Here is a 57671-nt window from a genome sequence, read left to right on the forward strand (position 1 = left end):
ATGATGGAGCACGTCGACGATATCGCGGCGAAAATCGTGTTAGCCACGAGCGACGGTGACTCCATCCGCCAAATCGCTCACAAGGTCGACGGGACCTACTCGTGGGTGTACACCTGGATCGAACGCTTAGAGGATATCGATGTCGTCGAGCGAAACGACGGCGTTCACGTGACCGCACCCACTGTCCGTGAAGGGTACGCTCATGCCATGGAAGCAATCAGTCGGCAGTCTCCGCCAACCACCGCAGAGGCGTACGTGTTGCCACACTTTTCACAGATGGCGTTCACATATACCAAAATCGACGCTGTCTATGTGTGGACACATGGTGGGTACCAGATTGCACGCGGTTCCGACGCCTATCCTGTATTTATGCGCGTTCATGATACGGACGTTGAACAATGGATATCGTTCTTCGAGCGATATGGGATTCCGAGCACCGTTGGCGAGCGCGATGACAGTGTTATCGACGACGCCCCAGGAGAGATCTACTACAGCTTGTACCCAACGACCGAACAGTTCGATCAAGAGTGGGTAGATGGTAACCCAGTGATTCCATTAGCCGAGGCAGTCGAGTACATGCAGGAGTATCGCTGGAATTTCGAGCCAGCATTACAGATGATCGCCGACGAATATGAGGTCGACATCGACGTTGATCGGTCCAGCTACATTCCATCGCAATGAGTCTCCCCGAACGTGAGAACGAGCTCTTATCGACGCTTCAAGCAATTATCAATGCCGGTCACCCATACGTTCTCGTCGGTGGATGGGCTGTCACTGCATTCAATCAACGGTTCTCAACCGATGTGGATCTCGTCATCCCTGAGACGGCATTAAAAGAATACGAATCCTTCCTTGCTGAACACGGGTACGAGCGGACTAACGAGTACGATACAAGTGCACTCTACGAAGGGCGCTTCATTCAGTTTTCGAAAGATGTTGGTAACCCAGTGAGCATTGAGTTGTTGGTGAACGCACTTCGGTGCCGACAGACAGACGCAGAGTGGTCGTATCGATACCTCACACAACATTCACAGCCAGCGACTGTCGGGCGGACGCTTACAGTTGATGCTCAGATCCCAGAACAAGAGTTGTTGCTGGCAATCAAGCTCCATAGCGGTCGATTAACGGATATTCGTGACGTAATCGCGGCTGCGACGGATGCAGACTTTGACCGCGTCGAAACTCATCTCCATCGGGGGGACCCAAGAGCGCTCTCCACCCAGCTTGAAGACATTCTCGAGCAATTGGCTGATGAATCGTTCATCGATGCCTTCAAAGGCGAATTCCAACAGAAAACTATCCCAGAGGACGACATCAAACGGGTCCGCAGGTTTCTTCGTGATCAGCAAGACCGACTCAAATAATCGGAACCACCTGTCTCTTCGGTATGCAGAAAGTGTTGGTTTAATATCCGTTCAGTATAGATCTGTCTGCTATATGACTGAGCCAACGGAGACAATTGAGATCGAGAACGTGGTTGCGTCGAGGGGGATCGACTAGGAACTCAATTTCGAACAGTTAGGAGAGGATCTAGATAGCGTGGAATATGATCCCGAGCAATTCCCTACTCGTGTATCGGACTCAAGATCCGAACGCCGCTGCCCTCATTTTCTGGCCGGGAATATTGTCTCTACCGGGGCCAATAGTGAAGAAGCTGTTCAAGAGTCGCTGACCATCGGTTTTGCTGCACTACGAGAGCTCGGAATCACAGTCATGGAATCACCTACGATTGAGATTCAAAACATCGTCAGCAGTGTTGACTTCAGACATCAGCTTAACCTCAACGCAATTGCGATCGGGCTTGGACTGGAAGTGGTGTAGTACGAACTCGAACAGTTCCCGAGACTGGTGTACCGGACAGATGAGCTGGATGTGGTGATTCTGCTCTTCGGTAGCGGGAAACTGGTGATCATCGGCGGATCACAGCTGAACGATACCGAGCACGCGATCGAAACTATTGCAGTTACCTTCAGCGACTTAAATCTCTTGTAGGTGGAACGCGTTTCTCTGATAGACTGGTTGATGGGGTGCCGGACACTCTTATACGAGCAGATAGATACTATCAGTAATGAGGGACGAGAAGCCACTGATGTCCTACCAGTTGACCACCCGTTGATCTCTGTGCCGCCCTTGATCTGATCAAGTGTGACCATCTCATCGTCGATATGAGTCGGATACTCGTGATCTTCCGGAACACGGTTTTCAACGTCGAGGTCCGTCACGGGATCTTGGAGTCTGCTGGTCAGGTTTCTATCGAAGTGCTCGATGCACCATTACAGGCAGCAGCTACTGGAAACATGCTGATAGAACAGTTTTTGAAGCAACTGGAAACCACGACAGAGACGGACTGGCGTGACACGCCCGCAGACAATTGACCGAATTTGACCAGCTTCGACACGATATCGGAATGCACCGACTACTGGGAGGGCCATTGATGCCATTGAAATTAAGTTCTCCACCGTATTCACGCTCTAGGCCGTCGAACTAAGCTAGACGTGAAATCAACACCGTTAACTGCTGTTTCTTGCTTTTCCCTCCCATGGGAATACCTCTGGTGGTGATGCTCAGTGGCGACGGATAAGGATGATCCGACGGCATCCCCTGACACTATTTCGTCCCTCTCACTCGATACGGTACTGGAGGTCCTGTCCAATCAGCGTCGCCGGTTTGCTCTCTATACCCTCATCGATACCTCAACCGATGTCGTTGACCTTCAGACGCTCATCGAGGACGTGGCAACGTTGGAAGCAGCACGTGCGGACGAAGCACTCACCCGTGACCGGTACCTGGCGGTCGGGAGTGACCTGTATCACTGGCACCTCCCGGTACTGACGGATGTCGGAATTGTTGAAACCGACACACGAAGTGGAAGCATTCGGTACTCGCGAACCGATCTGCTGGAAACATGGGCTGGCCGTGTGAGACAGGATGAACTGCCTAGGTGAGGACTGTCGCTGCTTCTTTTCAGCAGACCAGCGGGGTCTTGGAGTGAACGACCGCTCGAGACGAATGGCTACCGTTCAGTGAGGATACTATTTTGTAGCTGTGGCATTGATTCTCTAGCGCCATGGCTAATGTCTGCTCGACGTGTGGATTGCCTGCAGAACTGTGCATCTGTGACGACGTCGCAAAAGAGTCGCAGCAGATCACAATCCGCATAGACGAGCGCAGTTACGACAAGGAAGTCACAGTATTCGCTGGATTCTCCGTCGGTGATGTCAATCTTCAGGCACTGGCATCGGACCTAAAGTCACAGTTTGCGTGCGGGGGGACCGTTACCGACGAGACGATCGAACTTCAGGGGAATCACACTGGACGCATCAAAGAATACCTCCGGGAGCATGGGATCACTGTCGCATGATTTATCTACTGATCGGTACCCAATGTCTGCCATACAAGATACGAGATCAGGGTGTGAAATGAACGGTATAGGACTTGCTCCCGGGCAATATGTGATCGACCGAGATGACGATGATCCTGATCTTGCAGCCGTTGTCCAGTATCCCGGTACGACTATCGCAGAGACACGCGTTACCTATCCCAACGGGAAGGAACGAACCGTCGCAGAGGATAATCCCGCGTACGAAGCGGACGAGCCGGCCGTAACGGTCGCCTTTGTGGAGTCAGGACTCGACCAGAGCTGGCCGGAGTGGCGTGACAGTAGCGCCGAAGACCTCTCTGACGGCATCCAAGACCACGGCGTGAAGTGTTATACCTTTCCAGAAGCACGGCTCACGCCGGTACAAACCGAAGCCGATTCAGCGGTATCCCCGCAGAGAACTGTTGAGATAGATGCGTTGCAGACACGGCTCGAGGATGCGGAATGGTCGGTCACTCTGGCCGATGACGGGGCGTTAATCGCCGAGAAAATGGGAGACCGGTATCGGACACACCGACAGGGCAGGTTGACGGCGAGGGCCAGCTCCGCGGCCCTCTGGAGAATCTCGTGGCGCACTATAGGAAGTGACTCCCTGTACTGACCGCACGAGTATCGCCCGGAGCAAGGTTTAGCCCGGTCACCGCACAACGTGTTCGTATACCGTTCAGTGTTAGCTGGCAGACACTCCTCAACAAACTCGCCGACCTTCTGGAGGACGAAACGCTCATTACTCCGCTATCGCACAAACGGTTTTTGATCACCGATGTCCAGAAGCACCGTGTCATCGTTCGATTTGTGGGGCCGGGTGAGAATGCCTTGTTTAGACGCGGTATAGGTCGTTCTAGACTGTTTGTGTACACGCTACGAGATTGGTATCGAGAGACGCTTCTAATCTAGTTGACCGGAAGTAGCCACACTGTCTGAACTCAGGAGCGTCTAAACACGGCCGAGTCAGACTATTCTTCGATAGTCTCACTCGAGTCGATGACGCGGACACTGAGAACGAGGAGTGAGACGATTTTCGCTTCGATCCATGATTCGACGGAGCAATACGTCGGATTTAGATTCGCTGCATCCGTATCGAGAGCTGCGTTCGGGAAATCGCCGTGCATATCACAGACCCAGTGGGCTTCACCGTACCGCAAAACCGGGTCCATTGCTGTCCCACAGACGGGGCAGGTGGCTCGTCCGGGAGCGCTCATCGCTGCTCCGCGAGAGCAACGACGGGGTCTTCGTCTGTACGCTCCATGTGTTCGACAAAGTCTTCGTAACGGGCGCGAATCGTGGACTCACCGACTCCCGTGACGGTCGCCAATTCCGTCGTGCTTGTGGCTATCTCCGCGGCATTCGCAACGTACAACCACGCTCCAGCAAGGATTCCTAAACACCGTTTGTTCCGTGCCCAATCGGTCGTCCGTGCCTCGGCGAGGAGTTCGTCGACAAACGACACCGCCTCGGGAGACGCATTGGGAAACTGGATCTCGAACAGTTTGCTTCCCGTCGCCTCGAGGAGGTTGTCTCGCCGCTTGCGAAGGGTCGCAGTCGAAATATCGAAGTGGGAGGCAAGATCGGCCTGTGAGAGTTCGACGTCGGTCGGTGAACAGACGACGTAGAGAACTGCGGCGGCATACGTATAGGGAGAAACACCGCTCGTCGCGCCGGCGGCGTCCCTGGTTCGGGCGAGACACATAGCTCGCTTTCGAACGACGTCTGGCAACGCAAGTTCCTCACAACACGTCTCAATAAGCGTCTCCGGATCGGCGAGCGGAACCTCGATCTCGAGCCTCTGCGAGAGGCGCTGCATTTCACCGATGATCTGCTCCTTTGAGAAGGGCGGCCGATCGGCTATGACAGTGACTCGCACCGGCTGCTCGCGAAGCCGACACGCGATGAGCAGACACGCGGCGGCAGTACGTTGGGGCGATATGACCCGGATATTGTTTCGTTGTAACTCTTCGGCGAGTATCGTCGCGTACCGTCCGATCGAATCGTCGACATCAAGTTCCGTTACTATTGCCGTGATCGCCGCTGAAACTGGTTTGTCTGTCATCTCGTCTTGATCTCCGATGGCGGGTGATTCCGCATAGTATCCGGTAACTACATCACCTGATTCGATCGCGGTTCGTACAGAGTTCAACGTCATCGATCCGTATGAACGTTTTCTTAATTCGTGTTCCATCCAGTACGAACGTACGACGACGTCGGGCGCGATATGACCTGATCAGACACGCCGCACAATATGATTCCTATTTAGACTTGAGAGCGATGATACTCTCGCTGTGCGTGCAGGAATCACGTCGGATATCAGATGGAATACGATGCGCGTACTACTGCCGAGCATCGATTTCCGAGTCGGTTACTGCAGGCTCGGACTCATAGTGATTAAGGAGGTTATTTACCGATAAACGTAGTAGAGTTGGCAATGGGTCGGCTCGACGATATCACGCTTGAGGAACTCTATGACCTCAAGGAGCAGATAGACGAAGGGAAGCCGCGAGATCGTGTTCTCGCGGCGATCGGGCGCAAGCAAGGCGATCAACTGGATACGTTGGCTGACCGTCATGGAGTCGTCGAGAAAACGATCCGCAACTGGCTCGATCAGTTCGAGGAAGAACCGATCGAGAAAGCCCCCTACGACGCTCCTCGACCAGGAGGCTCAGCAAAGATCGAGGGACAAGACCGTGAGCATCTCTTCGAACAGTTGCAACAGCCACCAACCGAACTCGGCTATGATCAGCAAGCGTGGTCAGCGAAGCTTCTGCTTCACCACGTCAACGAGGAGTACAGCGTCGAATACCACGAGGACTACGCATACGAGTTGTTGAGAGAGGCCGTGCTGTCCTTGTGGACAGCACGGCCTCAACACTATGAAGCTGATCCCGAATAGAAGGCCGAGTTTCAGCAGACAGTCGAAAAAAAGATCCGAACTGAGCGAGAAAACCGTCGTTGTCGTCGATCAGTTCACCAAGCACGTTGGTACCGTCCAGCGACGTGGCTGGTACCCGATCGGCTCGAATACGACTATAGAGACGACGAGTTCCTGGGAGTCGGTGACAGTGCTTGGCGCTGTCACCGACGACGGTGACAGCTTCTACTGCTGGACAGAGGAGAACTTGACCAGGTTTCACAGAATTCGGCTGTTGGAGGCGTTGACCGACAAGTTTGGTGAGGAATTAGTGGTATTTCTTGACCGAGCCGGCTACTTCTATGCGAGGGATCTTTGGGAGCACGTGAGCGGAGAGCGCGAGACCGAAACTGTCGGAGACAGTTCGGTCTTGTACGTGCGCGGTGACGATCTCGAAGTGTGGTACTTCCCATCGAAGCTCCCCGAACTGAAGGCCGTTGAAGGGTACTGTGACCAGCTGCAAGAGTGGTTCAAGTACCGCCTTATTCCAGACCTCTCGACGCTGGAAGACTACATTCCACGAGGACTGAGCGTAATCAACGAACCAAACATTTGGCCGTACCTTACTGGTAAAGATTCGTCTTAATCACTATCAGAGGTCAGTTAGTTCACCAGAGCGACTCGTTTGATCGATTTCCTCATACTGGATGAGAGTTTCAAGCCAAGAGTAGTCCCCAAGACCAGTAGGAAGCGGAATTTCTGAACTCATTCTCCTTGCTGAGAAATGGTTCTGTTTTCTTATAAAGAATCGGTATCTTGACTGTAGCGATATTATCCAGCAAGAAAATATTTGTTTTTGTTGTTGACTATGGTGCAGAGTTCTGTTGGTAAAGTCTTGGACACTGTATAGATCACTTGTTAGCGGATATTTTCTCACTTCATTCGAATGACTACCTCAGCGAAGAGTCTTGGAAGGACGGATAGAGGGTGTCATAGAACTCTTTCCAAGAGGTTCATTTCAACAGTTATGTGGTCGAACCAGCCGTTAGGTAGGTCTACGAACTGATCAACAAGATACCATCTCGCTTTCCCTATGAGCAATAGTTAACTCATATCATCACACAAGGTTAGATATGACGGGCGAAGGTGAGAGACAGCGGGCAGCAGCAGTCTGTGAAAACTGTGGGACTGCCCATGCAGTACATCTTGGGCCTGACGGCGAAATACGGCCCATTGGGAGCGGACGAGATGACTCTTGTCCATGTGGCGATGGTGATCTTCGTATTCTCAGCAACGATGGGTCCGTTCTCAAAGATGTAGATATGTAAAGGGGTAGCTGAGTGTGCTGGCAACTATATCCTCTGTACTGAACGGCGCACCTTTCGTCACGGTTCTCAAAAGACAAACGCAGTGGGGGTGACGGCTGCATTTGCTCACGGTATGAATCGCAGATAGCCGAGGGTTTAGTGCAAGGTTCTCGGGGATTGGTTGGCGCACGATTCACTGCGTAACCTGCCTGGGTGTGCCAGTAACGCGTTGAGGGCAGATCAACAGAATGTTAGAAAGTAACATGGATAGCCATTTGGCCGTCCATTGCAGGCTTATAGTGATTATCTGGGTGACAGTCTGCGGAGAAACCAGCAGTGCGTGGTTCTCCCCTGTACTGAACGCGAATTTTCTAACCAACTCTGAATAAAGAATTCGGATTGCCAACTACTGTTAACGATTGAACGTCCCATCCGGAGCAGGGGTGATCACAGTTCGGATCTCGAGATCAACACGTCTAAGATGCTTGCAACCACCAGTGGGCTGGCGTTGTTCATAATCTGGGCAGGTACACGTCTTCACCTCGACATCGACGATGTAGGTGTTCCCGCTCTCGCTAACAATTTCGTAGATAGGGTCTACCCTGACAAACCAGACATCCCTCTCTTCGCTCAATGCACGCCGGGTTCGTGGATTCTCGATCGAGTAGCCACCGGCCTCGAGCGGGGTCGGTGGAGCTGGTGTCTCACAGTGGGCGATGAACTGGCTACGACAATTTCGTTCTTGACCGCAGTTCCGGCAGCGCCAGTAGCGCGTTCGGTACTCAAAACCATCAGTGAGGTTGATCTCGTACGGTGTTGGCTCCGCGCCTGGCAGCCACTCGTCGATGGCGACGAGTTCGTGCCCGTTCAGTTGAGCAATGTCGCCGGAATAGCGTCGCTCTCGGTCACTTGTGTCGTTGCAGTCATGGTGGTGGTCCTGGTGTTGTTCGCGAGGGATCGGTCGATCTGTACTCATGGGTACTCTCGAGGCAAACATCGTCGCGCCTCGCCCATCAGGCGCGAAAAAACGGCTTCGAGAGCGGGTTGTCGGTGGAGGAGAGTAGTTTCTGACTGGAACGAGCGATCTCCGTTCCTTCAGATTCTTTCCTCGAGTGAGATCAGGTCCAGACGGCAAGTCCTTCGTCGAGGACTCGAGTGGGGGACACACAGACGATGACGATCGACGCGCCGAAAGCGGCGGGTTTCGAATCGGTGACACATTTCATCTAGAATTGGCGGCTATCGTTCGCCGCCTACCAGGACGATCGCTGGCGTATCGAACTCGAGAAGAGTAGCTACCTGATCTCGGCGGGATTTGGATGGGTCAGTAGGACGGTTCCGACACACTTGGAATCGGAGCAGGGTTGATATAGGACAGGACGAACATATTCACTGTCGCGTTCCCACCGCGCGACACGATCCAATCAGCACCCAACCCTACTGATCTAGTTTCCATGCCGCCAGGCGGCCATCCCCCTGTGCCTATCCGGGCGGCATTTTGAGGTCTTTTCGAGGCGATCAAACGCCGAGCGATAGCTATCCCATCTCGAGTGCGTCGACGGCCTCGGCGGGCTCGATGTCGTGATCGACGAGGCGGCTCGCTACGAGCTGCCATGCGTGTTTCGCGAGTTCGGGATCAGCTTGCTTGTAGTAGACGCTAAACTCGGTCAGTGCGACGGCGATCAGGAGGTCCTTCTGTTGATCAGTGAGAGGCATCGCCAGCGTTAGCCGCGGCTTTGTACAAAAGCTCACGTATCACAGAAACGCCAACAGAGGATGGCAGCGTTAGAGCCCCCATCCCCTTTGTGATGTGCCTCTGAGGGTGGGTCCGAGATCGGTGTGCTTGACAAGTTGGCTATTGACTTGACGTCGGAACACGATCCGATCACGGAAGGCGAGGATCTGAATGTCTCGGAATGGACTGGTTGTGGGTAAACGACCTGGTCCTCTCCCCTCGCCATCATCATTTCGGGTCCGTTCTTGGATAACTCTACCGTCTATATAGGTTGGTGACAATGATGCTACCGGTAGGTGAGTGGAGGAGAAGTCCCGTCATTCGCCAGCTGATCCGTCGCTGTCGTCCTCGCCCAAGTGCCGTTTTCCTAGGCGATGTCGGTAGTCGGCCAGCCTTCCCGTTGATACTTTCCGGAGTGTTCAGTGTTGGCGTGCTCAAGGAGCGTGGCTACGCCACCGGCCGTAAAGTCACAGTCGTCAGGCGATGGATACTCGTGGATCTGAATGATAAATGGGTGTCTGAGTCAGTCATCCTCCACAGTTCGTCGCGGGCCTGCTTGAGATCTTGGAGCCATCTAAACGCCCCACCGGTAGCGGGGTGGCCCTTGAGGTCTCATAGAATCAGGCGTGAAACTGATACGTCCGATTCGGCAACTACAGATGCGAACTGACCATCAGCGCTGTAACGTTGGATGATTTAACTGAGCTTGATATCCATGCATTAGATGGGTATCTGATTATCCGCATAGAGTTCCAAACTAGCCCGATGACTCAAGAGAAGGAGACATCTCGACGGCGAATGCTCAAGTTGACAGGTGTTGCAGGTTCGACAGCGTTCGTTGCCGGTTGCGGTGGCGGCGGTAACGGCAACGGCGGTAACGGCAACGGTGCTAACGGCGATGGTGAGACCGAGGGGTACGAAATTGAGCCCGGCAACGATATCCGGTTTAGTGGTCAGACGAGTCACTGGGAAGGGCTCCAGCCGTCCAAGATCGAGGGTGTACAGAACCCGGTACTCATCCTCCGAGACACATACGATTACACAATCGGCTGGACGGAAGGCGATGGTGCCGCACACAACTTGGAACTACGAAATGAAAACGGCGAGGTCGTCGACGACTTCACGACCGGCGAACCTGTCACGGACCCGGGGAGCGATGAAATCTTCGAGTTCACGGCGACCGACAAGATCGCCCGTTACCGCTGTCAGCCCCATCCACAGATGGAAGCCCCAATCCAGATTGAGGGCGGTGCCGACGGTGACGGCGGAAATCAGACTGGTAACCAAACCGGAAATCAGACTGATGGTAATATGACTGGCAACCAGACCGGCGGGAACGAAACCGGCAATCAGTCCGGCTAACAGCGACACTTCCGGCGGCTCTCGGTAGGTGCCGTGGTGAAGGTGCGGACTACGCATCCCGTGCGGCAATCATTTACTGTCAGGATCAAATTCCTAATATCGGGGCAGGGCCTCGGCTACGAAGTCGCTGTTGAAGACTGGTACTGGACTACCTTTCATATGAGCAGGGCCGGGGCAAGTTGTGATGACACAAGACGATGGTGGTAATCCTGCCCCGGAAGAGAACTGCCATTTTCGCCGCTAATAGCTTTGACACCTGCAAAAGCATGGTCTCTTTCCACAGTAGAGCCTGAAATAGAGTGAATTGTTCGGTTTCCAACTCACACATAGGGTATTTTATGTGGTGTGATGTTCTTTGCCTGTACTAAGCGATTGATGGTGCAGAAACTATCAAAGGTTAAGGATTCCAACAGATCCAATCTACGGATTCGTGAGGATCCGTACATCGGACTGCGTGACGAGGACACGAAATCCTCTGACCGAGAATCTAACCTCGAGGTCATCGTTCGCCGAGTCCACGAGTTGCTCGAGTGCTTCGACGTCGATCACCCGTTTCAGTTGATACTTGTCACGACCGAGTCCCTCCGTTTCGAGCGCGTCGACGATTTCGAAGAGGAGGTGCCGATCACTCATCTGTAATCACCTCGTCGACGACATCGATAATCTCCGCAGCGGTCGAACTGATCCGCTCGAGTCGATCGAGGATAGCCTCTGACTCTTCGCCCTCCCATGCAGCGAGGTAGAACGCCGACCCACTCGTGTCCAGCCCGAAATACCGACCGACGATGTAGCCGACGGCTTCCGCCTCGAGTTCGCGTTTCGAGTGTTCGATCCCGTCGTCGAGGTCACCGTGCAAGAGTGCGTGGGCGTACTCGTGGACGGTCGTTACGGCAAGGTCGGCACTGTTCTCTCGATCTCGAATCTCGATTAGTGGTCGCTCCGCAGGAGAGCGGTACTGACACACGCCTCTGGCATCTCCATGAGTCCATTCCGCTGGTGAAACGACCTCGACTTCCGCTTCAAGCATCGAAGCTCCCTCGAGGAGCGCTGGCACCAGTTCGTCGGCCTCCCCGGTCGCTTCGGTCTCGAGTTCGGGAAGTGGCTCCCCTTTGGTTTGTGAAATATCGAAGACTGGCGCTGGCCGAAAGCCGACAAGCCCTTTCGACCACTCCTCGGGTGACATCTCGTCGTATTCGCAGTCGTTTCGATCGTGATATGACGGCGAGTTCTCACACTCGGGGCACTGCTTCGCGATGATCGGTGCCCAGATCCAGATTGCACTCTCGCCTTCTTTCACATGACGGTTGAACTCGTTTTGCCACGTCCGATAGCCGGCAACACGAGTTGCGTTTGGACATTGGCGAGTGATTAGCAGCGTATTTCGGTAAGAGTAGTCATGGAAGTGACTCTGCACGTCGAGCCACTCCTGGAACTGCTCACTCGAGACTGCGTCATCAACCTCGTCGACGAGGTCGTCGACCCAGGCTTCCATTGTACTATGCATCTCGTCACGTCTGGTGTCCGAATCATCGAAGGACACCCGCGAACAGTCGCTCGTAGTCATCGTTCTTGACGACGGACGCTCCTTTCTGGAACGCCCCTCACCCCTTTTGGGGAAGAAAAAACACTCGAGGGAGCGCTCGATCGATTCCGTTACAAGCGTCTCATCTGGGTTGCGACGATCAGGCTTCAATCTCGAGTAACTCGTCTCGCCGACTGCGGAGCGTGTTCGGTGATGTTCCTGCGATATCGGCGATCCGCTGTTGCGAGAGACAGAAGCCGACTCGCTGGGCAGCGAGATAGAGACAACCTGCTGCGACGCCACTCGGCCGGCGGCCGATCGTCATTCCGCGTTCGCGTGCCGTCTGTGCGAGTTCGAATGCTCGTCGACGAACCAGATCTGGCACCTCGAGTTCTGTCGCAAGCCGTGGAATCCGATCTGTTGCTGCAATCGGCTGTGTCGGTAACTCGAGTTCGACGTTCATCACGGTGTAGGCGTTGGTGAGTCTCTGCTGGTCACAGCGCGCACAGGCTGCGACTTCTGCCCGTGATCGTCCGAGCCCGTTACAGCGAGTTGTTGCGTAGACACTGGCTGCAGCTACCGCCTCGAGCGATCGTCCGCGACAGAGCTGTTCGGACTGTGCAGTTCGGAACAGCGAACACGCCTGATCCCGGATACTCTGTGCAAGGCCGAGGCTTGCGACGATTCGCCGGATTTCACCGAGTCCATAGGCGAGGTTCCGTTCAGCTTTCGACTGCCACTGGGCACGGGACTGTTCGCGACGCAGCCGGTTCAATTGTCGACGCTTCGTACTCGAGAGGGTGTTTCCATGCCCGTCTTGCTTGTACCCGATCTCGGTGGAGAGGCCTCGATCGTGGCGTGTCGGTGTCAACGGGGCACCGGTCCGTCTCTTGGATCCCTGCTCGTCATGTCGACCCCAGTCTGGTCGTCGGTCTAGTTGGGTGTCCTCGAGGATACGTCCACAGTCCTCACAGATCGTCTCGCGGTCAGTTGCTCGAACGCTGCCGTCACAGTCTGGACAGGTAGCTGGAGTCGTCTGAACGCCGTCGCCAAACGTCGTCGTGTAGATGTCTCTCGTTGCCATCGATAACTCCGAAGAGGACAACTGATCAGCCCCTTCACCGCTACTGGGGCGATAAACACCACTAGTTGATCGTTGAGTGGGTATACTGAGGAAATCGCTGACTGGTTAGATGTGGGTCACGCGGAGTGCAATCGTATCGAGAACCATTTAAACGACGTTGAGAACGCGATAGAGATCAAGGGAGAGAATGGTGACGATAGTTGAGGACATCTTTGTGGAGGCACTGTCTAGTTTAGCACCTCGACTGGTGTCTGTCCGTTAAGTGATTGGTGCGGTCGTTGTGTGTTATAGTAGTGTACGAACTGTTCAAGCCATTCTCTGACGCTCGCCCGACTGCCCACCCATGAATTATGGAAGCGGTCAACTCGCATCTTGAAAGTCTGAAACCACTTTTCAATCAGATTTCGCTCGACGTAGTCGAGCTGACCGCTTAACCCCAATCGAGAGAAGGAAGTCAGATAGCCGTAGCCATCGACGAGAAACTCAGCGTCGGAGAGATCGTGTTTCTCGGTGAGTCCATGCAGAAACGCAGCAGCTGGATCAGTGCCTCGCCGTCCAAAGAGTGCGACGTCGAGAATAAGTTTCGTGTCGAGGTCTATTGCAGTGTACATCCAAGATCGGTCGCCGTTAATCCTGACAACGGTTTCATCTACCGCGACCCGCGACGGCTTCGCCGTCGGCGGGTCTGGGACACTGTCAGCCAGCCGATGTACCCAGTGCCAGATTGCTTGATGAGAGCGTTCAACGCCGAGTGAGCGAAGGATCGTTTGTGTCTCTTGAAGCGAACAACCAGTCGCGTGGAGCTGGACGGCGAACGCCCTGACGGGCGTTGCCGTCCGCTCACGCTCCCAACATTCATCAAATTCCGCCGCGTAGCTCTCGCTGAACAGGTCTGCGAGCATTGATCCAAACTAACTCTATGACCTGCTCGTTCCTCAAACTGCGCTAACTAGACGGTGCCGTTATTAGCTAATACCCACTGAAGACGTAACCAGGATCCACAGTTGTCATGTTTCCGGTACCGAGATCTCCTCTAGCGTTAAATGTTCCACTGACCTTACAGAGGACAATATTCGATTCGTTCTCATCCCAGTCACCGTGGAAAACACCACTGTTCCCTGCTCGAACTACACTATCCCCGCCTGCATTGCCTACATCCATTATACCACCGTACTCATATCTGGTATTAACTGAGTTGTCTGGATCAGTTTCGTTAGTTAGCTTATCAATATTATCGTCACTTGGTGATAAGGTAATACTGCCATATGGACCTGAAGCATCAGCACCAAATGATACAGATTCTAGGTCGAGTGCATCGTTATATCCACCGTCTTTATCCTTGGTTGGTGCAAAATCAACAATGGATTTATTATGTGTACCATCATATGACCAATCTTGCTCAACAAAAGTCTCGATGTTGAACCCTTGCCCATTTGACACTGAACTATCATAACTATCAAGATATTCTCCAGGCCATTGGAGGAAAGAGACTACACATCCAAGTTGGCGATCACCAGAAACATCATGGGTTTCATAAAGCCTGCCTGTTAAATCAACCCTTCCGAGGATGTATTCTGTACCATCAACAGTTATTCTTGCATATTCATCAGCTGTTACGGTCCCAAGAGCATCCCAATCAGGACTTGCACTAATTCCGTCACCGCTGGTGCTCGTAGTGGTGATTGAGTTACTAGAAGCACTAGCAGTGGTAGTTGAATTTGATCGTTTTTCTATATCTCCTAAAACAGTCTTTTGAGCATCATTTATTTTATGCTCTTTTTCTTTTGCAGAAGCTGTTGGTGGTGCAGACCAGAATCGTTCGTATGGCGCGTTGTCAACCCATCCAAGATAGTATCCTATCTTCTTGTCTGATGGATCTTCATTAATAACTGAGTCCAGTTCTGAAACAGCGGCATTACTATTTTCTGGAATCACTTCTTCCCTAACATCGTTTATATCGGGGCGGACAAGCCCAGATGAATGAGTTGTCGAAATAAGGACCCCATTCTCTGTTTCTTTCCATTTTATGTTATTATTCTTCTTAGCAGATGCCGCATTTGACAATAAGGCAATTGAACCAACACCGGTGGCAACCTTTCCTAGATAGCTTCTTCTTCCGAACACTCTATTTTTATCTCCCATATCCAGATCAATATATAGTGCCATGTGTATTAATAATCACTGTTGCGGAGATTATGTCCCATATATTTAATACCTCCTAGATATAACTCCTTCCTCAATCATGATATAATAAAAACTTCTTATATACTAGTGGTTGGTTAGTTTCTAAACACTAATATCAAAAATATCGTCTGTTGTTTTGCAATATCATTCCATAGTCGAGTGATTGTAAACAGATTGCATGACTTTACAGAAATCCAAGATTGGACAACCTAAGACTTAGAACTATACTACAATCGACTCTTGACGACCTTCTTCATAGCTTTCAAAGTCAATTGTTTCCCAGTACGGTATTCCCGAACCGTCTCCCCCGATCCAATAGGCGATTTGGAGGGCATATTCGTCAGACGCCTCTTTAGAGTCGACCGTTATCCACTCTGAATTTCTGTCCATACGCATGTGAACGCGGAAATGTCCCGGTTCATCTGGCCAATCTTGATTGATCCATTGGTGCTGAAGTGGTCCTGATTCATTGCGGCCCTTGATGACGTATGAATCAGAAAAGATTTCTTCATTTTCGTAATCAACACGCACATGAATAGTATGAGGCTGGTTATCTGCATTAGCTATCTCAATATAACTGAGAACTGACTGATTGCTAGAATAATTTGAGGAGATACATCCAGAAAGACCGGCACAGAATGTTGATACCACAGTTGATAGGATAATACGTCGGGAGACCATACAATTCACATTAGGCTTGATCAATATTATATTTATGGTATGAGGGCACTGTCTAGTTTAGCACCTCGACTGGTGTCTGTCCGTTAAGTGATTGGTGCGGTCGTTGTGTGTTATAGTAGTATACGAACTGTTCAAGCCATTCTCTGACGCTCGCCCGACTGCCCACCCATGAATTATGGAAGCGGTCAACTCGCATCTTGAAAGTCTGAAACCACTTTTCAATCAGATTTCGCTCGACGTAGTCGAGCTGACCGCTTAACCCCAATCGAGAGAGGGAAGTCAGATAGCCGTAGCCATCGACGAGAAACACCGTCTCGGAGAGATCGTGTTTCTCGGTCAATCGATGCAGGAACGCAGCGGCTGAATCAGTGCCTCGTCGTCCAAACACTGCGACATCAAGGATTAATCGTGAGTCTAGGTCTATTGCAGCGTATACCCAAGACCAGTTGTCGTTGATCTTGACAGCGGTTTCATCAATGGCGACCCGCGACGGCTGCGCCGTCGGCGGGTCTGGTACGCTGTCAGCCAGCCGATGTACTCAGTGCCAGATTGCTTGATGAGAACGTTCTACGCCGATCAAGCGAAGAATTACTTGTGTCTCACGGAGAGAACAACCGGTCGCGTGGAGACGGACGGCGAACACCCTGACAGGTGTCGCCGTCCGCTCACGCTCCCAAGATTCATCAAATTCCGCCGCGTAGCACTTGCTGAGCAGGTCTGCGAGCATCATTCCAAACCAACTCTACGACCTGCTCACTTCTCAAACCGCGCTAACTAGACGGTGCCTGTGTATATTATACATTATTTGAGATTATTATAGTTATCTGGTCGTATCCTGGCAGTGACTGGCTAGCAAGTAGTATTGAACTGGATATGAGTATAGGGGGGGATTCCCACTGCTTAGGAATAATCCAATTTACCAAGGATTAGCGGTTCCAAATAGCCAATTTGAGAAAATCAATTGACGCGTAATTTGAGCCCCATATCAGAACATGTTTATTTGTCTGTTCTTGGATTCTTCTGTGTAGAAATCTCAGACAGGATAGGTTGTATATTTTATAAAGTGACTCGCATAACGGCTTTCGACCATTCCAAAGAAACAGGAAGGCTAGATAAAGAGAGTACTTCCATATTCACTGTCTACATCTGAATAGTCCCCTAGTGTTATATAATGAACATCTTCTGAAGGCTTTGCACCGAAGTACATAGATAGCCTTCTAACCAAATACGGATCACATCCGTATGCTCGCTTTAAGTTCACTCAGTAGTGGATGGCTAGATCCACAGCTAGCGCCAGTTCTCATCGCGATAATCATCCTCGCTGTTATCGGGACAATCCTTCTATTCGGTGTAGGCCTTATATCATATCTGAGGCGACGAACGGCCCGCTATCTCTTGATTACAGTTGCGCTTGGAATGCTCGTTGCCCGCTCTATAGTTGGGCTCGGTACTGTTTTTGGAGTGGTACCGATGACCGTCCACCATCTTGTTGGACACAGCTTCGACTTTCTGATCGCTATTATTGTACTCTACGCCGTATACCGAAGCGGGCCAACAACTAACCTTCACCCTTTCAAAATTAACAGGGACTAAGTATTTTTAACTCGACATCTCTTGGGAAAAATTTTCACTTTTGGATATTTCTGTGACTGTTGAGCCCAAATTGATAATATGGCAGTTGAAGATCACGCTACTCGCGAGACTACGTGAATGCGATCTTTGATCTCCATCTCAACACGTCACGAAAAACGATACGCAGATTGCGCCGCCACTTATTAAACGAAATTTTAGAACGGGGGCAATGAGACCAGGTCGAAGACGACAATGGCGAGATATAGCTGGCCAAGGCCAGCGATAATCATCACTGCACCCGCAATCCGCTTGAGCAGCCCAGAGTAGGCAGCGAATCGACCGGCGCTGGCGACGAGGCCCATCCCTGTCACGACGGTCAACGAGACCATCAGGACGACGACACTGCTAACGTAGATCCCGAGGAGGATCACCGCATCAGTCGTTGACAGCGAGAGCGCGCGGGTGACGATGCTGATGAACAGCGGCGCGACACAGCCGGCCGAGGCAAGCGCGTAGCCGCCGCCAAAGATGGCAAAACCGAGTACACTTGAACGCCGCTTCGGGAGTGGGACCGAAAGCGATGGGGCACGATCGATGAGGATCAATACGCCGAACCCAATTAGGAGGAGCCCGGCTATGCCTTCGAACCACTTGACTGACGACAGCGTTGACTGACCCACCCAGAAGGTCGCTCCAAGCAGGGCCGTAAAGGTAACGAGGACGCCAAGCCCAGCGAGCAAGCCACGGCTTAGTGCACCACTGAGAGATGCCCGCTCGCCGTCGGTCTGGCTCACGTAATAGCCGACGTAACCTGGCAGTAGCGGGTACGCACACGGGGAGAAAAACGTCGCGATACCAGTCGACAGCGCGAACACGACTGAGGTAGTAAGCGTCGCGTCGACCATCGTTATTCTCCCTCGGCACCGTCGCTCTCGAGTGCTCGTTCAATGCCGTCGACGATCTCGTCCGTGGACTTTCTCCCACCTGCCGACCACTGTACGCGCCCGGAGGCGTCAATTGCAACGGCATAAGGAATGCCAGTGATGGCGTACTGGGCGCTCAGTTCCGCGGTCGGATCGATCCCGAGCGTCCAGTTTCCGTTGTGGTCTTTCCACCAGTCGACGACCTTTGCTTCCGTCACCGAGCGCCCGACCGCTTCGTTCGTGACCGATATGAACAGCACGTCGTCACCGAGCCGATCGTGGGCCTCGATGAGCGCGGGCATCTGCTCCGAACAGGCGTCACACCACGTTGCGAAGAAGTCGACGAACGTCGGTTGGTTAGTCGCCGGCACACGAACCTCGCCGGCCTCGCTACCAGGTGCCTCTATCGTCTCGACTGTGAAGGGGTCGACCGGCTCGCTTTCATCGTCGGATTCGTCGTTGACTGATGGCACGCCGTAGATTGCCACCGCTCCCGCACCGCCGATGACGCCCAGACTGCCGATCCCAGCGAGGACGTCACGCCGGCGCATCTACTCTGTCACCACTGTTTCGACATCACCAACGACCGTCGACGGGGCGATGGAGCTGCCCTTCGGATACGCTCGTTCGACGATCCCACGCTCATTGGCTAGCAAGATCAGGGCGAAGTGGGGAAATATGTACTTGAGGTCCTCGTACTCTTCGGCATCAGTCTTCTTGAAGGGAAGCCCAATATCCTCAGTCATAATCTCCTTTGCACTGTCGTAGGTCTCCGGTCTGAGGAAATGCCAGTTTTGGGCCTCGGCGTCGACACCCTGCTCATTGGCAAACGTCCGCAGTTTTGATTCGGTGTCGCGCTCAGGGTCGAATGTCATCTCGAGGAGTGCGATATCGTCGCTGAAGCCCTCTTCGGCAGCAACTTCCTGAGTACGGCGCAATCGTAGTGTCAGCGCCGGACACACTCCGTCAGGGCAGTTTGTATAGACGAACGTCATCAACACGGCCCGTTCGCCCTCGAACTGCTCGGTTGAGATTGTTTCGCCAGCCAAGGGATCAGGAAGACTGAGCGCGGGCAATTCGTCGCCGTAACTCGGGTGTGATGCCTCGCTCAGGTCCCTCTCTGGCGGTTTAAGGATGGTATCGGAGTTGCCTCTGCCTCCGCCTCCGTTTCCGTTTCCGTTATCGCTGCCAAACGTACCTCCAAGACAACCAGCAATACTAGTGAGTCCCGTGATTCCGGCTGTGCCGAGATATGTCCGTCGATCCATATCTCACCTGTAGAACCAACGGATCAAATGGTCGTTGGTTCACTTCACGAAAGCGCGGTGTCACAGAACATTTATTTACAGTATTTTAGGGCAAAACCATCCAATCAGTAGACGCAATAGTATAATATAGATTTAATAAAATGTATGCCATTTTGTGGCTCTTGCGAGGCAGTGGCGACGGACTCCCTATCCAACTATTCTTGGTCGTTATTTCTTCGGCGTTGGTAGTGTCGTCTCGTTCTATCGGTCGAAGTCGTTTCGCCAGTGTTGAGCTGGCAACCTTTGTTGCCTTTGGACACTGGTGTTTGAGGGGGAGTACATTTCGATGCGAGGTAGTTATGAAAGTGACTTTGGCCCTCGAGCCACTCTTTGAATTGGTTACTCGAGACCGATTTATGGACTTCGTCAACAAGGTCGTCAATCCATGTTTCGATCTTGTTGTGCCGGGTCTCTGAATCGTCGAGAACTCCGGGGTAGCGCTGCTCGTAGTCGTTTTCGAGTACTGCTTCCCGAGTCGAGCCTGAGAAGGTCTCCATCCCTCAGAGGGTCTCAAAAAATACGGCAATAATCAAGACTTGAAGAATTACTAGTTAGTGAAATTCAAGTATCTATGTTCTAGTTATCATATTGGTTGATTCTCTATTTCACTAGAAGATGTTGAGAGTCTCTCAGAAACAAGTCCTAAGATGCTCAATCTGAGAACGCTTATAGAGATGGTAATATCCGGATTTACAGCGGTATTTGCCATATATGGGCCCTTGAGATTATATAGCGACTTCTATTTAACACACGCATATTCAAAATCCTTAGTCTGTAAAATGTGTATTACCGATGACGAACCAACAGAATACTCGTCGCCAGTTTCTTGCAGCATCTAGCGCAACTGCATTTGCCGCGATGGCTGGCTGCATGGACCGGGTTAACTCTGCAATTCCGAATGTCAACGACGGCAACGGTGGCGACAGTTCGCCGAACGGAAATGAATCTAATTCCGGTAACGACATAGACGAGATCGAATCGCCAGAACTCACGGTCGAGACGGAGTACAACAGCCGCGAAAAGTTCAAACAACCCGGCAAGCAACTCGATGACTTCGAGAACCTCGAGCCATGGGAGGTCATTCGGGGATCCGGTGAAGCCGATCAGAACATTACCTTTGACGGCTCCCAAAGCATCCGACTCTCCGCCAAGAATAGCCAGAATATCACCCTCTCACGCCAGATTGAGAAGACTGATATGAGCGACCTCGATGTCTCGATGGCCGTTCGTACCTCAACGCCGTCGAATATCGCCATCGATATCCGACTCGTTGATATCTACGGCGGCTACGCTCACCATCAACTTCGATCTGTTACTTACGGGGAATCTGATGTCGACTGGTTCCGGACCTGTCCTGGTGTCTTCGAGCAAAGTTCGATGCCTCTTGAACGGGAAGTTGTCGAGGAGATCCAGATTATCATTTACAATACTGGTGATGCAGAGGTATGGGTTGACGATCTACGCACTCACAAGAAACCCGACAAGGGATACGTCATTCTCAGTTGGGACGACGGCACTCCTGACTTCTACGAGCGAGCAAGTCCGCTGCACGATGAGTACGATGTAAATGCCGTTCAAGCGGCCGTCCGACAATGGACGCGTAATCAGCGTGAGGGAGTCATGACAGTCGCACAACTCAAGGAGCGCCAAGAGGCCGGCGATCAGATCGTCGCTCACGGGACTCATACGCGGCTCGCGGAGATGGAGGAGAACGATCTTGAGAACGCGCTACGGCGAGATAAGAACTGGGCTGTTCAAAATGAACTTGAGGGCGGTCATTTCCTTGTCTATCCCCACAACAGCTTCGACAAGACTGTCCACGATATCGCGTCTAACTACTATTATGCGGGCGGGTTCAACCAGTCTGGTAACGTCAACCTCACTGGTGTCCACGGATTTGATCCGCTAGCGTTGCCGCGAACAATCGGCAGTAATCTCGATATCGCAACCCGATGTATCGACCTTGCTGCCGAACACCGCCAGTGTACAATCTTGAACTTTCACGAATTCGGGATAAATAATACAATTGATGAAAACGAGTATGAGAAACTACTTCAGCATATTAATGATACCGACAATGTTGAAGTCATCAATTATGACGACCTCTGGAAAATGCGCCGTGCAGGCCACTGACCAATACTCAACACTTCACAAAACCGGTTAATTGAGATCTCGGTTTATTATGAAGGTGCTATCAAATAGCAGCAAGTAGGCATGTTAAAACTTTAGTCCGCATAGTTTCACCGCGCGGTAACACTCTTTTCGAGGGCCAACCTGGTAAGAAGTCATTCTGTCTTTGCTGCGTCAATCATTTCCTGTGGATACCATCTCTTTCTACGCTACTAACCCAAATCAACACGGAACGTCAAGGAATTAGTAATTACTAGGATCAGTGTCTTTTATTACCATCCCAATGAGAGTGATCGTGAAGAGTAGGGAGACCCCTGCAGTCCCCTTAACGATCAAATTGAACATTGGAGATCCGGCAGGATCTGAAAGTGTAATATACATTGTCACCATCAGAAAGCCAAGGAGCAACATTACTACAACCATGGCATCACCAAGTGTCTTATTCATATATTAAGGATCTTTGTCGAACAGTATAAGTCAACCGAATCTTGAGAGATGGTACAATCACTATTGAGTTCGCCACACATGTAATAATTGAAATAACTACGGGTGAATATGAACTTATAAACTGTAAGCATCCATCTTGTGGATTAAATATCTCAAGTTACAGCTAAATATGCAAGGGCGAACTGAATGGCGTTGTACACACCGTGAATAAGTGATGGTACGATAATATAACCATCTTATTCCGCCGAATAGCACTCGCTGAGCGGATCTACGGGCCACATGGCCAAACGCGCACTACGACCTTCTCGCTTCTCAAACTGGCCTAACTAGACACTGCCCTGAAGACCATTACACCAGGATACACGAGATAACTGCCGTCTAACGGGAGTACTTGCCAGCGCTTGAAGCCATGTTCACGTGATCTCCCGTAAATGAGGGCAGCATACAGTGCTGCATCAGCGCGACAAACGCCAGGTTCACCCAGAAGAGGTGAAAATTACGTGCGACACTGACTCCGGAATGTAATCACCAGTGGCATAACGGTTTTCCAGCCACCCGCCGAATATCGAGGAGATTGCTACCGTGGCCACAACCTATCTGACGGCACTGCTCTTGAGTTCGCTGCCCGCCCTCGGGAATACCTTCGGCGGCCTCGTCGCCGAGCGGTTTGAAATTTCAGAAAAGGCCCTCAGCCTCGCACTACACCTCGCAGCCGGAATCGTTCTCGCAGTCGTCGGCATTGAACTCATTCCGACGGCCATCGAAGCAGACCCGCCATGGCTCGTCCTAATTGTGTTCCTAGCTGGGGGCGTCTTCTCAATCGGTCTCGACCGAGTCACAGATCTGATAGCCAGCCGGACAGGTGGAGAAGCCAATGCCGGTGCGTGGGGAATCTACGCTGGCGTCGCCGTTGACCTCTTCAGTGATGGTGTGATGATCGGTGCCGGCTCGACGATCAGTCTCAGCCTCGGACTCCTGCTCGCACTCGGGCAGGTTCCCGCCGACGTCCCGGAGGGGTTCGCGACGATTGCCACCTTCAAAGCGAAAGGAATCCCGCGTCGAACCCGAGTATTGTTGTCCCTGTCGTTTGCACTCCCGATCTTCCTCGGCGTCACGGTCGGCTACTGGCTCGTCCGTGGACGACCGGCGATCGTCAAACTCGGCCTCCTCGCGTTTACGGCTGGAATCCTGCTGTCGGTGGCCGTTGAGGAAATTATTCCGGAGTCCCACAAGGGAGATGAAGCACGTCTGGCTGCCGTCGCCCTCGTTGGTGGCTTCGCCCTCTTCACACTTATTTCGGTCTATCTGGGATAGCGTTATTCCTCTTTAGATACCGTCCTTCCGAGGGCGGAAGAACCAGTGGAAGATTCAGCGGATGATGGTCACACCTTGCCATGAATTGCTGGCCTCTCGGACATCCACCAATCTGATGCGATCTATAGGTCGCTTTAGACGGATGTCCCAAGTAAGAGAGAATGAGACGTCACGAACTTTGTTTGCCAGCCACTACCCAGTGTCAGGATATGCTCTGGGCAAAGAGAACTTCCCCCACGCGGCCGTACCTCCACGCATGACAACGACTGAGGAACTGGCCAAGTTCGTTCAGGACGTGACTATCGACGGGTTCTCGGCGGACACGCGAGAGGAACTAAAAATGCGGGTGCTCGATTCAGCCGGCACCGGGATCGACGCGCTCGGCCACGAACCGGTGGACATCGTCCACCGGACGGTCCAGCGTGCAAACCCAGGTACAGACTGTACGCTGTGGGGGCACGGCTAGACCGCGTCACCGGTCGGCGCCGCAATGTACAACACGGCGGGCACCAGATTCGACGAGGACCGCTGTGACGATGTCGTCGCAACGATCAGGGATTTTGAGTCGCATACCGTCGACTACCTTGTCAACCTGCTTGCGTAGGGCGTTGCACGGCTCGTTGAACAGGACTTGTCAGACTGTTCGCGTCGCTAGGTCTTTGGGAGGTGACGGCCCTCAAGATCCGATTGAGCTGGCCGTTGCCCCACTCACTAAGGACACGGAGACCAAATCTACTACCGCATTATGGTCGATCGCACCTTCGAGTTCTTGCACCACAACGAACGCGAGGAGAAGCCATGAGAGAAAGGAATCTCGGAGATCCGGGGTCCGTACTACGACCTGATGGGGCCATGCGAGCTACAGGACATCCTGGAGACGATGGGGCAGTACGTGGACATCTACAAGTTCAGTGGCGGGTCGTTTGCGCTGATGCTAGAGGAGGCCGAACGGCTCGGGTTCGACATCGTCGAGCTATCGAGTGGATTCCTCGTTATCGGAACCGACGACATGGTGCGGATGACGGAGATTGTCGCCGAAGACTGCGAATCGACCCGAAGCCGGAGATCAACGTTCAGTTCGGAGCTGGCGGCGCTACCGATCTGATCCTCGAGGAGCAGGGCCAGCAGGATTCTAAGCAGGCCATCGAGGAGGGCCGTCGCCACCTAGAGGCGGGCGCGACCTCCTGATGGTCGAAGCCGAAGGTATTACCGAGGAGGTCACCGGATGGCGAACCGACGTCGCCTACCAGATCGCAAATGAACTTGGGATCGAGAACCTCGTGTTTGAGGCGCCGGGACCAAAGATGTTCGAGTAGTACATCAAGAACTTCGGGCCCGAGATTAACCTGTTCGTAGATAATTCCCAGATTTTCGAACTGGAGTGCATGTGGTCCGGCCTCTGGGGGAAGGCGACTACCTGGGGTCGCACCGTCACCTAGAAGGGCGACCGCGAGTAGCTGAGCTACAGGTTAAGAGTCATTGAGTTGCTGGATATGTTCCGTGTCTCGGAGCTTTCTTCTTTCGAAGATTAAGCCGAGCAGCGGCGAACACTACTGGGTCTCGTATAACTCGTTCCGTAGCCCTCTCTAATGAAGCAAATCTCCATTGTTCAGTGGGGGATAGTTTTCAAATAGGCCTCCTGAGTAGTTCTTCAAGCGAAATTGATTAGGATGGAAAGTAATTAGTCACGCTCAAACGAACTGCCACGTTCGAGAGCCAGTTCGAATTAATGGCGCCGCTCGAGGTCGAGATTTCCACATGAACGAGGGTAATCTTCCGGTTGCGATCGATGAGACAAGCGACCAACTAGGGTGGAAGGCCATGACGCCCACGGCCACAAGTTTATTCTCTGCTCTGCCACGGTCGAATGGGTTGTGGACCACTCATCGATCGATGCCGTTGACGTCACATTCGCGGCGGCACCCTCCAACGCCGACTGGACCGATGAGCATCTCCCCGCCCTCGAGCCGGTCAGTGAACGCCTCATCCTCTCAACGGTGACATGATGGAGGAGTACTGAAAGTCATCACGGTTGATCCGTTCTGGCTCATAGTAGACGTTTCCCATCTCCGGGTCAAGGAGCCTATATCAATGATCTCGACGTGGCATCTATCGAGATCCTCTTGCTCAGCCAGTTCGATGACACCTTCAACGGAAGACTGGGCGTACGTCTCCGCAACGTACGCTTGGTCATGACATCGTCGACTCTTGTGCAACCGGGGCTAGGGTCGACCTTGAACTTGCCACTGATCACCTGTTTCTAGCCCTTCCGTCCTTCAAAGGGGTTCAGGGCCCTCCACCCCGTATTGGCCATTTAGTATCTTCGCGACACCGCATCTGTACTTTCATCTGGACTTGACTGCTCTGCAAGAGACGGGTGTTCTCTTATCCTTCTTGACTACAAAGTAGAATTGATGACACAAGATCAGAAGATTTCCAGACGGCGGCTGTTCAAATTAGCAGGTGTCGCGACATCGACGGCGCTCGTCGCCGGTTGTGGTGGCGGTGGTAATGGCGGTGGTAATGGTGGCGGTGGTAATGGTGGCGGTGGAAGCGACGGTTACGAAATTGAACCCGGAACGCAACTTGATTTCAGCGGTCAAACGAGTTACTGGGAAGGTCTTGCCCCATCCTCAATCGAGGGCGAGCAGAATCCGACGCTTATCCTTCAGGAGGGTGAGGATTATACGATCGGCTGGTCGGAAGGCGATGGTGCCGCCCACAATATGCAGATTCGGAACAGCAACGACGAAGTCATCGATGACCTCACGACGGGTGAACCGGTCTCAGACCCCGGTGACGGTCTATTCTTCGATTTCACGGCTAGCAGTGAGATGGTCAGATACCGCTGTGAACCACACCCCCAAATGGAAGGGGACCTCCAGATCCAAGGTGGTGGCAGCGGTGGCAACGAAACTGGCGGTAACCAGAGTAACGAAACCAGCGAGTGAAGTCCTTTGATGGTCGAGCATCTCCCGATATTAAAACTGGGAACTGTCAGTGGACGAGTTCGTCGTATTGCTCAACTTGCCCAAGTATATCTGAATAGTAGTTGCAGATCAGGGCCAGTCCAGGAAGATCAGTCTTTTCGTGATGGAGCACCCATGCGACCATTCCATTCCACAATTTTAATCTAACATAACTCAGTAATCAATCAGCATTAACTCTCCTCTGAGAATGGTGTTCGTCACCGTCCGGGCCGTGTACCAGGTTTCCGGAACGCTGAGCTCCAGTCGTGGCCCATCAGACACAACGGACAGGGAGATCTCCCGCAGATGGATCTCCACCGCAAGGACCGCTCATAGCCTAGAAGCAGGCTGTATACCCAAATATTACCTCTGATAGTGGTCACCGTGATTGAAAGGAAGATCGTTCTCACGCTGAAAGCGGTGATGTGCGGCAATTGTCTTATATCAGAATCAGTCTTCTAGCTATTGCCACAAGTTTCTTAACATCTGATCTAACAGTTTAATTCAGACCTGCTAGCTAACTTTCGACAGCGGCGGGACCGGGGTAGATTATGATGGCAGAGACGGTGGTGGCGATGATCCCCGTCAAACCCCGGCAGAGATACGGACATCTTTAACTGCAATATTTATAGTGCCTACAACAGCATGGCCTATTTCCGTAGTCCCAACCAAGATGTTCCTGGCACGAACGAGACGGATCCTTCCTACGAAGGATCATGAGTGACCCACTTGTGGATAAGTTCTACTGCTATATTGACGCTTCTGGTGACCGCACTCACCAGCCTCTTCATGGCATGGATTATCGGTGCTGGTACAAGTAGATTGATACCCTTTGCTCCGGCACTGGTGACGGCGTCACCGCTTGCAAGATGGGGGTACGTTCTTGTGTGGATCTCTCACTCGTCGGTTCTATGGCGTCACATAGGGTTTACCGTGATTGACGCCATGCTGCTCTGAGTAGTGCCAAACATTAGATGGTATTCATATGGTTGGTAGTGAGTTTCTATCTAGACGAGGACTATGACGTGATAAGGTACGGGTCTCTGCATTATCGGACTTTCGAAAACTGCACCAAAAGCACTATCCTGCGGAGACTCCAACGGCCGCCCATGACTGGCAAGAGGGGCATTCCCCGTAGGGACTTCTTAAAATCAGCCGTCGCTATCGGTGGAATGGCGGCCTTTAGTGCCTGTCTTGAACGCGAAGACATAAATGTCCCGACCGGCCCAGCTGACCTATCGTCGTTCCCTCAGCGACAGCATGCTTGGAACAATGAACTTGAGACGGACGATGCAGGGAATCCGCTTGCACCTCGGCACCGCGTTTTACTCTTCCTTGACTACACGAAGGAGGGAGCCCCGACGGAATCGGACCGTAGTGCCATGGAAGAAGCATTACAGGGTCTCGAACATGCCTACCAGCGGAGCAACAACGGCCTGCTGGTCACGGTCAGTTACTCTCCTACCTACTTCGACCGGTTCGACCAGGAACTTCCCGAGACCGTCGACCTGCCGGACCCCGAAGCACTCGCCCCGTTTGAGGACCCCAAATTTGACACGCCGGACGCGGTCGCCCATTTGGCCAGCGACTACGCACAGGTCGTGCTCGGTGCCGAAGAAGCACTCGGTGGAAACAAAAAAACCCTGAACGACGTCGACCAGCCCTCGACGCCGCTGACTGACATCTTCGAGGTTGCCGACCGCCGGACCGGGTTCGTCGGGGCGGGACTTCCCACAAAGAATCAAGATGTAAACGGCATCCCCGATTCCAAGCCCGTCTCCGGTGACGCGCCGCTATATATGGGCTTCAAGTCTGGCTTCAAGGGGAACCAAGCGAGCGAGGACCAGGTGACGATTCAGGAAGGTCCATTTGCTGACGGGACGACGCAGCACCTTTCGAATCTCTCGCTAAACCTGAACCAGTGGTACGAGCAAGATAGTCGAGACCAGCGTGTCTCCAAGATGTTCTGTCCATTCCACGCCAAGAACGACGCCGTTGACGGCACGGGCGCGAATCTTGGGACCGATTCGGGGATGGACGAGTGCCCAGACGCCCGAGAAGCTGCTCGGACCAAAGGCGTCGTCGGACACTCCCAGAAGATAGTGAGCGTCCGTGAGGATGACAGCCCGCTCATCATCCGCCGCGACTTCAACTCAACTGACGGCGGGGAGGCAGGCCTGCATTTCATTGCACTCCAGCAGACTATCAGTGACTTCGTCGACACGCGAGAGGCAATGAACGGAACTGATCTTGCTAAACAGTCGGCGGTTGGCCAACACAACAACAATGGAATTCTCCAGTACATCGAGGTAAACCGCCGAGGAAACTACCTGGTCCCGCCACGCCGACACCGTGCACTTCCTATCGCCCGTCCAGCGGACAGGGGGAGCTGATGCGTCGTCGAAGGTTCCTCGCAACGGCTGGCGTCCTCGGTGCTGGCTCGTTCGCCGGCTGTACCGGACTATTTGAGATGGGATCGACTCCGGCCAATGAGCCACCACTTCCGGAGAATCGTCCGAACGCTGTCTATTATCCTACACATATCGAGGGGATAGGTGTCTGGGATGGCCAAACAGGGAGACCTCACATGCGCCCTCACGTACTCCTTCCCCCACCGCTTCTGGCTTGTCACCGGGCAAGAGAAGAAGAAGGTCGAAATACAATCTGATGACTCGGTGTACATGATGCCGGTCGTTTGGAATCGGAACACGACGATCGTGCCATCCGATATGAACCCTCAAATAACAATCACACAAAATGGCGAGCAGGTTACCCAGCTCTTGCCATGGCCAATGCTCTCGCAACCGATGAGCCTCCATTTTGGCGACAATGTACAACTTCCGGGCGATGGTACATATCAGGCAAAAGTTCGCGTGGGGAGTCCCTCAACGAACCGGACGGGTGCCCTCGCAGAGGTCGATAACAAGCCAACAACGTTCTCGTTCGAATTCGAGTTCAGCCAGGAGAAGCTCAACGAGGTTATATATGAGGATATTCCCTCGGAAAAAGAGGGCACGAAAGGGGCAATTTCGCCGATGGATGTGGAGATGGGTCCCACAAAACAGGTTCCGAAGAAGGAATCACTTCCAGGTATCATCCGCGGGGCACCGACGAGCGGTGATGCTACGTTCATCGTGACGACTCTTGATGATGCATCCCGGTTTGGTGGCACGGATAGCGAGACATACTTGGTAGTATCGCCACGGACTCCCTACAATCGGTATATGCTTCCACTCATGTCTCTCTCGGGGAGGTTAGAAAGGGACGGCACATCCATCTTTGATGGCATCCTTCAGGCAGCGATTGATTCTGAATTAGACTACCATTATGGCGCAATCGTGTCGGACGTGCAGTCGAGTGACGAACTGACAATTACGGTTGATGCTCCGCCACAGATTGCTCGGCACGAGGGCTACGAGATGGCATTCATAGAGATGCCGGAGATGACTCTCACGGTCTAATTGCTTTTGAGATGTGAACAACCCCACCCTACCACTCGCCTGACGGCTCGCGCTTGAGGGTGGGGCTTCCTGCTTCCAAGACGCGCTTTGCAGGAACCGAATGGGTCCCCGTAGGGAGCGCAGTCTCCACAGGCGTTGATTCGGAGCGTCCCGCTCCTACCTGCTTGATACCGCGAGAAAGAATGTTCCAGTCCGCGTTTCAATCCCTGTCCGCAGTGAGGCCACAGGAGGGACAGGAGTGTTCACGGACCCACAGTGGTTTGTCGGTCGAAACGCCACAGGCCGCACACTCTTTGGTCGTTCCAGCCGGGTCAACAGCGACAAAGTGCGTCCCTTCGCGTTTACACTTGTACTCGAGCATCCGAAGGAGCGTTCCCCACGCCGCTCCGGCACGGTTCCGTGAGTTTCCGTCAAGTTCGACCAGCCCTTTCGCGTCGAGATCTTCGACTGCGACAAGGTCGTCCTCTCGAGTGTAGTAGTTCGAGAGTTTGTGGAAGAAGTCTCGCCGCTTTCGCTTCAGGTCGGCGTGATACTCGGCCACGCGACGGCGCTGTTTCTCGTAGTTGTTCGAGCCGTGCTCTTTGCGCGAGAGTTTTCGTTGCTCACGCTCGAGGCGATCGCGTTCGTCCGAGAGGTCGACCGACCCGATTGCGTGGCCGTCGATATCGTGTGACTACTTTAGGATACCCACGTCGATGCCGACGACGTCCTTCGGGTTCTCGGGTTTCTCTGGCGGGTCGTCGGGCGTTTCGACACCGAGAACAGCGACCCACTCGACCGTTGGTTCCTTTTTCACCGTTACCTGTTTGATCGTGGCGTCGTCGGGTAGCTCTCGGTGGAAGTGAACGGGTATTTCTCCGATCTTTGAAAGCCGTAGGACGGTCTGACCACTCGTGTTCTTGAGCTCGAAGCCAGACTGTCGGTACGTGAACGATCGGTACTCGTCTGGCGCTTTCCACTTGAGCAGGCCAACCGCACGACCATTATCCTTTGCGTCTTTGAGTCATGAGAGGTTGTTGTACAACCGTTCGACGACGTTCTGTAGCGTTCGGGAATACAGGTCGGTGAGCTCGCTCCATATTCCCTCCCTGCTCGCGTCTTCGGCGCTCGCTGAGGAAGGGGTCTTAGCGCCTCAATTCAGGAAAATAAATTACCGTGGCTGAGTTGTATTGGGCCTCGGAGCCAACGTTCACGGGAACACTGCGTATTCGGATGTGAGTGATTCTATACGAGAACCAGAAGGGGTATTCATGCCGCAACGATAGTAGTAAACATGGAGCGACGGGATATGATTCGGTCGGGGATCGGTTTAGTCGGTGGTACTTTGCTTAGTGGCTGTTTACGATCACTCGGTTTCGAGAAGGAGTCCGCGTGGCGGGACCCACCGCTCGTATCAGACCGCCCGAATGCAGTCTATTATCCGGCGGTCATCGAAGAGATGGATATGTACGGAAAATCTACGGCCGACGGTCTTACAGTTGCTTTGATGTACTCTTTCCCACATCGATTCTGGACGGTAACTGGACAGGACAAGAACAAGGTCGTCGTGGGTGAGGATGATTCCCTTCATCTGATGGTCTCTGTCTGGGATACAGAGACCAAAACGGTTCTACCGATGAATATCGCACTCGAGATTAGTAACGATGACGGGATGGTGACGCAGCTTTCGCCTTGGCCGATGCACTCACCGTCGATGGGATTCCACTACGGGGATAACGTTAGTCTCCCCGGTGAAGATACGTATACTGCCACCCTTCGTGTTGGCCCTCTGCAGACTCGTCGAACGGGTGCATTTGAGGGACAATTCAGTGATGTTACGACGGCTACGATTGATTTCCAATTCGATACTAGCAATACTTATGATAATATAGAGATACGAGAAGTAGATGGGAAGGCTGGCGAACGGGGGAGTGTCGAACTAGCAATGGAAAATATGCCGGCTGGAAGAGCGCCACCAAAGTTGGAATTACCAGGAAAAATGGTTGGTGAAACAATGTCCGGTGATGCGGCGTTCAGCACGACTCGTCTCGATGACGCATCCCGATTTGGAGAGGGTACCTACCTCGCTATCTCACCACGGACACCGTATAACCGCATCATTTTGCCGTTGATGTCGCTGTCAGCTACGGTGACACGAGATGGAACAACCGTGTTCGACGACATCCTTCAGGAAACCCTCGACCCGGAACTTGGGCATCACTATGGTGCGAACATAGAAAATCTGAAGCCAGGAGACACGATGAAAATCATGGTCGATGCGCCGCCACAGACCGCGCGTCACGATGGCTATGAAACAGCGTTTTTCGAGATGCCATCGATGGAGGCCACTATATAATCAGTTGTCCGTCAGCCATCGGTTCCGCTCTCAAGACAGAATAGTTGACGCCCTGTACATTGGAGATACAGCTTTACGGAATTGTATATGATAATTTGTATAACGGAGAGGACAATCACGTCACAACTGTCAGTCACCCTCCTAGAACTATGACCAAGCCCACCGATTCGTCTCATAGATGCAGAACTGGGGAATCTGAGGGATAAACCCACTATTATCATCTTACAGGTCAGACACCTATGGTAGAATATTTATGATGCTTTTCGGGCATAAACGAACACGGTTGACATCAAACTATCCCATTCGGGTTGGCCAACCTGCTATGAATGCCGCTTTCCAGCCTGAAATCATCGTAAAACCTTCGTACTCGATGGGACGGATCTTCGTCAGGTGGATGAACCACAGCCTCACGATGATAGTGGGCATCCTAACCTTTACCACTCAGGTATCAGCGCCTGTAAAAATAGACTATACCGTATCGGCCGGTCTTCTCATTGGCTAGTTCTATTAGTATATCCGCATCGACTGCACCGCCGACGCCGTGATCCTCCTCTGAGTCGGGCAACATCGAACGGTCTTTACATGGCGAATCACGAGTTCGACTATGGACGAGGATGCCGTCAACGTCACTGGGGACGGAATTGCGAACAACGAGGAGACGCTCCAGTGGCGACGGGACGCCAGCACCTCATGGACCGTTCGACTCCTGTGGATATTCGGCGTCGGTACCTTCTTCGCCGCGATTAGCACCGTCGTTTGTTGGCGACTGTATAGGATGGCCGGCGAAGCTGCTGGCGGAGCCGGCCGGGCCATCGTCATCGGTCTCATTATTGCGCTTGCAGCGACTATCCTCGCCCTATCTGCCTCCAGTCATACCGGACGGCACCTCAAGCGGATTACTCGGCGGCTTCCCGTCGATGCACCCGCTGAAACAAGTCTGGACCGGGCAATGGACGCTGCCGTCGGTGTAGTCGTGATGGGGATGATTATTGGTGTGCTGATGGGCATCGGTCGATATGTCTCGCAGAACGAACTACTGGCCGTCGGTGCCGGCCCCTTTACCGGGCTGGCCGCGCTGTTGCTCCCGTTCGCGCTCGTCGCGCTCGTCCTGACTTCGTTCCTACAGTCCGTCGGTGCACTCGCCCTCGAAGAACAGTCGATTTACCTATATGAACCGAAACAGGTGATTGATCTCGAGGCAATCGAAGCCGTTTCGATCCGACTGCTCAGGGGAGTCGCTGTAGTGAAACTCAGCTATGCCCAGCCGGACGGTCAGTACATCCAGGGACCACGGCGGATTGTTGTTCCGCCGGAGGTCGCCCAGGAACTCCAGTCACTTATCGAACACCGCACAGTATAAGCAGAAGCTCATTTGAAAGTGTTGAGCCAATAGATGTCAAGGGACATCGAATCTTCTCTAAACTATAAGTTTCAATCAATCTCGTTTTGAAGTTTGTAGATAAAGATTATAACTGCGGAGATGACCGATAACTCTACAAGACCAAGTATCCAAGCCAAAGTTTGTCTCATATAGAATGCATATATTAAGCTCACAAATAGGATGGCGACGATAGTTACCCATTTAGTCGAAATTCTCTCGGAGAGATACCCGATTGACATGAGTGGATCTTCACACGGTCTGGATAAAGGCTCTTGGATAGAGATCCCACAAAGTGTTTAGAATCAATTCCATCGTCATACTACCTTTTCAACCGTAGATAGATCAAATCATGGCCACCATATTTTGGTGAAAAATAGTTAGCGCTTCGTGACATGTATATAAACCTTTGCGCCTGCATAGAAACGACACGTAAATGGGCCACCAGTATAAACTCTCATCCAATGAGTAACCGTTCGGCTCTTGCTCGCCGGACCAGTATTGCCCTAATCCTCACGTTCACGGTCCTCACAACTAGCGTCGGTGTCGTTGCTGCGAGCATGACAGCTTCAGGCCTCTCCGCAGGTGACACTGACGTCACCGCCCAACGTGGCTATATCTCGCGACTGGCGGCGGTACCGTCGGCGCCTCGGCATTGTTGACAATGCTTGTCACTGACCGTGAGATGATCGGTACATATCATAATCGTGCAATCAGAGCGTCCACAGACCGATTACTGACTGCAGGATCACTCTTACTTGGAGTAATTGGTATTCTTGGACCTGTGCTTATTTTCGTCGCTGGCGTCGTCGGGCCGAACATCGGACTAGTCAGCGCAACTGTCTTAGTGACGTTCGTTGGTGGGCGTACTCTGCTAACGATTATCGCATACACTGTCGGGAACCCATGGCCAGCACTTAACCCATGGCGACAAATTGCGAAAGCACTCCCAACCGGCTACAAATCCTATCCCACGTTGTTCGGTTCTTGGCCTGCTGTGGTGGCATTATTGACGTTTGTCGGTCTTGAGGTTATTGCTCCTTTGACCTCATCGCCGACTATATTGTTGCTTGTACTTGGCTTCTACTCGCTATTTACACTCTCAGGTGCGGTCGTGTTTTCGCCGGAAACGTGGTTCCGGCGTGGTAATCCTCTCTCATTATGGTTTCGGTGCTATGGGGCTGTTGCGCCGATCCAACGGACCGAGAATGGGTTCGAACTGCGGTACCCTGGATCGCGGCTGAGCGATGCTGACCTCGTCACCGACACCTCTCTTGTAGCGTTTGTACTCGCGCTAGTATGGGAACTAACCTACAGCGGATTCATAGTCACTCCACTATAGTAGACGTTAGAAATGATTGCTCACTTTGGGGATGGAAAGTTGATCAAGAGCGGTGTCGATCGCTGTTGTTAGCTCAGCAAGCGAGTCGAAAAATCGGTTGCTAAGTGCTGATTGTAGCTGTCTCCAGCACTCCTCAACAGGATTTAGCTCTGGCGGGTACGCTGGCAACGTCACGAAGGCGAGGTCGTCACGGGCCGCCAGGTCCGTGACGGCCGACGCCTGAAAATACGGCGCTCCATCCAGCACGATGAGTAGATCATCTTCGAATTCGTTTCATGATGCGAGAATTGAATGTTTGGCGTGTTCGGCGGTTACGTACTCTTCGAATCGAGCGAAAAAGCGATCACCATCTTCGGTGATCGCGCCCAACAGACACGTCCAGTCGCGTTGCCCGGATAATTCGACAGACGGCCGCGTGCCGCGGGGGAACCACGCGGCACGCGGCTCGACTTGCACAGATTTCTTGGTTTGATCAAGACAGACTACTGTGGCGTCCAGCTCCCGCCGCTTTTTTTGAACTCTTCGCGGAACGTTTCTTGCTCGTCGGCATCGGATTCGGCGGCTGTCCGGCGTGGTTTTTGATAGCTCAATCCCGCTTCTTTGAGCAACCGCCGGCAACTCGGGATTGAGTACTCGACGTCGTAGGTTTCGTCGAGATACTGCTGGACGAGCGCCGGCGTCCACGCAGGCGCGTCGAACCCAACTTCTTCGGGAGATTCGTGAACGGTTTGGTCAAACTCTTCTTGCTGTGTTTCTGAAAGCTTTCGTTTCCTCCCAGACCGATGAGCATCAGAGACGGCTTGCTCAAGCGGTTCGTCCGTATCGAGTCGCATGAGCCAGCTGTAGATCGTTCTTCGACCAGTGTCGTGCCACTCTGCAAGTTCAGTCTGCGTCACGCCGTTCTTGTACGCAATCGCCGCTAGCAACCGTTGTGTCGGCTTGTTTCCCTCAACCTTGTCAAGGGCGTCTTGGAGTTCTTCGACGGAGATCTCGGCGAGATGGCCCATTGGATGCAATAACGATATGCGGGCGGAAAATTCTAACGGTTACTATAGGTGTCCAGACCATTGAATTCCTCGTCGGGCTTGGTGTACCTCCCTTACTTGTCTATCTGGCGTTTCTCGTCGGTGGCTTCGGCCTGTTCTGGAAGGTATACTGGACCGCAATCGACCGGACCCGCGAGCGGGCCGAGACCTATCTCTCCCGTCGATACCTCGGGCTTCGGTTCGCCACGCCATTGCTGGCCATCGCGGCCGGCTATCACCTCGCGCACTACGTCGGGTTCGGAGTTTCGCTATGGCCGTCGCTGCTTGACGCCTTGGCGATGCCATTGGACCCGCCGCCGAACCCGACCCGATATGCGTTGCCAGGCTGGTTCAACTATATCGAGATCGCTGGCATTCTGCTCGGCCACGTCCTCGCAGTGTGGATCGCACACACTATCTCCTTCGAACTGTTTCCTGGAAAGCTCCAGGCGATCAGGAGTCAGTATCCGCTCATCGTCGTCATGATCTTTTTCACGATGGTGAGCCTCTATCTCGTCTCACAAGGAACAATGAATCCGCCGTACATCCCGAACTGACTGGTCCAAGGTTAAAGTGGGATGGCCACGAGACGAATACGATACGTGAGGTTTTCGAAACGGCAAGCATTTCATCACGCCATTACAACAGTCGAACGAATGGCGACCGATCACGTGATCGAACGGGAGTACAAGGTGCCGACGGACGAAGGCGAGACCTGTCCCTACTGTGAGCGGCCGTTCCGGTCCAAGCGCTCTATGACGTTTCACATCGGCATTGATCATACTGAGGAGTGTTCTGATGTCGAACGTGAGGCATTTGATGAGGAGCGCGACGACGAGGAGTACGAACTCTTCACATTTCACTTCAAGGCAGCCATCTCCGTGTTCCTCGTCTACTTCCTGTTCACGTTTATTTATGCGCTTGTCTGGTCAGGATAGGAAGTACAACTTTCGCCTCAAACAACCTTCACGTGCCAGAGATCAACCGCCCATGACGAATTCTATTGCGAACTTCTTGAGCATGAACGTATTAGGTCAGTCTTGATACCGTTGTTGGTAGGTGGCGGATTCGCCATAGGGTGTCCCTTTGAGATCTATATTCTAGTAAGTGGATCCACAGCGCGAAGGAATGCAAAAAGATACTAGTATCTCCATTCGAAAACAAAGAGCAATGGAACCTCAGCCAGCGCTCCTATTCTTGTGGAGGACTGAACCGTGACGGATCGATCACGTCGCTCGCTCGCTCACGTCCGATCGTTACTCTCGCGGAACCGACTCCGGGTCGCCTTCGCCGTTATTATCCTCCTTTCGGCGACTGTAGTCGCTAGCGCATCGACAGGAGGAATTTCGACGGCATCAAAGGACGATGTCCCAGAGGCACCGCCGACGGAGAATCACACTGTTGTCACTGAATCAGGACGAGCTGGGACGATTACTGCTTACGCGCCTGACGGAGAAGTCCTCTACTACAACAATACGCGGACGAAGTACTTCGATGCTGACCCCGTCGAGGGAGATCCCCTGACCGTTGAGTACACCGCTACAGATACAATCCACACGGAAGGTCCCACCTGTGGCAACCCGCCATGTACCCGGAACGTTATCGAACGAGCCGACCTCGAGACTGGGGAGGTTGAGGTCATCTATGAGCGCTACGACTACAAGGAATACGCCGGTGAGTGGCATGACGCGGATCGTATCAATGAGACCCACGTCGTCGTCGCCGATATGGTCTCGGATCAAGTGTTCATCGTCAACACCGAGACGGAGGTCGTTGACTGGCTTTGGGATGCACAGAGCGACTTCCCCGTTGAGGAAGGCGGCTCGTACCCTCGCGACTGGGCTCATATTAACGACGTCGAATACATCGAATCGGGAGAAATGGAGGGTCGAATCATGGTTAGCCTCCGAAATCAGGATCAGGTTGTCTTTCTCGATCGACAAGAGGGCCTGCTTGGGAACTGGACGCTTGGAAGTGAGAACGACTACGATATCCAGTACGAACAGCACAACCCTGACTACATCCCTGAGAGTGAGGGCGGTCCGGCCGTCGTCGTCGCCGACTCTGAGAACGGCCGCGTCCAAGAGTTCCAGCGCGAGGACGGCGAGTGGAACCGTACCTGGCAGTGGGAGGACGACCGTATCCAGTGGCCCCGCGACGCCGACCGACTCCCCAATGGGAACACGCTCATCACTGACACCCACGGCAACCGAGTGATAGAAGTCAATCAGTCCGGCGATATTGTCTGGCAGGTCCCATCAACGCTCCCCTACGAGGCTGAACGTCTCGAGACCGGCGACGAAAGCACGGGTGGGCAGAGTGCGGCCGCGCTCGACCTTGAGTCACGCACCGCGGCCGAGACCGGCGGCGACGGTGACGACGGCAGCGACGGGCTGTTCGGCTTCGAACCGCTCGAGTTCCTCGGTGGACTCATCGAGACGATTCTTCCGCATCGGATCTACAATGCCCTCCTGTTCGTAAGTCCGGTCTGGATAGGCCAATCCGAGTTCGCTGTTATTGGGATCGCACTACTCACGGGATTGCTCTGGGCTGGCCTCGAGATCAGATGGCAGCTCAGCGACGCCGGGATCAACTTTCGGTTTCCTGTCTCCCGTCAGGGCGACGACTGATGAGGTCATAGAATTATCGCTCATGCGGCTCCCGCTTTCATCGCTTTTGCTTGGCACATTTCCAGAAAAACGCAGTTTCGTGGGATGGATATCCGGATAACACGTATGTGGTGCGCTCTATTAGGTAAGCATAGTACCTCCAAATGGTCCAAATGCCACTCCTCATCTGGGCTGGTGTTCTCGTTATCGGTGCATTCGTCGCTCACTGGGGGGCTGACAAACTAAGTGCACCACTCAAAAAGGTCCGCCGCCAGTGGGGTCTGACTGCCGTTGCCGGTGGTGCACTCGTCGGGATCGCCGCTGCTGGCTCTGAAATCGGTATTAATACCATCAGCGCTTACCGAGGCGTCTCAGATATCGGTCTCGGAATGATGCTCGGGTCCAACATCGTCTCCGTTCCCCTCATCGTCACGACTGCCTACTTTGTGTCTCGCACAGAAAGTTTGGGGGGCGGAAACGGTGAGAATGACGATAGTGGCAGTAATGGATCCACTGGCCAGTCTAACAGGCTAGAAGCAGGCCATGAACAGCACCGGCAGGAAAATTTGCTCCGTATTGGTCGTGATGCAGTCCACGTCCTCACCGTGCCGTACTTAGGAATACTCGCCCTCGTCGCCATCCTCACCGTACCCGAACCAGTTCGAGGGCTTCAACCGTTGGACGGGGTGGTTATGGGTGCGGCGTACCTCGTATATCTGGGACAGGCATTCATCCGTGGCCGTTCTTCTCCAGAGGATGTTGAATGGAAGAGAAAAGAGATCGGTCTCGCTGTTGCTGGGTTAATCGCACTCGCCGCGGGAGCATATACAACCGTCCGTGCAACAGAGAACATCGTGGCCGGTCTGGGAATCACCCGGCTCATCGGAGGATTGTTTATTACGGCGATTGTCACGGCACTCCCCGAGATCTTTGCCACCAGAAGCGTCGTCAAAAGTGGCCAGGTGACCGCCGGGACGACGAGCGTCATCGGCGATAACGCTGTGACGATGACCGTGGCGTTCCTCCCGCTAGCTGTTGTTACCGTCCCGATCGAGAACTTCCAGTTGTACTGGGTGAACCTCACATTCGTGGCCATCGTGGCAGCGATGTTTGGTTTACTCATTCACGTCGGCTCGGTCGGTGAACATGGTTTTGAGCGCTGGCAGGTTCTGGCCCTTGATGGCGTGTATCTTCTATATCTTATCGTGATAATATTCTGGGTACTGTGATTTGGTCGGTTATATTGTTTTTGGGAACACCTCCATTCGATTTTCCACCTTGCTTCAGCTCGTCATCATCACCAACTCCGAACACGGAGGCAATCCAAGAAGCACAATCATTCAATATGAAAAGAGTTCTATGACCCCTCTACGCAACTCAGTTAATATGTTCAACCGCAAACAGTGAGAAAAGGTACCTGCGTAGCGATGAGCCACTACATCAAGTAGAATAGCGGGAAGAGAAAGACCCAGACGATGTCGACGAAGTGCCAGTAAAGCCCGAAGTACTCCACTGGGCGGTTGTCCTCGAGATAGGCATCGACGGTCACGACTCGGTAGATCATGAACGCCGCAATGAACAGGCCAAGAATGACGTGTAATGCATGTAAACCTGTTGTTACGAAGTACATTGAGTACTGGAGGTCGGTGAACCAGTAGATCCCGTGAGCGAACTCTTGACTCCACTCATAGCCCTTGATCGCAAGGAATGTCAGACCAAGCAACAGGGTCGTCCCCAATGATGCCAATAGCCCTCTCTTATTCCCACGTTCGGCCATTACCAAAGCAATGACGACGGTGAAACTTGAGGTGAGCAGGACGTAGGTGTTGATTAGACCGATGATTTCCGAGGGCGGCACGACTCCGATTTCATTCCATCCAGAGTACACGCGCATAAATATATACGCACCGATGATGGCACCGAAGACAACCACGTCAGAGGCTAAGAAGAACCAGACGCCGGTCTTCGTCGTGCCGACGCCCTCGAACGGCCAGCGCTCGGCAATCTCCATGTCGGGCGCGTTGAACTCCTCGCGCCCGTATTGGAAGAGCGCCCCCAGAAGGATGGCAGCACCGACAAGCGAGAGCGCGGGGTAGAGAATATTTTGCTGTCCCGCCGTCTGGCCAGCGAGATCTGCCCCGCGTGAGGTGGCGAACTCGGCGACATAGGGGGTCAGTCCTGATAGTCCGAAGAACATGACGAACATACCGACGCCGATACCGAACGGCCAAATGCTCGCGTGGTCCTCGTGGTCCTCCTCGAGCGACTTACCCTCCCCGATTCGTTCGTGTGCCGCTGCACCGCCGTCGGTCGCGGCCGACGAGCTATCGTCGACAAACTCGAGCTTCCCGCTGGCGTAACTCGGCCGGTCCGGCCAGTTCTCGAGCGGCGGGGGCGAGGGGATCGCCCACTCGGCGGTTCGCGAGAACGTCCACGGGTTGTCCGGCGCGTCGGGGCCGGACAGGAAACTCTTCCCGAGCGTGATAAACACGAGCAGCACCCCTGCACCGAGGATGAACGCCCCGACGGTCGCGATCTGGTGGTAGATCTGTGCGCTCTCGGCGTAGTTGAAGACGCGCCGCGGCGTCTCCCACGCGAGGAACATCGGGAAATACAGTAGGTTGAAGCCGAGGAAGTAGACGGCGAAGCTAAGCTTCCCGAGCCGTTCGTCGTACATCTTCCCGGTGATCTTGGGCCACCAGTAGTAGAGGCCGCCGAACAGTGCGGTGACGCCGGAGACCATCACGTAGTGGAAGTGAGCGACGACCCAGTAGGTCCCGCGGAACTCGTAGTCGAGGACGACCGCACCGAGGAAGACGCCGGTGATCCCGCCGAGGATGAACAACACGAGTGCACCGAGGTTAAACAGGAACGGCGTCGTAAACCGGATGCGACCTTTGACCATTGTATAGATCATCGAGAAGACCATCAGGTCGAACGGCAGCGAGATTCCGATCGTTGTCGCCATAAAGAGCGTCTTGATCGGGAGGTTGATCGTCGATAAGAACATGTGGTGCATCCAGACGAGGAACGACTGCACTGCGACGAGGACCATCGCGATAATGACCCACTTCCGGCCGACTAGTCGTCGCCCGGTGAACGTTTGGAATGTCTCGAACATGATCCCCAGTGCGGGGAAGAAGACGATGTACACCTCTGGATGGCCGAAGAACCAGAATAGGTGCGCCCACAGCAGGCTCGATCCCTGTTGTGTCGCGGAGTAGTACTGGGTCAGCAAGAGGCGGTCGGTCAGCAGAAGAATGAGTGCGGCTAGCAGTGCCGCGAAGGCGAACAGCATCATCCAGACCGTCAGCAGGATACCCCACGTGAACAGCGGCATGTTCCACAGACCGAGCCCCTCAGCACGGTAGCGATGTATCGTCGTCAGGAAGTTTACCGTGCTGAGGGTAGTCGATAGGACGAACAGGGTAAGTGCGAGGATTGTTGTGTTCCCGCCCATCGTCAGCGTGTAGCCAGGATTATAGATGGGAACGTTCAGCGGTGCGTACATGTACCAGCCGTTTGCCCATGTCACACCTTGGAAGAACGAGACGAGGACGAGTAGTCCTGAGAAGAGGTAGAACCAGTAGCTCAGTGCATTCAGACGCGGGAATGCGAGGTCTTTCGCACCGATCTGTAGCGGGACGACGTAGTTCGCGAACCCAAAGCCAATCGGCGAGATGAACCAGAACACCATCAACAGGCCGTGTATCGAAACTGCCTGATTATACTCGGTGTTCGTGAGGAAGCCGGTCCCCCCGGCCTCCCACAGCTGGATGCGGAATAACAGTGCAAGGACGCCGCCGGCGACGAGGAAGAACAGCGCGGTCCCCAGATAGAGGATCCCGACATCCTTATGGTTGGTTGTCACCAGCCACCGCTTGATGGTTGTCCGTGGCGGAAAGTCACTCATTGAAGCTCTCACCCTTGTCTGGATGGTCGCTCTGCGTCGGCGATCGATCGAGTAGCTTTTCAGGGGAGATACGTGACAGCCGCATCGCGTTCCCAGTGACGGCGGTCGTCATACCGGCATCACCGATGAGAACTGCTGCCCAGACAGGAACGAGACCAAACGGAACCCCCAGCGCGAGGAGGGACTTGGCGGCAAGACTCGACCAGATATTCTGGCGGATGACGCTATTAGCGTCGTGTGAGAGTTCATAGAGATACGGGAGTTTCGTGAGATCGTCGGCCATGAGCGCGATGTCTGCCGTTTCGAGCGCCGTATCCGTTCCCGCGGCACCCATCGCGACGCCGACCGTTGCCGTCGCGAGTGCCGGTGCATCGTTGACGCCATCGCCAACCATCGCAACGCCGCCGTACTGGTCATCGAGTTCCTGGATGGCTTCGACTTTCTCGTCTGGGAGGAGTTCAGCCCGATACTCGTCGACGCCAACTTCTGCAGCGATAGCACGAGCAGTACGCTCGTTGTCGCCAGTGAGCATGATAATCTGCTCGATGCCGAGGTCGTGAAGTCGTTCGATAGTACGCTTTGCCGCCGGGCGGACTTCGTCGGCGACGGCGATTATCCCCTCGAGCTCATTTTCGGTGCCGACTAAGACGACCGTCTTCCCCTCGGCTTGGAGGCCAGGAACGACACCCTCGAGCAGATCGAGACACCGATTTTTTTCGCAGATCTGCTGGGTTTTTTGGGTGACAACGCCGCCGTCGGTCGCGGCGTGAACGTGGCCGAGGTCGAAGCCCAATTCCTCGAATAACCCTGGCTTGCCAGCGTAATGGGTCGTTCCATCAAGGTCTGCACGAACGCCTTTCCCAGTGAGGCTCTCGAAGTCCGAGACGTCGCGATCACTGACGTTCCGGTCGGCCGCCCTGTCGATGATGGCCTCGCCAATAGGGTGTTCACTCCGTGATTCGAGTCCGCGAGCACACCGTAGGACATCGTCCTCCGTGTTATCGTTGAGGGGGATGATATCGGTAACGGTGAGTTCGCCCTTCGTGAGGGTTCCCGTCTTATCCATCGCGATGGCGTCGACATCGCCCATCGCCTCGAGGTGGTTCCCACCCTTGATGAGTACGCCGTTCTTCGCGGCGCTGGTGATGCCCGACACTACGGACACGGGCGTCGAAATGACGAAGGCACAGGGACAGGCCAGTACGAGCAGCGTCAGTCCGTAGACAATGTAGGTGACCCACGAGCCGCCGAAGACTAGCGGTGGAACGAGCGCGACAAGGACACCAAACGAGACGACGGCCGGCGTATAGTATGCCGAAAACCGATCAACGAACTGCTCACGTTCGGTCTTGTTGGCCTGGGCGTCCTCAACCATCTCGACGATCCGCGAGAGGGTGTTATCGCCAGATTCGGAGGTGACTTCAACTTCAAGATAGCCCTCTTCATTGATACTGCCGGCGAACACCTCGTCTCCCGGCGTCTTGTCCACAGGAATGCTCTCGCCGGTGATCGGTGCTTGGTTGACAGCGCTCTCCCCCTCACAAACGGCGCCATCTAGCGGAATCTTCTCTCCGGGCCGGACGACGACGATCTCACCGACGGACACCTCGTCGACGGGGACCGTGACTTCGTCGCCGTCACGTCTAACTGTGGCCTCGTCCGGCGAGAGGTCCATGAGCTCCTGCAGAGAGTTACGAGCGCGATCCATCGAGTACCGCTCGAGGAGTTCGGAGACGCTGAAGAGAAATGCCAGCGTCGCGGCCTCGAAGTAGAGCGACTCGCCGAACACGAGCCCCGCGATGACGGCACCGCCGATGGCGATGGACATCAGCAGGTCGATATCCAAATTCCGGTTCAGAAGTGAGTAGTAGCCGTTACGGAAGATCACTTGGCCAGCGATCCCGATGGCTATGAGGAAAAGGATGTCCGCGGCGAACAGTTCCCGGCCGATGAATGTCGCCAGAAGGGCATTCTGGCTGGTGAGGAGGAACTCGAATAGAAGACCCAGTGCGACGAATCCACCACTGATCCACGTTTTAATCGCACGCGAGCTGGTCCAGACGCTCTCACGTCTGGCTGAATCGTTGTCAGTATCAAGACCTTTCTCTGCCGAGGAGCCGGTGATCTCGTAACCAGCTCCTTCGATCGCATCGGTGATCTCGTCGGCGGAGAGTGATGACGAGTCGTACGTCACGACAACGTTCCCAGTGGTTGGTTGTGTATCATAGGTTACGACATCAATCTGGTCGAGTGCGTTCTCGATCTTGCCAGCACAGGATGGACAATCCATCTCAGGAACGGTGAAAGTCACCGTTTCCTCACTAGCATCAGTCTCAACGTTATAACCTGCTTTTTCAACACGCTCTCTAATTGCGTCCGCTGACGTTTGCGAATCGTCATAGACGACGGTCAGCGTTCCAGTTGTCACTTGGGGATTAATATTTTCAATTCCGCCGAGTTTCTTGACGCTGTTTTCGACTTTTCCGGCACAGGAGGGACAGTCCATCTCTGGGACCGACAGCTGGATAGTCTCATTCTCCCTAAGATCGAGTGTTTGCTCAGGATCGTGGTTGTGGTCATGACTCTGACCATGATCGTGGTTGTGAGCACTTCCCCGTGGTGATTCAGTAGGTTCGTCAGCCATTATGGGACTCTTGTCCCTTTAGCCCTATCAAGGTAGCTGCGAAAATAGGAAGATTATTGCTAGCATATTACTAGCGCTCCGCACCTACCTTAATAACAACTATCTTATATTTAAACAACAATAGTGACAATACTGGTTCCTTCGAGTGTGTAAATAGTGACTATATACTCTATATAGGACCTTGTTTAGACGCAGAGAAACAGCCCGTTCCGTTTGGTGATGATGCCAAGAATCAGCCACTTGGATAGACCATTAATTAAATTGCTCATCGAAAACGATTTCCCGCATAGCACTAGTTCCTGCGAATAATTTAGGCCATGCTAGTCGGCACCTTACATAGAATTTCAGGCATTTACGTTATGTTGACCGATAGGAGAGACCCGTCGATATAATGGCAACAACTGTGAGATACTCATCCACTTATAGGACTATTGACTAGTTGTGGGAACTATACTACATCGTCGTATTCGCCGGCGTGAGCCGCTACTCTTTCGTAAACAAGTGGTGGGCATTCCAGCGTCGCTGAAGAATAGACTATCTACTGTGGGTGTATATGGCTAGTCTCTCCTCCCTTAGAGTGGGACTGGTAACCACGAGAGTAGTTCCATGACCTGCTCAGGGGGAAATAGTGGCTCATGGAGAACGAGCCAGTCTAGAAGAATAAGTCCTAGTCCGTGGGCGACAATCGATGGGAGGAGAGAATTACTGTTGTAATCGACAGCACCAAATAGTACGTCCGTCGGGCCAGCTAACAGCAGCTCAATTGGTGGTTTACCGACGTGGTGGAACGCATAGAGAACAGGGCTGATAAAGACGCTCTTGAATCCAATTTCACGGACACCGACACAGAGTAGTCCTCGATAGTACGTCTCGGCAGCGATCACCACTGCAAGCTGCTGGACAGCGTGTGGAAAAAATGACGATAGAGCAGGACTCGTTTCCCACATCGGGTAGTAGGCGCGTACTGTGGGTAATGAGGAGCCGACAAGGTAAAACGGAAGAACAAATAGTGCGAGCAAGGCAGTATTTCGGAGTACCTGGCGATCCACCCGCCAGCCGAGGTTTCGTCCATGTGTTACCGCGAGTACGCTCGGAATTAACACAAACAGAAGTAGATCTCGGATCACACGTAGCGTCAGGTCATCCGGTGGGACATCCCAGAGTCCCCATAGGACGCTCAAGGCAAGCCCGACCAACAACGATCGCTGGACCCAAGAAAGACCAAACAGCAAGGATCGTATTGTAGCAATATGAGTCACGTTCTTGCTTACTGGGACGCCTCAAATAAGGGTGTCTGGGTATACTGCTGATGAGATTCCGTTTAATATCATCTCCCAATATAATCAGTTCTATATTCTAGATACCTTATATTTTATTGGACGGAGATGGCAACTGAGATGGTGTTCGAACAAGTACACAGATCTCAGTCGCAGGTTGCGTACTCTCCGCTGGAAGGACGGGCGGCGTGAACGCCTCCCTTATCACATTCTGTATCTCTTAGGTATTGTTTGAAGAGGTTCCCAAATCATCCAGTAAACCGCTTCTTGTACCCATCTTGAAATTCGAATGCGATATGATAATCATCAAAGTGTGGTACTTTCTGTCGAAGCCCCCCGAATTGAACACTGTCGAAAGGTGCTGGGGCCAGCTGCAAGGGTGGTTCAAGTACCGCCTTATTCCAGATTCCTCGACGCTAAAAGACTATATCCCAGGGAATCAACACGCTTGACGAACCAAACATCTGGACGCACTTAACCGGTGAATATTCATTCTGTCACTATAAGTCGATGACGATAGACACTTTGATGCCAGCGCAACCGCTTGGTAATCCTTCTAACAATATGCGCGAACTTCATAGGCCCATGATGGCGATATATGAAAGTGACCGTCAAAATAATCTTCTCATCATTGTTGTATTGACCTAGTTATTCGCTTGTGTGAGTGAAGTTATAAGTGTTGTCAAACGCACTTAGTAGCTGACTTCTGACCGCCTTGTCGATTATGATGCTAGACCTTCCAAGGTCATTGACATACTCTACGGATCCCTGAACACAACCAGCTGAGTAGAGAGGGGACTCAGTATAGGATCAAAACACTATCTGATGCCTGTCGAGACCAAAATCCTCGAGATATAGATAATATCCTCAGGAGCTATTTCGAAGCCAGGCTACAACATCGTAGCGGACTACAGTAGGGAACTTTTGCCTCCATTCTGCATCAGAGGACGACTGGTGACCAAGGATGAATGCTGTCGGATCTTTTGCTTCAGACGACAAGATGCCACAGAATCACGGTTAGAACGAGCGTCAACAGCAAGATAGTCGTCCCAATACCTGTTCGGAGGTGGATTGTCGACGGCCGGCCACCATCGGCCGGCTGGTGATCGTCGACTTCAACTAGCCAGTCAGGGAGGCGACTCGCAGCTGCGTCGACGGCAAGGACAGGGTTGTTCCTAATCCAGTAACAGCGTTTAACCGTGCCGACGACGGCGTCATCAACCGCAGCATAGGTTTCGGTCACTGCGAGCATCGTCCACCGGCTACCGTAGTAAGTTGCGGGGAAGACGACCATTGCCGGATCGCCCAGATCGAGTTTCGAAAGCGGCTTCCGGACGATCACGAAAACGACGACCGCGATCGCAGTCAGAATGCCTGCGGTTTCGAGGTGACTTTGGCTGTAGGGGTGAAGTTCGCCGTGACCACCAGGGTATTCGAATTCGACGCCGTGGATCATCGGAGTGAGATCAGCCAGGCCCTGCCACCAGACGCCGAAGAGAAGACAAGCACCACCAAGCCCTAGCATCGCGACCGTCTGGCCGGGTTTCGCGTCCGCGACCTCAAGGTCACTATCGCCGTGGAAGAAGACGTAGTAACCGAGCTTAAGGAACGACAAAAGAGTCCCAATCGCACCGAGGTAAAGCAACCAGTACAGCGCCTGGTACTCGGGCTGGCCGTAGTAGTGGGGGTCGGCCGCGTTGAAGAGCATCCCCTTGCTGATGAAGCCGTTAAACCCTGGAATTGCGGTGATCGAGAACGCGCCGAGGCCGAACCCGATGGCGGTCAAGGGCATCTCACGCCAGAGACCACCGAGTTCATAGAGGTCCTCCTCGCCGGTCCGGTAGATGACGACGCCGACGGCCATGAATAGAAGGCTTTTGAAGAAAACATTGTTGAACAGATGAGCCATCGCACCGGCGACAGCGATCGGAGACCCAATTCCGATGCCAGCAACGATATACCCCAATTGGGCTTGGATGTGGTAGGAGAGTAGCGCCCGCATGTCGTGTTGCAGTAGGGCAAAGGTTGCACCGTAGACGGCCATCAGGCCTCCCATGTACGCAATATAGATTGACAGATCGCTCTGACCTTCCACGGGGAACGCCCGATAAAGCACGAACGCGCTCGTCTTCGTCGTATACACCGAAAGGAACACTGAAGCCGCGAAGTGGGGACGCGGGTAGGTGTCTGGCAACCAGACGTGAACACCGATGAAAGCGACATTGATACCCATTCCTAGTACTGCGAGCAATGCTGGAATCCCGTCGGCGATGCCGGCAGCGTCGTAGATGAACGTGCCAGACTTGACATAGTGGACTGCGACCGCCATCATCAGGAGTACCCCAGCGGTGCCGTGGAAGAGCGCGTACCGGAAACCAGCTCGGACCGCTTCACCCCCATACTGCCAGACCACCAGCGTGCTGGTCACCGCCATCAGTTCCCACATAAACAAGAGCACGAGCCAGTCGCCCGCGAACGCCGCCCCGATTGACGAGGAGACGTAGACGAGAGCGAAAGCGGTCAGCGTCTTACTGGCTTCACTCGAGTAAGCGTAGATGACGCTACAGATACCCAGAAAACCGAGCCCGAGGCCGATCATCCGGGAGAACTCATCGACATAGAATGGGACCACCTTGAACCCGAGGAAAGTGCCAGCCAGGTGCTGGCCCTCCGGCGCGACCAGCGAGATCGCTAGCACGGCCGCAAGGCTGAGCGCTCCGATGGCGAAGCCGGTGACACGCGGCAGGACGAGTACGAGCAGTGCCGCTATAAAGACGAATAGCGGCGGGTAAGCCATCGTCAGAACTTCAACTTCCATCATTCACCAGTGTCATTGTCCCTGTGACTGAATGTCAGCCAATCCCAGTGTGGTATACCGAGTATGTCGGCTTAATCGAGGTTGATCTGCATAGTCGACAGACTGACAGATGACTCCCATGTTCGATAGTGGGGTGTTCAGGCGTTCAACCGGCACAATGTTCCCCTCCAGATGGCCGTTGTGTGGAACTCATGGTTCTCGATGTTACTCGACTTAGGCGGTAGACGTAGGAAAACAATTTCGTTGTCAGCCTCTGTCTTGCTTTAACAGAAATCCGTGAGCCTACGTTGCTATTATTTATTATAGTAAATATATTACAATAATGCGTGAGATTCACCATTTGTCTTTCATGCGCAGATCTTATGACTGCCGTTGTGGTTTCATTTGTGAGGGTACATAACTTTGGAGGACGATTTTGATGTGCGCCTTTTTTCTGCGGCATATTGCATCGAACTCTCCACTCAGCAGGTGCGCTAACCTATCACTCGAATGGATTGACTGGATGTGATGAATAGAGAGTACGATAAGGATCAAAGGCCAGTAATTTCGCACCTTCGAATTATTATTGAAAACTCACCGTCTGTTAGCTCCTTTTGGTGGTGGAAGAAAGAGGTGGGATTAACCTTGAAACATTTCCCACAGATGCCCTCAGTGAGAGCTGCACGGCGGAATTTGATGAATGTAGGGAGCGTCAGTAGAGCATTGAATGGCATCTCAATCGCCTCGTCAAACAGACTTTCATCGGAAAAGAACATAAGCTCGAGATTACGTTATACTGCTGATCAGACATCCAGAAGAAATAGTCAAGATGCTTCGGCTGGTCAATCTTTCAGTCATAGCCCAACTCGTAGACCGGCTCACGCGATTGAGTGGCAGACTACTCGCTGGCGATTTAGGCACAAGCAACGACGAAGAGTAAGACGAGCCGATTGTCGATTCGAGTGTCAACCATAACCTTGCGTATTGCCGACTAACGAAGGCTGAGGGGTGTGGCGGCTCTCCTCTCCATTAACGCCAAACCGTTCCTGTTTAGGTTACTACGATGATCGGGGCAGTTATCATGAACCCTAACCCTTACAAGTTATATTTTAGTAGTTCAAATATGGTTGTATAGGCAAGTTGCTCCTTGCTAATTGGACGACAATTGGCGGTTTACACCATCGATCGCCTACAGTCGGCCAAGCAGGGTCGAGAAACACAGTTGCACGATCTCGACATTGCGACAATCACTTGTTAGAGCACGCTCAAATGCGGCCGCCAGTTCCCTTCCGACACTAAATGCTACGTGCCCTCCTTACTCGACTGGATCGTTCTCGGCTGTGATGGTCGGCGTCTCGCTGATCACGTACGGGTTCGTGTTCCTTACCCCGGGTGATCCGGCATACACGATCCTTAGAAAACAACGCCAGAGTCCCCCGCCGGCGTCCGAAGTTGCGGCCTTCCGCACCGAACACGGACTGGACGATCCTTTCCTCGTCCAGTACGTCGCGTGGTTCACTGACACGATCCAGGGAGATCATACTACCAGTCCAAACCCGTAACCTCCCTGATACTCGCACAAGTGCCGAATACGCTCGAGCTCGTGCTGGCGGCGACGGTCGTCTCGGTGCTAATCGGCGTTCCAATAGGCGTAGGAAGCGCTGTCTACCCTGACCACAAACTAGATCGGTAGGTACGATGTAGGATCTGCTCGAATATCTTCCCAAAATAACCCATCCTCCGAAACTGTGTGGGTAGGACTCAAGGTGAGATCGCTCTTATCGACTTGCAAATGCATAGCACGGTGGTAAATGAAGTGACAATGAGTCCCACTGTAGGACGATGGGAACAAAAACACCAAGCGAGGCCGACATCTTGCGCCCAATCGGAGCAACTTCGAAAACATACTTCGCGCTGGTCGCCATCGCAGGGCTAGCATTTGTTCTCTTCCTTATCGGCTGGGCCTATCAGCTACAAGAGGGGCTGATAGTCACCGGGCTCGGCGACTGGGGAAGTGGCGGCGGTGTTACTTGGGGGGTATATATCGGCGCATTCATTTGGTGGGTCGGTATCGCCCACGGCGGGATCATCCTCTCGGCTGCAGTCAGGCTACTCGAGATGGATCGGTACATGCCGGTTGCACGACTCGCCGAGTTACTGACCATTGCCGGTCTCTCTGCTGCAGGCTTTTACATCATTGTCCATCTCGGCCGGCCAGATCGGATGGTCACGAGCGTCGTCGGCCACTACCACATCACCGTCCACTCTTCACCGCTAGTGTGGGACGTAACCGTCATCACGGCCTACTTTGTACTGACAGCGACCTACCTCTCATTGACCCTGCGTTACGATGTGACTCGGCTACGTGACCAGTTGCCAGATCGCCTCGACCCGATCTACCGACTCATGACGATCGGCTACACCGAGAAGGAAGATGAGATCGTCGAGCGAATGGTCTGGTGGCTCGCTCTCGCGATTATCATCATGGCCCCGCTCTTGCTCCACGGCGGCGTCATTCCGTGGCTGTTCGCCGTGTTGCCGAGTTACCCGACTTGGTTCGGCGGCGTCCAAGGGCCCCAGTTCCTCACCATCGCACTGACCTCAGCGATCAGCGGCGTGATCCTCCTCTCATTGGCGTTCCGCCGCGCCTACGACTGGGATCACATCATCACCGACGATATTTTCCGCGGGCTGCTCCTGTGGCTCGGATTCTTCTGTCTCCTCTTCCTCTGGCTCCAACTCCAACAAAACGTCACCGGGCTATTCACGGCACCTGTCGATCTGACAATTGCGGCCACGGCGAGGGCTACTAACCCCATTTATCTTACCTCGATGTCACTGGTCTTCCTGACGCTTTCGTATATCTTCGCCCAAGCGATCCGGCCGGCACTATTCACTAAGCGACGGGCCGCTGTTTCAGGCATCGCTGTCCTCATCGCAACACTCCTCGAGAAGGTTCTGTTTGTCGTTGAAGGCTTTCTGGAACCGACGTTCAATATCTACGCCGCGGTCCCAGGCGTCTACATCCCGAGTCTAATTGAGATTGCGTCGATTACCGGGACAATCGGCATGGTCGGCCTGTTCTTCCTGCTTGTCGCCAAAGTGTTCCCGGTTGTCGAACTCCACGCGATCGAACACCTGCGCGACGACCACGAATAGCGATATACATCGTTATCTGCCAGCCGAATTTTTCGATAGTACCATATATGTCCATTATGCCGCGTCGTTCATAGTACATTCGATACTGGCGTTCAAATTGGTCAATGTAGTGAGAATATCGTGATAGACATTTGGCTTGTCGATATCTATGGTGGCTATGCACATCATCAGCTCCGATCGGTCACTCATAAGACTCCCGACATTGGCTGGTTCCGTACTAACCCTGGTGTCTTCAAAGAGAGTTCAATGCCCCTCGAGCGGGATGTAGTGGAGGGGATTCAGATCATCGTCTACAACACTGGAGACGCAGAGGTGTGGATTGACGATTTGTGGAGCCGCGAGAAGCTGGAGGAGGGGTACGTCATGATATCATGGGACGACGGATAAGAAGGTGGCACTGATCCACGACGAGTTTGGTGCTACTTGGCTCTGTTGAAATCCTATTTTCTGGACACCTTTCTTGTCAGAATAGTCGTTCTGCAGGTGTGGGACTGCTCCTTAGAGAAATCACCAGTTTCGATGGATAATTATGCGAGCGTGCTGCATACACAGCGCGTATTTCGTATTCGGTAGTTTAGCCGGCGACTCAGTGAAGTCGGTGATAGTTTCCTTCACTTGTTAGATTCACGAGCCGCGGGAAGAGTGAACGAAAACGTCGTTCCCTCGCCGGGCTCGGAGTCGATCCAAATTTCGCCGTCGTGGCGCTCGATAATACGTTTACAGAGCGCGAGCCCGATTCCCGTGCCGCTGCCCTCCTCAGTGGTGTGGAGGCTCTGGAAGATCTCAAACACACGGTCGGCATCCTCGGGGTCGATGCCGATCCCCTCGTCGCTGACCGAAAGCACCCACTCGTCGCCGGCCCGTTCGGCCCCAACATGGATATCGGGTGGGTCGTCTCCACTGTAGGTGATGGCATTAGAGAGGAGGTTCTGGAACACCTGGCGCAATTGCCTCGCATCGCCGTAGACGGTCGGCAACGACTCGACAGTGACGTCGGCGTGAGTCTCTTCGATCTTGATTGTGAGGTCGTCGCAGACTTCCGCGAGTACGTCGTCGAGATCGACGGGTTCGAACGGGTCCCCGCGCGTTTCGACCCGCGAATACTCGAGCAGCCCTTCGACCATGTCGCGCATCCGGTCGGCACCGTCGACGGCGAACTCGATGAACTCCCGGCCGTCCTCGTCCAGTTCGTCCGCGTACCGCCGCTCGATCAACCGGAGGTAGCTCGACACCATCCGGAGCGGTTCCTGGAGATCGTGGGAGGCAGCGTAGGCGAACTGTTCGAGGCGCTCGTTGGACGCTTCGAGCTGCCGCTGGTACTCTTTGCGCTCGGAAATGTCGCGGAGGACACCTGTGAAATACCGCTCACCGCGGTACCGGATCTCACTGAAAGAGACGGCCAGCGGGATCTCCGTGCCGTCGGCCCGCAGACCGGGTAGTTCGAGGTAATCCCAATCGAGGGTCCTCTCGCCGGTTTCCAGATATTGCATCATCCCGGCCCGGTGTTGGTCTTTCAGTTCGTCTGGCATCAGCTTGGTCAGCGAGGTTCCGATCAGTTCGTCCTGCCTGTACCCGAACACGTCCTCGACCGCCGGATTCACTGACCTGACGACGCTGTCCTTGTCGATGGTGACGATCACGTCGTTGATCGCCTCCATGACTGCTTGATATTGCTCTCCCAGTTCCGAGAGATCTTCCTCAATGATTACCACCCGATCGATATCCCCGTCATCCGTTTTGATTGGAGCGGCGTCGACCGAGAGCCACTTTCGTCGACCGTTCGGAAGTTCGACCTGAGCCGTCCAATCATAGATCGGCTCACCTGTTTCCTTAACCTTCAGAAACGGGTACTCTTCTAACGGGATTGGATTCCCCTCCTGGTCGTAAAACGTTCGACCGTCGGCTTCAAATCGGTCCTCATCCAACGGCAGGCCACGAATCGCCAGCGCCTGCTCGTTCACCCGCTGGACGTCGCCATCCGAAGAGAAGATAGAGATCCCGACGGGGGCGGCGTCCATCATTTCCGAGAGCAACTGGCGCTCTCGGTCGAGTTCGTCCTCGGCCTGCCGTCGGGAGACTAAGCCCCCGAGATCAGCTGCAATCGAGGAAACGACCTCGACCATATGTTCGTCCACTTCTCGGGACTCGGCCACGTAGAACCCGAGGACGACGGTCACCGTCTCATCCGTGAGAACTGGCACACCCAGGCCTGCCTTCAACCCCACCTCGGCTGCCAGCGCTGTTCGCGGATAGATATCCTCGGAGACCTCGGTCACATCGGGAAACCAGACTGGTTTTGCGGTTTCAACTACGCGGCCGGGGATGCCCTCTCCAGGAGAGAAACTGAACTCAGATGATTCGTCAGTGAATTTCTGGAAATCGTTCGATTGAACGTATGAAACCGGTAGTTTCTCCGCTTCACCGTCGTCTGAGACGAGCCAGGCTTGGCCGACCTCCCAGTCTGTCCAGTGGCACACGTCCTCCAGTACTGCCAACAGGCCATCTTCGAGCGATGCTGCTTCCGCTAGAGACCGGCTTACCGACAAGTGGAGTTGGTGTTCTTCCTCGGCGCGTTTGCGGTCAGTCATGTCTCGGGTGACCTTCGCAAACCCCTCCAGGTCACCATCGTCATCACGAATAGCCGTGATGGTCACGTTCGCCCAGAACCGCGATCCATCAGCACGGACACGCCACCCTTCGTCCTCTATGGAGCCCTGCTCAACGGCCCCGGTGAGGTTATTCTCGGGAACATTAGCTGCCCGATCTTCGTCTGTATAGAACGTAGAGAAATGTCGCCCGATAATTTCCTCGGCTGCATAGCCTTTAATACGTTCGGCACCGGGATTCCAGCTGACGACGGTTCCTTCCGAGTCGAGTCGGAAAATGGCATACTCTTCGACTGCATCCACGAGCGCGCGAAACTGCTGGTCCGAGTCCCCGGGCTCCCGTTCCCGGTTCTCCGCAGGTAGATCGGTATCCTCAGTGGATGGGTGGGAACCATCACCGCGCTCGTTGGTCATTACCTTTCCGTCGGGGTGTTAGCAGAAAAACTCTGCCTTCCAGTAGTTCATAGACCCTCGAGGCACCCAGGGGCTTTGAGCGTACTTTGCTTTCGCGACTCTCCTGAGAGTGGCTGGTGGAGCCACATCTTACGCCCGATTCACCCTCTGAGTCGGTCACGACTCTTTTGACGAGAATCAGAAGCGTTCGACCCATTTCGCTGTCTCGTTCCTCGATATCCGCTGTTCAGATCGACTTGTCGATGTTGTGAGTGAGACAGCCGACAACGAGTTCACGGAACTGCTTCCACCAGTGTCGTGAGCGGACGAATGCGCCATATTTCCGTTTGAGACTGGAGTTCACTGTCTCATTCTGACTCCGTTGGCCGTAGAGGTCGGCGTCCAGCCGAGCATTCCACGCCTTGTGGAGCGACGAAAATTCTCGGTGCTTGATGAGGGGACGAACACCAGCGTCACGGGCTAACGCGCGAACCTTCTGACCGTCGTATCCCTTGTCACCGAGGAGGATTGCCACATTCTCGGCATTCCGCTTGATGAGCGACGGTGCGATCTGTGAGTCGTGTTTTCTGGTCGTCGTCACGTGGAGATCGAGGATAGCATTCGCTCTCGTGTCTACGAGCAGTGTCACTTTCAACTGCTGAATCGTCAGCTTCGTTCGCTTCGTGTAGTGTTTCGAGGCGTGACTCCGGTCGAAGCCGGAAGCGTCGACCCCGACGACACCGTTAGTCGGGAGAAGCGTGATCGAGAGGTTTAGCAGGACACGTCAGACTGCCATATCGAGCCGGTTGAACGCTTTACACAACGTTGAGGGTGACGGGAGTTCGTCTAGATTAATGGCTTTCCGACTGCGGGGCATCTCGATGAATTCGTCGAGAAGCGTCCTGTAAGTCGTGTTCTTCCGAACTTTGAGACAGAGGAAAACGATGTGCTGGTGGAGTGTGTACCGGCGTTTGGGGAACTTCGATGAGTAGCGAGCGACAGCTCGGCGTGCCAAGTGCATCGCTTGCTCAACGAACCGGAGCAATTGCGATTTCGGGAGGGCTTCCATTCGGTCAGACTACCGGACGTTCCTGTAACTTCTTGAGGGTTTTAACAGAGCCTGCTACTTCTATATTAGGCGTTGTTCGACAATGGACGAGGAATAACCGCGACGGAATCATGACTACTGACCAGCTGTTAGAATGATTTACAGGGCGGGCATTACATTGTCTATCCCCACAGCAATTTCGACCAGACAGTTCTCGATATTGTTCCTGATTACTACTATGCTGGCGGCTTTAATTAGTCTGCCAATGTAAACACTACTGGATGTGAGGTGCTGTTTCGTTAAGCGTGAAAAGTGAGGCGGTACGATCTTCTGGTGTCAATGCCAAAAATCGACCGCATCAGCGGGTATAGCGACTGGATCGATTTGAGTTTTGTGGAGCGAGAGCAGACACCGCGTCAGCTGATGGAACTCGGTATTCGACTCCATCTTGCTGGCTTCTCGCTTTCGAATACCGTTCGAGGATTAGAGAGGTTCGGTGTCGAGCACAGTCGCAAGGCAGTCCATGATTGGGTCCACAAATGCGATATACAGCCGGCAGTCGACGAGGAACCGAATCACGTCGCGCTTGACGAGACGGTGATTCAACTTAACGAACATCGCTATTGACTGTACACTGCTGTCGATCCAGAAACGAACAATATACTCCATATACGGCTGTATTCGACGACCACGACTGCGTTGACAGAACGGTTCCTGCACGAATTCACTGAGAAACATGATCTTGATGATGCCGTGTTTCTCGTCGATGGGGCAAAACATCTCCAGACTGCACTCCGTCGATCTGGGCTCCGATTTCGATACGAAAAACATGGCTCTGTTGAAATCCTCTTCTTGAGAGAAGTATTTACGTGAATCTACTGCACACTACACATGCGTAATTAACACGTCTTGCACTGACCCAT

The 57671-nt window shown here is 53.5% G+C and carries 44 protein-coding genes and 11 pseudogenes; 33 read left to right on the forward strand and 22 right to left on the reverse strand.

Translation table 11 applies throughout. The features are described 5' to 3' along the window. From CP556_RS20055 to CP556_RS27595, 9 genes and pseudogenes are all read left to right on the forward strand, one after another. Positions 1-681, forward strand: a 681-nt coding sequence (locus CP556_RS20055; RefSeq protein ID WP_176548267.1) for a helix-turn-helix domain-containing protein, incomplete at its 5' end; no start/stop codon positions are given. Continuing rightward, positions 678-1364: a hypothetical protein gene (locus tag CP556_RS20060; protein WP_098727497.1), complete on the forward strand. Its 687-nt coding sequence runs from the start codon at positions 678-680 to the stop codon at positions 1362-1364. The genes CP556_RS20055 and CP556_RS20060, both read left to right, overlap by 4 nt. A 151-nt stretch (positions 1365-1515) precedes the next feature. Then, a pseudogene (locus tag CP556_RS26850) lies at positions 1516-1821 on the forward strand (TATA-box-binding protein); the annotation flags it as partial. Positions 1822-1833: 12 nt separating this feature from the next. Then, positions 1834-1992: pseudogene (locus CP556_RS26855) on the forward strand (TATA-box-binding protein); the annotation flags it as partial. A gap of 173 nt (positions 1993-2165) precedes the next feature. Then, a complete protein-coding gene (locus tag CP556_RS26140) occupies positions 2166-2375 on the forward strand; it encodes a hypothetical protein (protein ID WP_098727498.1) in 210 nt (69 codons plus the stop codon). A 192-nt stretch (positions 2376-2567) separates the two neighbouring features. Next, entirely contained in the window at positions 2568-2945 is a 378-nt protein-coding gene (locus tag CP556_RS20075) for a DUF7344 domain-containing protein (protein WP_098727499.1), read from the forward strand. Positions 2946-3067: 122 nt separating this feature from the next. Further along, entirely contained in the window at positions 3068-3361 is a 294-nt protein-coding gene (gene yciH, locus CP556_RS20080; protein ID WP_098727500.1) for a translation initiation factor, read from the forward strand. A 58-nt stretch (positions 3362-3419) separates the two neighbouring features. Next, entirely contained in the window at positions 3420-3980 is a 561-nt protein-coding gene (locus CP556_RS20085) for a hypothetical protein (RefSeq protein WP_098727501.1), read from the forward strand. A 56-nt stretch (positions 3981-4036) separates the two neighbouring features. Then, positions 4037-4276 carry a DUF7983 family protein gene (locus CP556_RS27595; protein WP_486187787.1) on the forward strand — a complete coding sequence of 80 codons (240 nt, stop codon included), beginning with the start codon at positions 4037-4039 and terminating at the stop codon, positions 4274-4276. Positions 4277-4577: 301 nt separating this feature from the next. Here the strand turns inward: CP556_RS27595 and CP556_RS20095 are convergent, their stop codons facing one another. Next, positions 4578-5429, reverse strand: a complete 852-nt coding sequence (locus CP556_RS20095; RefSeq protein WP_098727688.1) for a transcription initiation factor IIB family protein — start codon at positions 5427-5429, stop codon at positions 4578-4580. A 372-nt stretch (positions 5430-5801) separates the two neighbouring features. On the opposite strand from CP556_RS20095, the gene CP556_RS20100 reads away from it, so the two are divergent. Both CP556_RS20100 and CP556_RS20105 read left to right on the forward strand, forming a co-directional pair. After that, a complete protein-coding gene (locus tag CP556_RS20100; RefSeq protein ID WP_098727503.1) occupies positions 5802-6266 on the forward strand; it encodes a helix-turn-helix domain-containing protein in 465 nt (154 codons plus the stop codon). Continuing rightward, on the forward strand, positions 6247-6870 hold the full coding sequence (locus CP556_RS20105) for a transposase (protein ID WP_098727504.1): 624 nt from the start codon (positions 6247-6249) through the stop codon (positions 6868-6870). Before CP556_RS20100 ends, CP556_RS20105 begins: the two co-directional genes overlap by 20 nt. Before the next feature lie 1073 nt (positions 6871-7943). Here the strand turns inward: CP556_RS20105 and CP556_RS20115 are convergent. Next, entirely contained in the window at positions 7944-8507 is a 564-nt protein-coding gene (locus CP556_RS20115; protein WP_098727506.1) for a hypothetical protein, read from the reverse strand. A 560-nt stretch (positions 8508-9067) separates the two neighbouring features. Further along, positions 9068-9247: a hypothetical protein gene (locus CP556_RS20120; protein ID WP_098727507.1), complete on the reverse strand. Its 180-nt coding sequence runs from the start codon at positions 9245-9247 to the stop codon at positions 9068-9070. A gap of 817 nt (positions 9248-10064) precedes the next feature. Between CP556_RS20120 and CP556_RS20125 the strand changes: the two genes are divergently transcribed. Further along, positions 10065-10628 (forward strand): cupredoxin domain-containing protein, encoded by a 564-nt coding sequence (locus CP556_RS20125; RefSeq protein ID WP_098727508.1) that lies wholly within the window; start codon positions 10065-10067, stop codon positions 10626-10628. A gap of 420 nt (positions 10629-11048) precedes the next feature. Here CP556_RS20125 and CP556_RS20130 read toward each other — a convergent pair whose 3' ends face one another. From CP556_RS20130 to CP556_RS20155, 7 genes and pseudogenes are all read right to left on the reverse strand, one after another. After that, positions 11049-11261: a HalOD1 output domain-containing protein gene (locus tag CP556_RS20130; RefSeq protein WP_098727509.1), complete on the reverse strand. Its 213-nt coding sequence runs from the start codon at positions 11259-11261 to the stop codon at positions 11049-11051. Next, entirely contained in the window at positions 11254-12192 is a 939-nt protein-coding gene (locus CP556_RS20135; protein ID WP_098727510.1) for an ArdC-like ssDNA-binding domain-containing protein, read from the reverse strand. The genes CP556_RS20130 and CP556_RS20135 overlap by 8 nt, the downstream gene beginning before the upstream one ends. Positions 12193-12310: 118 nt before the next feature. Continuing rightward, a complete protein-coding gene (locus CP556_RS20140; protein ID WP_098727511.1) occupies positions 12311-13234 on the reverse strand; it encodes a transcription initiation factor IIB in 924 nt (307 codons plus the stop codon). Between the two features lie 227 nt (positions 13235-13461). After that, complete coding sequence (locus CP556_RS20145; RefSeq protein ID WP_098727512.1) at positions 13462-14136, reverse strand: IS6 family transposase; 675 nt, start codon at positions 14134-14136, stop codon at positions 13462-13464. Between the two features lie 67 nt (positions 14137-14203). Next, positions 14204-15376 carry a hypothetical protein gene (locus CP556_RS25485; RefSeq protein WP_141551724.1) on the reverse strand — a complete coding sequence of 391 codons (1173 nt, stop codon included), beginning with the start codon at positions 15374-15376 and terminating at the stop codon, positions 14204-14206. A 264-nt stretch (positions 15377-15640) separates the two neighbouring features. Next, positions 15641-16099, reverse strand: coding sequence for a hypothetical protein (locus tag CP556_RS20150; RefSeq protein ID WP_176548268.1), 459 nt, complete (start codon positions 16097-16099; stop codon positions 15641-15643). A 52-nt stretch (positions 16100-16151) separates the two neighbouring features. Beyond that, a pseudogene (locus CP556_RS20155) lies at positions 16152-16829 on the reverse strand (IS6 family transposase). Positions 16830-17341: 512 nt separating this feature from the next. On the opposite strand from CP556_RS20155, the gene CP556_RS26860 reads away from it, so the two are divergent. Further along, entirely contained in the window at positions 17342-17692 is a 351-nt protein-coding gene (locus CP556_RS26860) for a DUF7471 family protein (RefSeq protein ID WP_098727513.1), read from the forward strand. A 194-nt stretch (positions 17693-17886) separates the two neighbouring features. Here CP556_RS26860 and CP556_RS20165 read toward each other — a convergent pair whose 3' ends face one another. The 3 genes from CP556_RS20165 to CP556_RS20175 are packed head-to-tail and all read right to left on the reverse strand — an operon-like array spanning position 17887 to position 19862. Next, positions 17887-18576, reverse strand: coding sequence for a cytochrome c biogenesis CcdA family protein (locus CP556_RS20165; RefSeq protein ID WP_098727514.1), 690 nt, complete (start codon positions 18574-18576; stop codon positions 17887-17889). 2 nt (positions 18577-18578) lie between these two features. Beyond that, positions 18579-19145, reverse strand: coding sequence for a TlpA family protein disulfide reductase (locus CP556_RS20170; RefSeq protein ID WP_098727515.1), 567 nt, complete (start codon positions 19143-19145; stop codon positions 18579-18581). After that, a complete protein-coding gene (locus tag CP556_RS20175; protein WP_098727516.1) occupies positions 19146-19862 on the reverse strand; it encodes an SCO family protein in 717 nt (238 codons plus the stop codon). A gap of 831 nt (positions 19863-20693) precedes the next feature. Here CP556_RS20175 and CP556_RS20180 point away from each other — a divergent pair. Further along, complete coding sequence (locus CP556_RS20180; RefSeq protein WP_098727517.1) at positions 20694-22034, forward strand: polysaccharide deacetylase family protein; 1341 nt, start codon at positions 20694-20696, stop codon at positions 22032-22034. Between the two features lie 240 nt (positions 22035-22274). Here CP556_RS20180 and CP556_RS20185 read toward each other — a convergent pair whose 3' ends face one another. Then, entirely contained in the window at positions 22275-22478 is a 204-nt protein-coding gene (locus CP556_RS20185) for a hypothetical protein (RefSeq protein ID WP_098727518.1), read from the reverse strand. Positions 22479-23060: 582 nt separating this feature from the next. On the opposite strand from CP556_RS20185, the gene CP556_RS20190 reads away from it, so the two are divergent. The 7 genes and pseudogenes from CP556_RS20190 to CP556_RS20225 all read left to right on the forward strand — a co-directional run bounded on the left by CP556_RS20190 (position 23061) and on the right by CP556_RS20225 (position 30222). After that, positions 23061-23792, forward strand: a complete 732-nt coding sequence (locus tag CP556_RS20190; protein ID WP_098727519.1) for a ZIP family metal transporter — start codon at positions 23061-23063, stop codon at positions 23790-23792. Positions 23793-24048: 256 nt separating this feature from the next. Next, positions 24049-24258 (forward strand): MmgE/PrpD family protein, encoded by a 210-nt coding sequence (locus CP556_RS20195; protein ID WP_098727520.1) that lies wholly within the window; start codon positions 24049-24051, stop codon positions 24256-24258. 279 nt (positions 24259-24537) lie between these two features. Continuing rightward, a pseudogene (locus tag CP556_RS27325) lies at positions 24538-25231 on the forward strand (phosphosulfolactate synthase). A gap of 435 nt (positions 25232-25666) precedes the next feature. Next, on the forward strand, positions 25667-25798 hold the full coding sequence (locus CP556_RS26880; RefSeq protein WP_255291531.1) for a hypothetical protein: 132 nt from the start codon (positions 25667-25669) through the stop codon (positions 25796-25798). 441 nt (positions 25799-26239) lie between these two features. Beyond that, positions 26240-26743 (forward strand): cupredoxin domain-containing protein, encoded by a 504-nt coding sequence (locus tag CP556_RS20215; RefSeq protein ID WP_098727690.1) that lies wholly within the window; start codon positions 26240-26242, stop codon positions 26741-26743. Between the two features lie 1127 nt (positions 26744-27870). Continuing rightward, positions 27871-29154: a DUF7405 family protein gene (locus CP556_RS20220; protein ID WP_098727691.1), complete on the forward strand. Its 1284-nt coding sequence runs from the start codon at positions 27871-27873 to the stop codon at positions 29152-29154. Positions 29155-29325: 171 nt separating this feature from the next. Next, positions 29326-30222, forward strand: a complete 897-nt coding sequence (locus CP556_RS20225) for an iron transporter (protein ID WP_255291552.1) — start codon at positions 29326-29328, stop codon at positions 30220-30222. Between the two features lie 28 nt (positions 30223-30250). On the opposite strand, the pseudogene CP556_RS20230 reads toward CP556_RS20225, so the two are convergent. Continuing rightward, a pseudogene (locus CP556_RS20230) lies at positions 30251-31300 on the reverse strand (RNA-guided endonuclease InsQ/TnpB family protein); the annotation flags it as partial. 195 nt (positions 31301-31495) lie between these two features. Here CP556_RS20230 and CP556_RS20235 point away from each other — a divergent pair. The 3 genes and pseudogenes from CP556_RS20235 to CP556_RS26885 form a co-directional block, all read left to right on the forward strand. Next, on the forward strand, positions 31496-32557 hold the full coding sequence (locus CP556_RS20235; RefSeq protein ID WP_098727522.1) for an iron transporter: 1062 nt from the start codon (positions 31496-31498) through the stop codon (positions 32555-32557). Positions 32558-33161: 604 nt separating this feature from the next. Further along, positions 33162-33917, forward strand: coding sequence for a hypothetical protein (locus CP556_RS20245; RefSeq protein WP_098727524.1), 756 nt, complete (start codon positions 33162-33164; stop codon positions 33915-33917). A gap of 482 nt (positions 33918-34399) precedes the next feature. Next, positions 34400-35271: pseudogene (locus tag CP556_RS26885) on the forward strand (hypothetical protein); the annotation flags it as partial. A gap of 12 nt (positions 35272-35283) precedes the next feature. Here the strand turns inward: CP556_RS26885 and CP556_RS20260 are convergent. Continuing rightward, a pseudogene (locus tag CP556_RS20260) lies at positions 35284-36284 on the reverse strand (IS630 family transposase). A gap of 47 nt (positions 36285-36331) precedes the next feature. Here CP556_RS20260 and CP556_RS20265 point away from each other — a divergent pair. The 4 genes and pseudogenes from CP556_RS20265 to CP556_RS20280 form a co-directional block, all read left to right on the forward strand. Then, positions 36332-36859, forward strand: a pseudogene (locus CP556_RS20265) (hypothetical protein); the annotation flags it as partial. Between the two features lie 99 nt (positions 36860-36958). Continuing rightward, positions 36959-37240 carry a DUF7410 domain-containing protein gene (locus CP556_RS20270; RefSeq protein ID WP_098727526.1) on the forward strand — a complete coding sequence of 94 codons (282 nt, stop codon included), beginning with the start codon at positions 36959-36961 and terminating at the stop codon, positions 37238-37240. Positions 37241-37516: 276 nt separating this feature from the next. Then, positions 37517-38932: an aryl-sulfate sulfotransferase gene (locus tag CP556_RS20275; protein ID WP_098727527.1), complete on the forward strand. Its 1416-nt coding sequence runs from the start codon at positions 37517-37519 to the stop codon at positions 38930-38932. Positions 38933-39084: 152 nt separating this feature from the next. Continuing rightward, on the forward strand, positions 39085-40140 hold the full coding sequence (locus CP556_RS20280) for a sodium:calcium antiporter (RefSeq protein ID WP_098727692.1): 1056 nt from the start codon (positions 39085-39087) through the stop codon (positions 40138-40140). A 206-nt stretch (positions 40141-40346) separates the two neighbouring features. Here CP556_RS20280 and CP556_RS20285 read toward each other — a convergent pair whose 3' ends face one another. The 4 genes from CP556_RS20285 to CP556_RS20300 form a co-directional block, all read right to left on the reverse strand. Continuing rightward, positions 40347-42824 (reverse strand): cbb3-type cytochrome c oxidase subunit I, encoded by a 2478-nt coding sequence (locus CP556_RS20285; RefSeq protein ID WP_098727528.1) that lies wholly within the window; start codon positions 42822-42824, stop codon positions 40347-40349. Next, on the reverse strand, positions 42817-45468 hold the full coding sequence (locus CP556_RS20290; protein WP_098727529.1) for a heavy metal translocating P-type ATPase: 2652 nt from the start codon (positions 45466-45468) through the stop codon (positions 42817-42819). Before CP556_RS20290 ends, CP556_RS20285 begins: the two co-directional genes overlap by 8 nt. 572 nt (positions 45469-46040) lie before the next feature. Then, positions 46041-46700: a CPBP family glutamic-type intramembrane protease gene (locus CP556_RS20295; RefSeq protein ID WP_394340748.1), complete on the reverse strand. Its 660-nt coding sequence runs from the start codon at positions 46698-46700 to the stop codon at positions 46041-46043. 1033 nt (positions 46701-47733) lie between these two features. Continuing rightward, positions 47734-49563 (reverse strand): Na(+)/H(+) antiporter subunit D, encoded by a 1830-nt coding sequence (locus CP556_RS20300; protein ID WP_098727693.1) that lies wholly within the window; start codon positions 49561-49563, stop codon positions 47734-47736. A gap of 1322 nt (positions 49564-50885) precedes the next feature. Between CP556_RS20300 and CP556_RS26890 the strand changes: the two genes are divergently transcribed. The 3 genes from CP556_RS26890 (at position 50886) to CP556_RS26895 (ending at position 53088) form a co-directional block, all read left to right on the forward strand. After that, positions 50886-51104 (forward strand): hypothetical protein, encoded by a 219-nt coding sequence (locus CP556_RS26890; RefSeq protein WP_255291532.1) that lies wholly within the window; start codon positions 50886-50888, stop codon positions 51102-51104. 280 nt (positions 51105-51384) lie between these two features. Then, entirely contained in the window at positions 51385-52701 is a 1317-nt protein-coding gene (nrfD, locus tag CP556_RS20315; RefSeq protein WP_098727532.1) for an NrfD/PsrC family molybdoenzyme membrane anchor subunit, read from the forward strand. A gap of 246 nt (positions 52702-52947) precedes the next feature. Then, entirely contained in the window at positions 52948-53088 is a 141-nt protein-coding gene (locus CP556_RS26895) for a hypothetical protein (RefSeq protein ID WP_255291533.1), read from the forward strand. A 224-nt stretch (positions 53089-53312) separates the two neighbouring features. Here CP556_RS26895 and CP556_RS26145 read toward each other — a convergent pair whose 3' ends face one another. Next, positions 53313-55721, reverse strand: coding sequence for a PAS domain S-box protein (locus CP556_RS26145; RefSeq protein ID WP_176548269.1), 2409 nt, complete (start codon positions 55719-55721; stop codon positions 53313-53315). 226 nt (positions 55722-55947) lie between these two features. Next, positions 55948-56769, reverse strand: a pseudogene (locus CP556_RS20340) (IS5 family transposase). 59 nt (positions 56770-56828) lie between these two features. On the opposite strand from CP556_RS20340, the pseudogene CP556_RS26900 reads away from it, so the two are divergent. Further along, positions 56829-57003, forward strand: a pseudogene (locus CP556_RS26900) (polysaccharide deacetylase family protein); the annotation flags it as partial. A gap of 84 nt (positions 57004-57087) precedes the next feature. Next, positions 57088-57585 (forward strand): annotated as a pseudogene (locus CP556_RS20345) (IS6 family transposase); the annotation flags it as partial. Positions 57586-57671 lie beyond the last annotated feature (86 nt).

The organism is Natrinema sp. CBA1119, from assembly GCF_002572525.1.
In the GTDB taxonomy this organism is placed as follows: domain Archaea; phylum Halobacteriota; class Halobacteria; order Halobacteriales; family Natrialbaceae; genus Natrinema.

Excerpts from the sequence above, each read along its gene's own strand:
- CP556_RS20060 (WP_098727497.1), top strand. The coding sequence starts at position 678 with ATGAGTCTCCCCGAACGTGAGAACGAGCTCTTATCGACGCTTCAAGCA.
- CP556_RS26140 (WP_098727498.1), top strand. The coding sequence starts at position 2,166 with ATGAGTCGGATACTCGTGATCTTCCGGAACACGGTTTTCAACGTCGAG.
- yciH (WP_098727500.1), top strand. The coding sequence starts at position 3,068 with ATGGCTAATGTCTGCTCGACGTGTGGATTGCCTGCAGAACTGTGCATC.
- CP556_RS20085 (WP_098727501.1), top strand. The coding sequence starts at position 3,420 with ATGAACGGTATAGGACTTGCTCCCGGGCAATATGTGATCGACCGAGAT.
- CP556_RS20095 (WP_098727688.1), bottom strand. The coding sequence starts at position 5,429 with ATGACAGACAAACCAGTTTCAGCGGCGATCACGGCAATAGTAACGGAA.
- CP556_RS20100 (WP_098727503.1), top strand. The coding sequence starts at position 5,802 with ATGGGTCGGCTCGACGATATCACGCTTGAGGAACTCTATGACCTCAAG.
- CP556_RS20105 (WP_098727504.1), top strand. The coding sequence starts at position 6,247 with ATGAAGCTGATCCCGAATAGAAGGCCGAGTTTCAGCAGACAGTCGAAA.
- CP556_RS20115 (WP_098727506.1), bottom strand. The coding sequence starts at position 8,507 with ATGAGTACAGATCGACCGATCCCTCGCGAACAACACCAGGACCACCAC.
- CP556_RS20120 (WP_098727507.1), bottom strand. The coding sequence starts at position 9,247 with ATGCCTCTCACTGATCAACAGAAGGACCTCCTGATCGCCGTCGCACTG.
- CP556_RS20125 (WP_098727508.1), top strand. The coding sequence starts at position 10,065 with ATGCTCAAGTTGACAGGTGTTGCAGGTTCGACAGCGTTCGTTGCCGGT.
- CP556_RS20130 (WP_098727509.1), bottom strand. The coding sequence starts at position 11,261 with ATGAGTGATCGGCACCTCCTCTTCGAAATCGTCGACGCGCTCGAAACG.
- CP556_RS20135 (WP_098727510.1), bottom strand. The coding sequence starts at position 12,192 with ATGACTACGAGCGACTGTTCGCGGGTGTCCTTCGATGATTCGGACACC.
- CP556_RS20140 (WP_098727511.1), bottom strand. The coding sequence starts at position 13,234 with ATGGCAACGAGAGACATCTACACGACGACGTTTGGCGACGGCGTTCAG.
- CP556_RS20145 (WP_098727512.1), bottom strand. The coding sequence starts at position 14,136 with ATGCTCGCAGACCTGTTCAGCGAGAGCTACGCGGCGGAATTTGATGAA.
- CP556_RS25485 (WP_141551724.1), bottom strand. The coding sequence starts at position 15,376 with ATGGGAGATAAAAATAGAGTGTTCGGAAGAAGAAGCTATCTAGGAAAG.
- CP556_RS20150 (WP_176548268.1), bottom strand. The coding sequence starts at position 16,099 with ATGGTCTCCCGACGTATTATCCTATCAACTGTGGTATCAACATTCTGT.
- CP556_RS26860 (WP_098727513.1), top strand. The coding sequence starts at position 17,342 with ATGCTCGCTTTAAGTTCACTCAGTAGTGGATGGCTAGATCCACAGCTA.
- CP556_RS20165 (WP_098727514.1), bottom strand. The coding sequence starts at position 18,576 with ATGGTCGACGCGACGCTTACTACCTCAGTCGTGTTCGCGCTGTCGACT.
- CP556_RS20170 (WP_098727515.1), bottom strand. The coding sequence starts at position 19,145 with ATGCGCCGGCGTGACGTCCTCGCTGGGATCGGCAGTCTGGGCGTCATC.
- CP556_RS20175 (WP_098727516.1), bottom strand. The coding sequence starts at position 19,862 with ATGGATCGACGGACATATCTCGGCACAGCCGGAATCACGGGACTCACT.
- CP556_RS20180 (WP_098727517.1), top strand. The coding sequence starts at position 20,694 with ATGACGAACCAACAGAATACTCGTCGCCAGTTTCTTGCAGCATCTAGC.
- CP556_RS20185 (WP_098727518.1), bottom strand. The coding sequence starts at position 22,478 with ATGAATAAGACACTTGGTGATGCCATGGTTGTAGTAATGTTGCTCCTT.
- CP556_RS20195 (WP_098727520.1), top strand. The coding sequence starts at position 24,049 with ATGACAACGACTGAGGAACTGGCCAAGTTCGTTCAGGACGTGACTATC.
- CP556_RS20220 (WP_098727691.1), top strand. The coding sequence starts at position 27,871 with ATGACTGGCAAGAGGGGCATTCCCCGTAGGGACTTCTTAAAATCAGCC.
- CP556_RS20225 (WP_255291552.1), top strand. The coding sequence starts at position 29,326 with ATGGCCAAACAGGGAGACCTCACATGCGCCCTCACGTACTCCTTCCCC.
- CP556_RS20235 (WP_098727522.1), top strand. The coding sequence starts at position 31,496 with ATGGAGCGACGGGATATGATTCGGTCGGGGATCGGTTTAGTCGGTGGT.
- CP556_RS20245 (WP_098727524.1), top strand. The coding sequence starts at position 33,162 with ATGGACGAGGATGCCGTCAACGTCACTGGGGACGGAATTGCGAACAAC.
- CP556_RS20270 (WP_098727526.1), top strand. The coding sequence starts at position 36,959 with ATGGCGACCGATCACGTGATCGAACGGGAGTACAAGGTGCCGACGGAC.
- CP556_RS20280 (WP_098727692.1), top strand. The coding sequence starts at position 39,085 with ATGCCACTCCTCATCTGGGCTGGTGTTCTCGTTATCGGTGCATTCGTC.
- CP556_RS20285 (WP_098727528.1), bottom strand. The coding sequence starts at position 42,824 with ATGAGTGACTTTCCGCCACGGACAACCATCAAGCGGTGGCTGGTGACA.
- CP556_RS20290 (WP_098727529.1), bottom strand. The coding sequence starts at position 45,468 with ATGGCTGACGAACCTACTGAATCACCACGGGGAAGTGCTCACAACCAC.
- CP556_RS20300 (WP_098727693.1), bottom strand. The coding sequence starts at position 49,563 with ATGGAAGTTGAAGTTCTGACGATGGCTTACCCGCCGCTATTCGTCTTT.
- CP556_RS26890 (WP_255291532.1), top strand. The coding sequence starts at position 50,886 with ATGGTCGGCGTCTCGCTGATCACGTACGGGTTCGTGTTCCTTACCCCG.
- nrfD (WP_098727532.1), top strand. The coding sequence starts at position 51,385 with ATGGGAACAAAAACACCAAGCGAGGCCGACATCTTGCGCCCAATCGGA.
- CP556_RS26895 (WP_255291533.1), top strand. The coding sequence starts at position 52,948 with ATGCCCCTCGAGCGGGATGTAGTGGAGGGGATTCAGATCATCGTCTAC.
- CP556_RS26145 (WP_176548269.1), bottom strand. The coding sequence starts at position 55,721 with ATGACCAACGAGCGCGGTGATGGTTCCCACCCATCCACTGAGGATACC.